At 62.4% G+C, this 54,548-nt stretch carries 59 protein-coding genes and 1 tRNA gene (2 of these 60 cut by a window edge); 32 read left to right on the top strand and 28 right to left on the bottom strand.

Annotation, left to right across the window (positions count from 1 at the left end; genetic code table 11):
• Window positions 1-454 carry the 3' portion of an LpxL/LpxP family acyltransferase gene (locus ISP20_RS03700; RefSeq protein ID WP_204634725.1) on the top strand. 428 nt of this gene lie to the left of the window's left edge, so the window shows 454 of its 882 coding nt (coding positions 429-882); its start codon lies beyond the left edge, outside the window; the stop codon is at window positions 452-454.
• A gap of 98 nt (window positions 455-552) precedes the next feature.
• On the opposite strand, the gene ISP20_RS03695 is transcribed toward ISP20_RS03700, so the two are convergent.
• The 4 genes from ISP20_RS03695 to ISP20_RS03680 form a co-directional block, all read right to left on the bottom strand.
• Complete coding sequence (locus ISP20_RS03695; RefSeq protein ID WP_204634724.1) at window positions 553-876, bottom strand: hypothetical protein; 324 nt, start codon at window positions 874-876, stop codon at window positions 553-555.
• Window positions 873-2,579 carry a glycosyltransferase family 39 protein gene (locus ISP20_RS03690; RefSeq protein WP_204634723.1) on the bottom strand — a complete coding sequence of 569 codons (1,707 nt, stop codon included), beginning with the start codon at window positions 2,577-2,579 and terminating at the stop codon, window positions 873-875. Before ISP20_RS03690 ends, ISP20_RS03695 begins: the two co-directional genes overlap by 4 nt.
• Before the next feature lie 90 nt (window positions 2,580-2,669).
• The gene (locus ISP20_RS03685) at window positions 2,670-3,707 is read right to left on the bottom strand and encodes a CDP-glycerol glycerophosphotransferase family protein (protein ID WP_204634722.1); all 1,038 of its coding nucleotides are present in this window, start codon (window positions 3,705-3,707) and stop codon (window positions 2,670-2,672) included.
• Window positions 3,704-4,519: a glycosyltransferase family 2 protein gene (locus tag ISP20_RS03680; RefSeq protein ID WP_204634721.1), complete on the bottom strand. Its 816-nt coding sequence runs from the start codon at window positions 4,517-4,519 to the stop codon at window positions 3,704-3,706. Before ISP20_RS03680 ends, ISP20_RS03685 begins: the two co-directional genes overlap by 4 nt.
• Window positions 4,520-4,819: 300 nt before the next feature.
• Between ISP20_RS03680 and ISP20_RS03675 the strand changes: the two genes are divergently transcribed.
• Genes ISP20_RS03675 through ISP20_RS03655 form a run of 5 tightly spaced genes read left to right on the top strand, consistent with a single transcriptional unit; the run spans window position 4,820 to window position 9,836 of the window.
• A complete protein-coding gene (locus tag ISP20_RS03675) occupies window positions 4,820-5,926 on the top strand; it encodes an O-antigen ligase family protein (RefSeq protein ID WP_204634720.1) in 1,107 nt (368 codons plus the stop codon).
• A 41-nt stretch (window positions 5,927-5,967) separates the two neighbouring features.
• Window positions 5,968-6,918 carry a UDP-glucuronic acid decarboxylase family protein gene (locus tag ISP20_RS03670; protein WP_204634719.1) on the top strand — a complete coding sequence of 317 codons (951 nt, stop codon included), beginning with the start codon at window positions 5,968-5,970 and terminating at the stop codon, window positions 6,916-6,918.
• Entirely contained in the window at window positions 6,915-7,844 is a 930-nt protein-coding gene (locus ISP20_RS03665; RefSeq protein WP_204634718.1) for a glycosyltransferase family 2 protein, read from the top strand. Before ISP20_RS03670 ends, ISP20_RS03665 begins: the two co-directional genes overlap by 4 nt.
• 22 nt (window positions 7,845-7,866) lie before the next feature.
• Window positions 7,867-8,727: a glycosyltransferase family 2 protein gene (locus tag ISP20_RS03660; protein ID WP_204634717.1), complete on the top strand. Its 861-nt coding sequence runs from the start codon at window positions 7,867-7,869 to the stop codon at window positions 8,725-8,727.
• On the top strand, window positions 8,724-9,836 hold the full coding sequence (locus ISP20_RS03655; protein WP_204634716.1) for a glycosyltransferase family 4 protein: 1,113 nt from the start codon (window positions 8,724-8,726) through the stop codon (window positions 9,834-9,836). The genes ISP20_RS03660 and ISP20_RS03655 overlap by 4 nt, the downstream gene beginning before the upstream one ends.
• Window positions 9,837-10,060: 224 nt before the next feature.
• Here ISP20_RS03655 and ISP20_RS03650 read toward each other — a convergent pair whose 3' ends face one another.
• The 4 genes from ISP20_RS03650 to def form a co-directional block, all read right to left on the bottom strand.
• Complete coding sequence (locus ISP20_RS03650) at window positions 10,061-11,791, bottom strand: ArnT family glycosyltransferase (RefSeq protein WP_204634715.1); 1,731 nt, start codon at window positions 11,789-11,791, stop codon at window positions 10,061-10,063.
• Between the two features lie 100 nt (window positions 11,792-11,891).
• Window positions 11,892-13,187 (bottom strand): 16S rRNA (cytosine(967)-C(5))-methyltransferase RsmB, encoded by a 1,296-nt coding sequence (rsmB, locus tag ISP20_RS03645; RefSeq protein WP_204634714.1) that lies wholly within the window; start codon window positions 13,185-13,187, stop codon window positions 11,892-11,894.
• A gap of 199 nt (window positions 13,188-13,386) precedes the next feature.
• Entirely contained in the window at window positions 13,387-14,307 is a 921-nt protein-coding gene (gene fmt, locus ISP20_RS03640) for a methionyl-tRNA formyltransferase (protein ID WP_204634713.1), read from the bottom strand.
• The gene (def, locus tag ISP20_RS03635) at window positions 14,304-14,813 is read right to left on the bottom strand and encodes a peptide deformylase (protein WP_204634712.1); all 510 of its coding nucleotides are present in this window, start codon (window positions 14,811-14,813) and stop codon (window positions 14,304-14,306) included. Before def ends, fmt begins: the two co-directional genes overlap by 4 nt.
• Before the next feature lie 189 nt (window positions 14,814-15,002).
• On the opposite strand from def, the gene ISP20_RS03630 reads away from it, so the two are divergent.
• From ISP20_RS03630 to purD, 6 genes are all read left to right on the top strand, one after another.
• Window positions 15,003-16,130, top strand: a complete 1,128-nt coding sequence (locus tag ISP20_RS03630; RefSeq protein ID WP_204634711.1) for a LysM peptidoglycan-binding domain-containing protein — start codon at window positions 15,003-15,005, stop codon at window positions 16,128-16,130.
• 81 nt (window positions 16,131-16,211) lie between these two features.
• Entirely contained in the window at window positions 16,212-17,339 is a 1,128-nt protein-coding gene (dprA, locus tag ISP20_RS03625) for a DNA-processing protein DprA (RefSeq protein ID WP_204634710.1), read from the top strand.
• A gap of 122 nt (window positions 17,340-17,461) precedes the next feature.
• Complete coding sequence (locus ISP20_RS03620; RefSeq protein WP_204634709.1) at window positions 17,462-19,981, top strand: DNA topoisomerase I; 2,520 nt, start codon at window positions 17,462-17,464, stop codon at window positions 19,979-19,981.
• Entirely contained in the window at window positions 19,982-20,554 is a 573-nt protein-coding gene (gene tsaC, locus ISP20_RS03615) for an L-threonylcarbamoyladenylate synthase type 1 TsaC (protein WP_204634708.1), read from the top strand. It begins immediately after the preceding gene.
• Between the two features lie 243 nt (window positions 20,555-20,797).
• Window positions 20,798-22,105 carry an AMP-binding protein gene (locus ISP20_RS03610; protein ID WP_239535325.1) on the top strand — a complete coding sequence of 436 codons (1,308 nt, stop codon included), beginning with the start codon at window positions 20,798-20,800 and terminating at the stop codon, window positions 22,103-22,105.
• Window positions 22,106-22,330: 225 nt separating this feature from the next.
• Window positions 22,331-23,614 carry a phosphoribosylamine--glycine ligase gene (purD, locus tag ISP20_RS03605; protein WP_204634706.1) on the top strand — a complete coding sequence of 428 codons (1,284 nt, stop codon included), beginning with the start codon at window positions 22,331-22,333 and terminating at the stop codon, window positions 23,612-23,614.
• 27 nt (window positions 23,615-23,641) lie between these two features.
• Here the strand turns inward: purD and ISP20_RS03600 are convergent, their stop codons facing one another.
• The 4 genes from ISP20_RS03600 to ISP20_RS03585 form a co-directional block, all read right to left on the bottom strand.
• Window positions 23,642-24,049 carry an SRPBCC family protein gene (locus ISP20_RS03600; protein WP_204634705.1) on the bottom strand — a complete coding sequence of 136 codons (408 nt, stop codon included), beginning with the start codon at window positions 24,047-24,049 and terminating at the stop codon, window positions 23,642-23,644.
• A gap of 33 nt (window positions 24,050-24,082) precedes the next feature.
• The gene (locus ISP20_RS03595; protein ID WP_204634704.1) at window positions 24,083-24,529 is read right to left on the bottom strand and encodes an SRPBCC family protein; all 447 of its coding nucleotides are present in this window, start codon (window positions 24,527-24,529) and stop codon (window positions 24,083-24,085) included.
• Between the two features lie 89 nt (window positions 24,530-24,618).
• Window positions 24,619-25,266 carry a dihydrofolate reductase family protein gene (locus ISP20_RS03590; protein WP_204634703.1) on the bottom strand — a complete coding sequence of 216 codons (648 nt, stop codon included), beginning with the start codon at window positions 25,264-25,266 and terminating at the stop codon, window positions 24,619-24,621.
• A gap of 109 nt (window positions 25,267-25,375) precedes the next feature.
• Window positions 25,376-25,717 (bottom strand): DUF3175 domain-containing protein, encoded by a 342-nt coding sequence (locus tag ISP20_RS03585; RefSeq protein WP_204634702.1) that lies wholly within the window; start codon window positions 25,715-25,717, stop codon window positions 25,376-25,378.
• 177 nt (window positions 25,718-25,894) lie between these two features.
• Here ISP20_RS03585 and ISP20_RS03580 point away from each other — a divergent pair, with 177 nt between their 5' ends.
• Entirely contained in the window at window positions 25,895-27,769 is a 1,875-nt protein-coding gene (locus ISP20_RS03580) for an MFS transporter (protein ID WP_204634701.1), read from the top strand.
• A gap of 5 nt (window positions 27,770-27,774) precedes the next feature.
• On the opposite strand, the gene ISP20_RS03575 is transcribed toward ISP20_RS03580, so the two are convergent.
• The 8 genes from ISP20_RS03575 to ISP20_RS03540 form a co-directional block, all read right to left on the bottom strand.
• A complete protein-coding gene (locus ISP20_RS03575; RefSeq protein ID WP_204634700.1) occupies window positions 27,775-28,644 on the bottom strand; it encodes a cobalamin biosynthesis protein in 870 nt (289 codons plus the stop codon).
• A gap of 224 nt (window positions 28,645-28,868) precedes the next feature.
• The gene (nudC, locus tag ISP20_RS03570; RefSeq protein WP_204634699.1) at window positions 28,869-29,840 is read right to left on the bottom strand and encodes an NAD(+) diphosphatase; all 972 of its coding nucleotides are present in this window, start codon (window positions 29,838-29,840) and stop codon (window positions 28,869-28,871) included.
• A 13-nt stretch (window positions 29,841-29,853) separates the two neighbouring features.
• The gene (erpA, locus tag ISP20_RS03565; protein WP_204634698.1) at window positions 29,854-30,231 is read right to left on the bottom strand and encodes an iron-sulfur cluster insertion protein ErpA; all 378 of its coding nucleotides are present in this window, start codon (window positions 30,229-30,231) and stop codon (window positions 29,854-29,856) included.
• Between the two features lie 46 nt (window positions 30,232-30,277).
• The gene (locus ISP20_RS03560) at window positions 30,278-30,706 is read right to left on the bottom strand and encodes a bactofilin family protein (RefSeq protein WP_204634697.1); all 429 of its coding nucleotides are present in this window, start codon (window positions 30,704-30,706) and stop codon (window positions 30,278-30,280) included.
• Window positions 30,693-31,445 carry a DUF6776 family protein gene (locus ISP20_RS03555; RefSeq protein WP_204634696.1) on the bottom strand — a complete coding sequence of 251 codons (753 nt, stop codon included), beginning with the start codon at window positions 31,443-31,445 and terminating at the stop codon, window positions 30,693-30,695. The genes ISP20_RS03560 and ISP20_RS03555 overlap by 14 nt, the downstream gene beginning before the upstream one ends.
• A gap of 105 nt (window positions 31,446-31,550) precedes the next feature.
• A complete protein-coding gene (gene bfr / locus ISP20_RS03550) occupies window positions 31,551-32,021 on the bottom strand; it encodes a bacterioferritin (RefSeq protein ID WP_204634695.1) in 471 nt (156 codons plus the stop codon).
• A 139-nt stretch (window positions 32,022-32,160) separates the two neighbouring features.
• Entirely contained in the window at window positions 32,161-32,361 is a 201-nt protein-coding gene (locus ISP20_RS03545) for a (2Fe-2S)-binding protein (RefSeq protein ID WP_204634694.1), read from the bottom strand.
• Between the two features lie 167 nt (window positions 32,362-32,528).
• Window positions 32,529-33,086: an RNA pyrophosphohydrolase gene (locus ISP20_RS03540; protein ID WP_204634693.1), complete on the bottom strand. Its 558-nt coding sequence runs from the start codon at window positions 33,084-33,086 to the stop codon at window positions 32,529-32,531.
• Window positions 33,087-33,269: 183 nt separating this feature from the next.
• Between ISP20_RS03540 and ISP20_RS03535 the strand changes: the two genes are divergently transcribed.
• The 4 genes from ISP20_RS03535 to ISP20_RS03520 all read left to right on the top strand — a co-directional run bounded on the left by ISP20_RS03535 (window position 33,270) and on the right by ISP20_RS03520 (window position 36,607).
• A tRNA-Met gene (locus tag ISP20_RS03535) sits at window positions 33,270-33,346 on the top strand.
• A 164-nt stretch (window positions 33,347-33,510) separates the two neighbouring features.
• Complete coding sequence (locus ISP20_RS03530) at window positions 33,511-34,755, top strand: tyrosine-type recombinase/integrase (RefSeq protein WP_204634692.1); 1,245 nt, start codon at window positions 33,511-33,513, stop codon at window positions 34,753-34,755.
• A gap of 134 nt (window positions 34,756-34,889) precedes the next feature.
• Window positions 34,890-35,513 carry a hypothetical protein gene (locus ISP20_RS03525; RefSeq protein ID WP_204634691.1) on the top strand — a complete coding sequence of 208 codons (624 nt, stop codon included), beginning with the start codon at window positions 34,890-34,892 and terminating at the stop codon, window positions 35,511-35,513.
• A complete protein-coding gene (locus tag ISP20_RS03520) occupies window positions 35,510-36,607 on the top strand; it encodes a helix-turn-helix domain-containing protein (protein WP_204634690.1) in 1,098 nt (365 codons plus the stop codon). Before ISP20_RS03525 ends, ISP20_RS03520 begins: the two co-directional genes overlap by 4 nt.
• Window positions 36,608-36,632: 25 nt before the next feature.
• Here the strand turns inward: ISP20_RS03520 and ISP20_RS03515 are convergent, their stop codons facing one another.
• From ISP20_RS03515 to ISP20_RS03505, 3 genes are read right to left on the bottom strand one after another with little or no spacing between them, the layout of a single operon-like run.
• Window positions 36,633-37,070, bottom strand: a complete 438-nt coding sequence (locus tag ISP20_RS03515) for a DUF488 domain-containing protein (RefSeq protein WP_204634689.1) — start codon at window positions 37,068-37,070, stop codon at window positions 36,633-36,635.
• Window positions 37,067-37,687, bottom strand: coding sequence for a DUF488 domain-containing protein (locus ISP20_RS03510; RefSeq protein WP_338030960.1), 621 nt, complete (start codon window positions 37,685-37,687; stop codon window positions 37,067-37,069). Before ISP20_RS03510 ends, ISP20_RS03515 begins: the two co-directional genes overlap by 4 nt.
• The gene (locus tag ISP20_RS03505; protein WP_204634687.1) at window positions 37,684-38,370 is read right to left on the bottom strand and encodes a dual OB domain-containing protein; all 687 of its coding nucleotides are present in this window, start codon (window positions 38,368-38,370) and stop codon (window positions 37,684-37,686) included. The genes ISP20_RS03510 and ISP20_RS03505 overlap by 4 nt, the downstream gene beginning before the upstream one ends.
• A gap of 147 nt (window positions 38,371-38,517) precedes the next feature.
• On the opposite strand from ISP20_RS03505, the gene ISP20_RS03500 reads away from it, so the two are divergent.
• From ISP20_RS03500 to ISP20_RS03490, 3 genes are all read left to right on the top strand, one after another.
• Window positions 38,518-39,102 carry a recombinase family protein gene (locus ISP20_RS03500; RefSeq protein ID WP_204634686.1) on the top strand — a complete coding sequence of 195 codons (585 nt, stop codon included), beginning with the start codon at window positions 38,518-38,520 and terminating at the stop codon, window positions 39,100-39,102.
• Window positions 39,103-39,241: 139 nt separating this feature from the next.
• Entirely contained in the window at window positions 39,242-40,231 is a 990-nt protein-coding gene (locus ISP20_RS03495) for a hypothetical protein (protein WP_204634685.1), read from the top strand.
• Window positions 40,228-40,752: a hypothetical protein gene (locus ISP20_RS03490; RefSeq protein ID WP_204634684.1), complete on the top strand. Its 525-nt coding sequence runs from the start codon at window positions 40,228-40,230 to the stop codon at window positions 40,750-40,752. Before ISP20_RS03495 ends, ISP20_RS03490 begins: the two co-directional genes overlap by 4 nt.
• A 67-nt stretch (window positions 40,753-40,819) precedes the next feature.
• On the opposite strand, the gene ISP20_RS03485 is transcribed toward ISP20_RS03490, so the two are convergent.
• Window positions 40,820-41,353, bottom strand: coding sequence for a hypothetical protein (locus ISP20_RS03485; protein WP_204634683.1), 534 nt, complete (start codon window positions 41,351-41,353; stop codon window positions 40,820-40,822).
• Window positions 41,354-41,527: 174 nt separating this feature from the next.
• Window positions 41,528-42,007 (bottom strand): SHOCT domain-containing protein, encoded by a 480-nt coding sequence (locus tag ISP20_RS03480; protein WP_204634682.1) that lies wholly within the window; start codon window positions 42,005-42,007, stop codon window positions 41,528-41,530.
• Between the two features lie 280 nt (window positions 42,008-42,287).
• Between ISP20_RS03480 and ISP20_RS03475 the strand changes: the two genes are divergently transcribed.
• Window positions 42,288-42,530, top strand: coding sequence for a helix-turn-helix domain-containing protein (locus tag ISP20_RS03475; protein ID WP_239535298.1), 243 nt, complete (start codon window positions 42,288-42,290; stop codon window positions 42,528-42,530).
• 311 nt (window positions 42,531-42,841) lie between these two features.
• Here ISP20_RS03475 and ISP20_RS03470 read toward each other — a convergent pair whose 3' ends face one another.
• The 3 genes from ISP20_RS03470 to ISP20_RS03460 form a co-directional block, all read right to left on the bottom strand.
• A complete protein-coding gene (locus ISP20_RS03470; protein WP_204634680.1) occupies window positions 42,842-43,372 on the bottom strand; it encodes a hypothetical protein in 531 nt (176 codons plus the stop codon).
• Window positions 43,373-43,531: 159 nt separating this feature from the next.
• On the bottom strand, window positions 43,532-43,777 hold the full coding sequence (locus ISP20_RS03465; protein WP_204634679.1) for a helix-turn-helix transcriptional regulator: 246 nt from the start codon (window positions 43,775-43,777) through the stop codon (window positions 43,532-43,534).
• A gap of 459 nt (window positions 43,778-44,236) precedes the next feature.
• Window positions 44,237-45,763, bottom strand: coding sequence for a HEAT repeat domain-containing protein (locus ISP20_RS03460; protein WP_204634678.1), 1,527 nt, complete (start codon window positions 45,761-45,763; stop codon window positions 44,237-44,239).
• Window positions 45,764-46,572: 809 nt separating this feature from the next.
• On the opposite strand from ISP20_RS03460, the gene ISP20_RS03455 reads away from it, so the two are divergent.
• From ISP20_RS03455 to atpD, 11 genes are all read left to right on the top strand, one after another.
• The gene (locus ISP20_RS03455; RefSeq protein ID WP_204634677.1) at window positions 46,573-47,016 is read left to right on the top strand and encodes a helix-turn-helix domain-containing protein; all 444 of its coding nucleotides are present in this window, start codon (window positions 46,573-46,575) and stop codon (window positions 47,014-47,016) included.
• A 173-nt stretch (window positions 47,017-47,189) separates the two neighbouring features.
• Window positions 47,190-47,552 (top strand): 6-carboxytetrahydropterin synthase QueD, encoded by a 363-nt coding sequence (queD, locus tag ISP20_RS03450; RefSeq protein WP_204634676.1) that lies wholly within the window; start codon window positions 47,190-47,192, stop codon window positions 47,550-47,552.
• Between the two features lie 152 nt (window positions 47,553-47,704).
• Window positions 47,705-48,106 (top strand): phasin family protein, encoded by a 402-nt coding sequence (locus tag ISP20_RS03445; protein WP_204634675.1) that lies wholly within the window; start codon window positions 47,705-47,707, stop codon window positions 48,104-48,106.
• A gap of 202 nt (window positions 48,107-48,308) precedes the next feature.
• The gene (locus tag ISP20_RS03440) at window positions 48,309-48,728 is read left to right on the top strand and encodes a hypothetical protein (protein ID WP_338030959.1); all 420 of its coding nucleotides are present in this window, start codon (window positions 48,309-48,311) and stop codon (window positions 48,726-48,728) included.
• 3 nt (window positions 48,729-48,731) lie between these two features.
• Window positions 48,732-49,565, top strand: a complete 834-nt coding sequence (atpB, locus tag ISP20_RS03435; protein WP_204634674.1) for a F0F1 ATP synthase subunit A — start codon at window positions 48,732-48,734, stop codon at window positions 49,563-49,565.
• Between the two features lie 74 nt (window positions 49,566-49,639).
• Window positions 49,640-49,906, top strand: a complete 267-nt coding sequence (gene atpE / locus ISP20_RS03430; RefSeq protein WP_204634673.1) for a F0F1 ATP synthase subunit C — start codon at window positions 49,640-49,642, stop codon at window positions 49,904-49,906.
• Window positions 49,907-50,015: 109 nt separating this feature from the next.
• Entirely contained in the window at window positions 50,016-50,486 is a 471-nt protein-coding gene (locus ISP20_RS03425; protein WP_204634672.1) for a F0F1 ATP synthase subunit B, read from the top strand.
• A 3-nt stretch (window positions 50,487-50,489) separates the two neighbouring features.
• Window positions 50,490-51,023: a F0F1 ATP synthase subunit delta gene (locus tag ISP20_RS03420; protein ID WP_204634671.1), complete on the top strand. Its 534-nt coding sequence runs from the start codon at window positions 50,490-50,492 to the stop codon at window positions 51,021-51,023.
• Between the two features lie 143 nt (window positions 51,024-51,166).
• Window positions 51,167-52,717, top strand: a complete 1,551-nt coding sequence (atpA, locus tag ISP20_RS03415; protein WP_046971227.1) for a F0F1 ATP synthase subunit alpha — start codon at window positions 51,167-51,169, stop codon at window positions 52,715-52,717.
• Between the two features lie 90 nt (window positions 52,718-52,807).
• Complete coding sequence (atpG, locus tag ISP20_RS03410; RefSeq protein WP_204634670.1) at window positions 52,808-53,734, top strand: F0F1 ATP synthase subunit gamma; 927 nt, start codon at window positions 52,808-52,810, stop codon at window positions 53,732-53,734.
• Between the two features lie 183 nt (window positions 53,735-53,917).
• Window positions 53,918-54,548, top strand: the beginning of a protein-coding gene (gene atpD, locus ISP20_RS03405) for a F0F1 ATP synthase subunit beta (protein ID WP_204634669.1). The gene runs 782 nt beyond the window's last position; 631 of the gene's 1,413 nt are visible here — the first part of the coding sequence; it begins with the start codon at window positions 53,918-53,920; its stop codon lies off the right edge, out of view.

The following is a 54,548-nucleotide window of genomic DNA, read 5'->3' as shown; positions in this document are numbered from 1 at the left end:
GCGCATCGCCGCGATCGAGGGCCTGCTGCGCAAAGTGCGCGGCGCGCTGGCGCCGGAACAGGTACGGGCCGAGGGTGCGGGCGTGCGCACCTTGTACAAGCGGCTCGCGGCCGGCGGCACGGTGGGCATCCTGCCCGACCAGAAGCCGCGCGCCGGCGAAGGCGAGGTGGCGCCATTCTTCGGCCAGAACGCGCTGACCATGGTGCTGCTGCCACGACTGGCCGCGCGCACCGGCGCTACCGTGCTGTTCGCGTTTGCCGAGCGCCTGCCCAAGGGCGAGGGCTATCGCATCCACCTGCTGCCGGCACCCCCGGGATTGGCCGACGCGGATCTCGCCGTCGGCTGCCGTGCGCTCAATCAGGGCGTGGAACAGTGCGTGGAGCTGGCCTTCTCGCAGTACCAGTGGCAGTACAAGCGCTTCTCGGCCGATACCTGGAAAAGCCCGTACGACTGAATCACAGGCCATCCGTGCACGTGTGCGCGACATGGGCGCCTGGTCGTTACCGCTCCGTAGGCTTGTCGCGCACAGGGTGCGCTCCCACAGGGGAAAGGTCAGGGCTGGTTTTCCACCCGCCGCAGAAACACCGTCATTTCCTTCTCGGCCTGCTTGTCGCCGCGCGTCTGGGCGACGCTGATGCCCTGGCGCCACGCGTCCGCGGCGCCGGCGCTGTCATCGATGGCGAGGCAGGCCTTGCCCAGGAGCTTCCACGCGGCGGAATAGCCGGCATCGAACGCCAGGGCCTGGCGGAATTCGACAATCGAGCCGGCGGCGTCGCCTGCCGCCAACAAGGCATTGCCCAGCGAGAAACGCAGCAACGCGCCGTCACGCGGACCGCCGCACTGCGCACGCAGGTTGGCGATCAGCAGCTCGTTCATTGCAGGGCGCGCACGCGCCACTCGTCGACCTGATAGACCCGGGTCGGATGCGCCGGCTCGGCCGGTACACGGCCGGCGCGCAGGTCGGCCAGCGATTTGGCCGGCCAGATCACCACCCAGCCCGAGCGGAACGGCTGCACCAGCAAGGCATAACGCAGCGCCTCGTTGGAGAGCTTTTCCGGATGCTCCACGATCACGCCATCGGGGTGCTCCTGCGCGAACGTCTGCAACGACTTGCCTTCGTACAGCCGCTCGATCGGATGGGTGAGCCGGCCGGCGAAATGGAACTGGCCTTCGTAGTTGCCCAGCAGGCCGATCGGGCGCTGCTCCGCATCGACCGAGCCCAGCATCAGGGCCGACGGCCGCAGGTCGAAGTTCTGCCACATGGTCAGGGTGAACAGCGTATTGAGCGCCAGCGTGCCGACCAGGCCGGCGACGGCCAGGCGGCGCATTTCGCCGCGACCGCGCAGCAACAGCAGGATGCCCAGCAGCACGAACACCACGCTGAAGAAGCGGCTGTAGCGCTGCGTGCTGTCGAACCATTCGCCATGCAGGTCGTTGTGCGACACCAGCACCGGCAGCACGAACAGGAAGATGCCGAACAGGATGCCGCCCACGCCCAACGGCCAGGTACCCAGCCACGGATTGTTGGCCAACGCCGGGCGCTGGTCGCGCAGCGCCGCGATGGCGCCGGCAATGAGCAGTGCCGCACCGGCAAATTCCGGTAACGGGTAATACAGCTGCTTGCCGCTGATGAAGGAGAACACCACGATCACCGGCACCAGCCAGCACAGCGCGAAACGCATGCCGCTGTCGAACGGGCGGCGCAGGGTGGCGAGCGCCACCCAGGCGCGCGGCCAACCGCTGAAGGGGAACAGCAGCGCCGGAATCATCGGCACGTACCACCAGAACGGGCGCGCATGATCGAACGCGTTGACCACGCGGCCGGCCGTCTGGGTGAAGAACAGGCGCTGGCGATACGCCTCGCCGCCGGCGAAACCGGCGGGCAGCGCCCAGGCCAGCAACATCGCGCCGCCGAGCAGCAAGGCGAGCACGCCGCGCGAGTACCAGCGCACGCGGTTGTCGCGCGCCCAGTCGTTCCACAGCGGGCCGAGCAAGAACGGGAACGCCACGTGCAGCAGCATCACCGGGCCCTTGGTAAGCAGGCCGGCGCCCACGCACAGGCCGAACAGCAGCCAGCGCGGTTCCGCCCGCTGCGGCTTGGGTGTCAGGCAGAGCAGCGCCGCCAGCACCCACACCGCCAGCAGCACCTCGTACATGATCTGCTGGCCGAACAGGAACGCGTAGCCCAGCGCCAGCAGAATCCACGGCGCTCCCTTGGCCACCCAGGAGCGGTTGGGAAACAGCCGCTGCGCCAACAACGAGACCAGCACCAGCTGGGTGCCGCCGAAGATCACTTCCAGCACGCGCGGCCAGATGTCATTGACGCCGAATACCAGCCAGCCGGCGTGGATCATCCAGAACAGCAGCGGCACCTTTTCGCTGTAAGGGGCACCGTTGATGTGCGGCACCAGCCAGTCGTGGTGGATCCACATCTCCCACGCCACCGCCAGCGTGCGGGTGGAATACAGCGGCATCGGACCGTGCGAGAAGATCGCCAGCAGGGCAGCCAGCGCCCACAACGGCAGCCAGGGCCAGAGGGAGCGCAGGTGTTCGGAGCGGCTATAGCTGCTGGATGCCACGGGCAGTCTTCTTTATGGGAATGAAACAATTCTATCCCGAGCCGACCCTGCTCCACGCTGACCCGGCCGCGAGCGCGGCCGAGGGGACCCTCAGTAGCCCGCGGGACCCCAGTAGCCGATGCGTCGGCGGATCTTCAGTTTTCGCCAGAGATTCCAAGGCTTACGGCGCCGGTTGCGGCCGCCCGCAGCGATGAAACCATCGATGGCCTTGAGGATGCGCTCGGCGGAGTGGCCATCGCGATACGGATGGATGGCATCGCCGTACTCGCGAATCGCCTGCATCAGTTCGGGCGGCCGCGTCAGCGCGCGCTCGATCGCCGGTTCGAACTGGGAGGCCTCGTCGATGTCGATCAGCTGCGGCCCGGGGCGGCGATTCTTGAAGGTCACCACGGGCTTGCCGGTGAGCAGGAATTCGTTGAGCGCGGAAGAGGTGTCCGAGCACATCATGTCCACCTGCGGGAACAACTCCAGGATGTTGTCGTTCTCCGCGAACGTCAGGTACTCGTTCTGCAGCGCCTTGTACTTGGCGGTGGTGTCCGGATTCATCTTCGGATGGAAGGTGACGATCCAGCGCCAGCGGCCATCGCGCGAGAGGCGCTTCACTTCCTCGTACAGCGTTTCGGCCGCGCTCCAGGACGGCGAGAAGGTGGAGTGGTAGAGGATCACCGGCGGCTGGCGCACGGCCGGCAGCGGACCGCTGATTTCCCGCATGAACGGATCGAGCTTGGGAAAGCCCGTTTCCACCACGCTGAAATGGCCCACCCGATCGGCGATGGCCTGGAACTGCGCGGTATCGCGTGGGCCGGTGGTGCAGTAAAGGTCGAAGAAGCCGCGCACATAGATGTGTCGCGGCTTGCCGGCATCGAAGCCGTGAAAGGTCTCCACCTTCACGCCGGGAAAGAAATGCGGCACCGCGTTGCTGGAGGTGATCACCGCGCGCGGTTTCCACGCCCGCACTTCCTGCACGCTGAGCAGCCGTTCGCCTGCCACCAGATCCTCGGCGCCGGGGCCGTCGAAGAACCAAGCCGCCTCGTCGCCGCGGGCGCGGATGGCGTCCTGGATCGGACGCAGGATGGCCAGCGCATAGCGCTCGGAGCCATACAGGAGGTAGTGCTCGGGTTGTCTCATCGATCGATGCCGTGGCGAATCAGGGCGTCGGCTGCGGTCTGCAGCGACGCGGGGTTGCGGCGCATTTCGTAGTAACGCATGCGTTTATAGGCGGCGTACGAGGCGGCGGTCTGCGCGATCACGAAGCCGCGCCAACCGTCGAGGAAGGCCAGCCGGAAAAAATAATCCTTGATGAAGGCCAGCAGGTACACAAACGGCGTCTGCCACATGCGCACCGGCTTGTTCTTCTGCAGCCAGTCGCGGCATTTCAGCTCGGCGTAGCGCAGCACCTTGATCTGCTTCTCGGGCAGGCTGGGGTTGTTCTCGTGGTTGAAGGCGGCGTTCAGCGTCACCGAGGCGCCGTCGAAGCGCAGCGATTCGTGCACGCGGGCATCGGTCCAGCGGGCGCGGTCGCGATGGTAGAGGCGGGCCATCTTCTCGCCCATCGAAGGCAGGTACCAGCGCATGCGTGCGCCCATGAAAATGGTCGAGCGGCGCAGGAAGGCGGCACTAATCCCGCTGGCCATCAGCTCGGGCAGCCGCTGCTCGAGTTCCGCCGCCAGCTCGGGCGAGAGATATTCATCGGCATCGAGCGCGAGGATCCACTCATTGCTGCACTGCGTCGTAGCGAAATTGCGCTGCGGCCCGAAACCCAGCCAATCCTGGTGCACCACCCGTGCCCCGTGCGCCTGCGCCACGGCAACCGTGTCGTCGGTGCTGCCGCTGTCGATCACCAGCTTTTCGCCGGCGAAGGGCACGCTGTCCAGGCAGCGCGCAATGCTCTTCGCCTCGTTGTAGGTCATCACGACGAGGGTGAGGGGAAAGGTAGGCATACGGCGAATTCTAGCCGCATTCGAAACGAGGCTCGTGTCCCCCGGGCGGTGCGCTTGCGCGTTGGCCGAGAGGCGATGGTCGGCTCGGTTTCAGCTGGAGCCCTGCACTATCCTGCTGACTTCGGGTCAGATAACCCTGAAAATAGAACGGTTTCGGGCCGGCCCGGGACAGCAGTAACGATCAGGCAAGCAGGCAGTATGAGAAGCAGGACGACTCCATTGACGACAGACATTCAGCCAAAGAGCCGGGCCATCGGGCGCACGATTCTTGGTATAGGCATCGTCTGGATGATGCTGGGCATGGTCATCATGCCCGCGGGTGTGTCGTTCAATCCGGGTAAGGCATACCAGAACAGCCTGGTCCTGTTCTTGTATCTGCCCGCGCTGGTGCTGTCCTTCACCCAGGGCGCGCGGGTGTGGCGCCAGTTGTGGCCATTGCCGGTGTTCCGGGTTTTTCTCGCGCTGCTGGCCTGGGCGCTGGTGTCGCTGAGCTGGGGGCATCTGCCCCATCCGTCGAACGAAGTGGGAAGGCTGCTCAGCGTCTTCGCCTTCGTCATGGGTTGGCACGCCTATACGGCGGGTGACGTCGCGCGCATTCGCCAGCTGCTGCTGGCTGCCGGGCTCGGGATCGGGGCATGCGCCATCTATTACTGCATCGCCTTCGTGATCACCCCGGTGCAGGACGGCCGCATCGTCGGCGAAGGCACCATCGGCACCGCCAACTACGCCGCGGCCCTGATGGGCGTGGTGGCGCTGTGGCTCAGCCAGCTCGATCTCACCGACCGTCGCTGGTCGGTCGCACGTTATGCGGCGATGGCTGTGCTGCTGCTGTTCGTGGGGCTCACCGAGACGCGCAGCGTATGGCTGGGCCTGGCCCTTGCCGTCGTGCTGATGCCGTTGTGGCAGCCCGGCCGCGCCCACCGCTGGCTGGCGGGGACCGTGGTCGTGCTGGCGGCGGTGATGCTGCTGTGGCCGGCCTCCATGTTGACCGAGCGCGGCACCTCGTTGCGTCCGGAGCTGGCAATGCAGGCACTGCACCTGATCGTGCAGCATCCACTGATCGGCCTGGGCCAGGGCGCCCCCATCAGTCTGATCGTGAACGGCGCGGCGTATACGCATACCCACAACCTGTTGACCCAGGTGACGGTGGAGCTGGGCCTGCCCGGCCTGCTGCTGACCGTGGCGATGTGGCTGATGATCGGCTGGCAGGGTTGGCTCCACCGGGGGACCCTCTCGGGTCGCCTGGTGCTGGCCATCTGGGTCTATGCGTCGGTCGTGCTGCAGTTCGACATGCCGCAGATGCTCGATAGTCCCCGTCCGGCCTGGCTGCTGATCTGGCTGCCGATGGGCCTGGTGCTGGGCCTGATGGCGGGTGATCGGTCGAAGCCGGCAAATTCCATCCAATAAAACTAAAGTACCCCGATGTGTTTGGGGACTCGGGACTATCGATGAACAAGGTACTGGTAACCGGTGGCGCGGGCTTTCTCGGTTCGCATCTGTGCGACCGGCTGCTGCGCGACGGCCATGACGTGCTGTGTGCGGACAACTTCTTTACCGGCAGCAAGCAGAACATCGCCCACTTGCTCAACCACCCGTACTTCGAGTTGATGCGCCACGACGTGACCTTCCCGCTCTACGTGGAAGTGAACCGCATCTTCAACTTCGCCTGCCCCGCCTCGCCGGTGCATTACCAGCACGACCCGGTGCAGACCACCAAGACCAGCGTGCATGGCGCGATCAACATGCTGGGCCTGGCCAAGCGTACCCACGCGCGCATCCTGCAGGCATCGACCAGCGAGGTGTACGGCGATCCGGAAGTGCATCCGCAGCGCGAGGAATACTGGGGCCGCGTCAATCCGATCGGCTTCCGCAGCTGCTACGACGAAGGCAAGCGCTGCGCCGAAACGCTGTTCTTCGACTACCACCGCCAGCACAACCTCGACATCAAGGTGGTGCGCATCTTCAATACGTATGGTCCGCGCATGCACCCCAACGACGGGCGCGTGGTCAGCAACTTCATCGTGCAGGCGCTGCGCGGCGAGGACATCACCATCTACGGCGATGGCAGCCAGACGCGCAGCTTCTGCTATGTGGACGACCTGATCGAAGTGATCGTGCGCATGATGGACAGCGAGGCCGGTTTCACCGGTCCGGTGAACATCGGCAACCCGGTCGAGCACACCATGCTGCAGCTCGCCGAGCGGGTGATCCAGCTGGTGGGCGGCCATTCCAAGCTGGTGTTCCGCCCGTTGCCCTCGGATGATCCGCGCCAGCGCCAGCCGGACATCTCGCTGGCCAAGGAGAAGCTCGGCTGGGAGCCGCGCGTGAGCCTGGACGATGGCTTGCGCGAAACGATCGCCTACTTCCGCAAGCTGCTGAAGGGAGAGGTGGCTGCATGAAGGCGGTGACCTTCAGCGTCGTCATCACCAACTACAACTACCGGGACTACGTCGGCGAGGCGATCGACAGCGTGCTGGCGCAGACGCGTGCCGCCGCTCAGCTCATCGTGATGGACGACGGTTCCACCGATGGCTCCGCCGCGTGGCTGGCCGAACGCTACGGAAGCGACGAGCGCATCACCTTGCGCTGCGTGAGCAACGGCGGCCAGCTCTCGGCCTTCGTGAAAGGCATGGAAGGCGTCACCGGCGACGTCGTGTGTTTCCTCGATGCCGACGACCGCTGGGACAAGGACTATCTCGCGCGCATCGGCGAGGTCTACGACAGCCGGCGCGACATCGATTTCGTGTTCACCGACGTCAATCTGTTCGGCAACGAGCAGGGTCTCGTCGGTTACGCCGATCGCGCCACCGATCTGGGCTTCACCGCCATCAGCACCTGGGTGACCGCCTATTGGTACGGCGCGGCGACCTCGGCACTGTCGATGCGCCGGCCGTGGGCGCAACGCGCACTCGACCTGCCGCACGCGTTCCTGAGCACATGGCGCATCTCGGCCGACAACTGCCTGGTGTTCGGCACCAGCGTGCTCGGCGCGCGCAAGTACTACCTGCCCACCGGCCTGGTGCACTACCGCGTGCACGGCGCCAACGGCTGGTGGCATGCACGCGAACGGGAGAACCAGTTCGTCAACCTGTTCCGCTCGCGCACGCTGATCAACCACTACGCCGAGCGCATGCATATGGACGTCCATACGCTGGACCTGGCCAAGGCGGAATTCCGCAGCAAGCCGGAACCGGGCATGGACGAAGCCTGGCGCTATGCCGGCATCGCGTTCCGTCGTGGCACGTCCGGTTGGCTCAAGCGGCTCGAGCGCACCGTGTCCATCCTGCGGCACGGTCGCAAGAGTCGCGGCAAGGCGGGCGCGTGATGTCTGCCGGGGCTCGTCATCCATGAGCGACGGCCTCGAGCTCAAGGTCAGCGTGGTGCTGCTGACCTACAACTGGCCGCAGGCACTCGAACGCATGCTGGAAGGGCTGGCGCGCCAGTCCCAGCTGCCTTACGAAGTGATCGTCGCCGACGACGGTTCGACCGAAGAAACGGCGGCGCTGGTGCAGCGCATGGCCGCGAGCTTCCCGGTGCCGTTGCGTCATGTATGGCAGGAAGATCACGGTTTCCGCGCGGCGCGTGCACGCAATCGTGGGATCGCCGCGAGCCGCGGCGATTACGTGATCCTGCTCGACGGCGACATGCTGGTCCATCCGCATTTCATCGCCGATCACCTGATGCTGGCCGAACGCGGATTCTTCCTGCAGGGCGGTCGCATCAAGGCGACGCCGGAAGAATCGAAGCGCTTGCTGGCGGGCGGTGCGCCCGTGTTCGCGCCGTGGTCCAAGGCCGACTTCGGCGAATTCGATGGCGCCAAGAGACTTTACGCATTTCACGCACCGGCGTTGGGGCGGTGGAAGTCGCGCTCGCGCAACGGCGGCCGGGTGATGAGCTGCAACATGAGCTTCTGGCGCGACGATCTGCTGCGCGTGAACGGCTTCGACGAGCGGATGGAAGGCTACGGTGCGGAAGACCGCGAGCTGGCGGCACGCCTGGAAAACACGGGATTGAAGCGACGCGCGCTCAAGTGGGTCGCGCTTGCGGTGCATTTGTGGCACAACTCGCGTTCCCCGCCGGAAGTCGACGACATGGACCTGCCCAACAACCGCCTGTTCCATGCCACGCGCACGCAAGGCATCACCTGGTGCGATGCCGGCATCAGCCAGCATGTCGATCTGCTCGGCGACAACGACCGCGCAGCATGAAACTGCTTTACACCAACTTCCACGGCGGCGACGGCGGCGGTCACACCACCTATGTCCGCGAGTTGGCGGCTGCACTTGCCTCGCGCCATGAAGTGCACGTGGCCGCCCCTCCCGGCAGCCGGCTGAATCGCGAGGCGAGAGCCTTGCCCGGGGTGTTCGTGCTGGACCAGCCGTTTCCCAACGGCATCAACAAGTGGAAGGCGCGGCGTCGTGCGCGCGTACAGCTCGCTGCGTATTTGCGCGAGCAGGCGTTCGATCTCGTCCACGTCAATGGTTCGGCCGACCACCGCCTGGTGCTTTCGGCCATGCCGGCCAGGCGTCCCGCCCTGGTGTGGACCAAGCACAACTCCAAGCCTGTGCGTGGCATTGGCGCGGCGCTGCGCGCGCGCCGCACGGACATGGTGATCGCCGTTTGCGACTACACGCGCCGCGAATTGTTGCAGACCGCCTATCGCCGCTGCCGCCTGGAAACGGTCTACAACGGCGTCGATATCGAACGCTGGTCGCCGTGGCCGGCCGACGAAGCGAAGGCCGAACGCGTCAGCTGGAACGGCGGCGACGACGGTGTCTTCTTGCTCGGTAGCAATGCAGGAACCGCCAGCTACAAAGGCTGGATGGATCTGATGGAAGCGTTGCCCTTGCTTCCTCCCGATATTCGGCAGCGTGTGCGCGTACTGATTGCCGGCGTACCGCCGCAGGCCGCCGAGCTTGAACGTGTCGCGGCGCTGGGGTTGTCCGACCAGGTGGTTTTTCCTGGCGTGCTGAGCGACTCGCGCGGCCTGGTCGCTTCGCTTGATGCGGGCTTCGTCCTGTCCTATGGCGTGGAGACGATTTCCTTCGCCTGCCGCGAAATGATGTCGATGGGCAAGCCGGTACTGGTCACGCGCTATGCGGGGCTGCCCGAGAACATCCACGAGGGGAGCGATGGCTGGATCGTGCCGGTGCGTGATCGCCAGGCCATGGCTGAAGCGGTGAGAACATTGGTCGAACAGCGCAGCGTGCTGCCTGCGATGGGTGCGGCTGCACGTGAGCATGCAGAGCGGGAGTTCGGTTTGCCCTTGTTCGTGGGCAGGACGGAAGAGGCGTACGAGAAGCTGCTGCGTGCTTAAGCGGCTCTAGCCAACACCGGGTCACCTTGTGGGAGCGCACTTGTGCGCGACAAGCCTACGGAGCAGTACGTCCGGGCGCCCATGTCGCGCACAAGTGCGCTCCCACAGAAAGGCAGGTGACTGGGGTAGATCTGCGCTGCGCATTTAGCGCTGTGTTCGGCACTGAGGCAAGACCGCCCCCTTTCCCCGATGGGGGAAGGGGAAAGTGCAATGTGCCGCGAGCGTTACTCCTCCAACGCCGCCGCCGGCACCCGATCCACGTCTTCGCTAGGCAGGCATCCCGGCACCACGGCGTCGGCCTTGAACATCCACCACTCACGCCGATTCGCGTGCCCCAGGCTCACCGCCTTGCTGCGATCCACGCAGTTCGCCATCACCCCATCCAGCGCAAACAACCAGCGATGCTCGGGATCGGCGGCCTGCCACTTCATCGCTGCAGCGTATTGCTCATGCCAAGGGCGAGTGAAACCAAAGTCCGTTGCCGGATGGTCGAACATCAGCAGGTTCTGCTCCTTCCACGCCACCATGCCGATCTGGTCGCCCGCCGGCAGGCGTTCGCGCACGTCGCGCATCACGCCGGCCGCCGAACTGGAGTCGTTGAGAACTGGATACGCCCAGAAACTCAGCGTCAGCCATATCGCGGCCATGCCGCAGGAGACGGCGAGGACTGCGCGGCGAACCCGTAGTGTGGCGATCAGTGCAAACAGAACGGCGCCAAGAGTCACGCCCATCCACCAAAGCGCCTGACCGCCGTCGTCGAAACCGCGCGCGATGGCGAACTCGGTGGTGAACTTGGGGTGTGCGATGAGCGCTGCTGCTCCAATACCGAGCACGGCCGCACCCATGATGCCGATAAAGACGAGCCCCGCCACGCGCAACCAGCGCTTCTGCAGCAGCTCGTCGAGATACGGCGCACTGACCAGCGCCAGCATCGGCAGCGCCGGCATGATGTAGACGTCGCGCTTGCCCTTGGGAATCGAGAAGAACACCAGCAGCAGCACGATCCAGCCCAACGGCAGCAGGATGCGCGCGTCCTTGGCCTTCAACGAGCGCCACCAGCGCGGCAGCATGCCGGGATAGGTCAGCGACAGCGGCAGCCAGGTGAACAGCACGATCGGCACGTAATACAGCGCGTTGTGGTGGTGATCCCACGACTTGCTGTAACGGCCGGCCGTCTGATGGAACAGGATGTCGTTGACGTAGGCGGCATAGGCCGGATCGCCCGCATGCGCCTTGGCGCCCAACAGCATCGGCACCAGCCACAGCGCCATTGCCAACAGCAGCGCGACCAGTCCCAGCGCCCAGCGCCACCACGCGCCCTTGCCCATGCGCGCCACGCCATGCCACTGGCCGAACGCGGCCACCAGATACGGCACGATCATCAGGAGTGCGAGCACGCCCACGCCCTTGGTAATCACGCCAAGGCCCGCGCAGAAACAGCCGAACCAGAACGCCCGCCAGTTCGGGCCCTTGAGCATGTGCAGCAGCAGGCCCCAGTTCGCCGCCGTGATGTAGAACATCACCAGCGGATCGATCTGCGCGCGTTTGGTCTGAAAGACGAACTGGAAAGTAATCAGAAGGGCCGACGCCGCGTAAATACCGACCTGGCGATTCCACAGGCGACGACCGAGGTCATACACCAGCGCCAGGCAACCCAGCGCCGCCAGCAACGAAGGCAGCAGGAAGGCGAAGCGCCAGTTGCGCAGCACCGTGTAACTGGCCGCCTCCAGCCAGAACAGCATCGGCGGCTTGTCCGAATAAAGCTCGCTGCCGCGATGCGGGAACAGCCAGTCGCCGCTCTCCACCATGTGCTTGGCGGCCAGCGCAAAGCGCGGTTCGTCGGAAGGCCAGGGATCGCGCAGCCCCATGCCGGCACCGATCACCACCAGCGCGATCAGCAGCAACAGCCAGAAGCGGCGGCGTTCCAGGGGAGTGGCTTCAGAAAAAACGGACATGCTTGTATTTCCGGAGATGCGGCAGGGCCGCGTCGCTGATCGAATAGCCTAACGGCGCTGCCTTGTCCCTGGCTTAGGCGCGGCGCACGGCCCGCAAGTTTCAGGCCTTCTCAAGCACGGCATAGTACATGCCGTCGAGGTCGCCATCGCCCGGCAGCACCTGCCAGCCCACGCTGGCGGCCTGGCCCACCGGCAGGGTGAACTCCACGGCGCGGGCATCGGGCCGCTCCTTCAGCCACTCGCCGACGACGGCATCGTTCTCCGCGCGCAACATCGAGCAGGTGATGTAGACCAGCCGCCCGCCCGGCGCCAGCAGGGGCCACAGGGCGGCGAGGATGCGTCGTTGTTGTGCGGCGAGCGGTGCCAGGTCGCTCTCACGACGATGCAGGCGCACGTCGGGGCGGCGACGCAGCACGCCGGCCGCCGAGCACGGTGCGTCGATCAGGATGCGATCGTAGGGCTTGCCGTCCCACCAACCTTCCGGCTCGCCGGCATCGCCGACGACGATGCGGGCTTCGAGCCCGAGGCGCTCCAGGTTCTGGCTGATGCGTTGCGTGCGCTTGGTATCGAATTCCAACGCGGTCAGCGCGACGCTGGCACGCTCCAGCAGATGGCAGGCCTTGCCGCCCGGGGCGGCACAGGCATCCAGCACGCGCTGGCCATCGCGCACATCGGCGAGGTCGGCGGCGATCTGCGCGGCGCCGTCCTGCACCGCGAACTCGCCCGCGGCGAAACCAGGAAGCCGCGTGACGTCGGTGCTGTGCGGCAGCACGATGCCGTCGTCCAGCCACGCATGTGCCTCAGCCATATGGCCGTCCAAACGCAGGCGCTCGATCAGCGAGTCGCGCTCGGTGCGGCGATGGTTGACGCGCAGCATCAGCGGCGGCTCGACGTTGTCCGCCGCCATCACGGCATCGGCCTGCTGCGGCCAGTCGCGCTCCAGCGTCCTGGCCAGCCACAGGGGATGCGCGTGTCGTGTTTGCGGTTTGGCGTCGAGTTCGGCCAGCAGTGTCTCGCGTTCGCGTTGCCAGCGACGCAGCACCGCGTTCACCAGCCCTGCCATGCGCGGACGCTGCAGCGCGCGCGTGGCTTGCACGGTGGCGGCCACAGCGGCGTACGCAGGCATTTCAAGAATTTCCAGCTGCACCAGCCCTAGCACCAGCAGCGCGTGCACCACCGGCTCCTTCTGTCGCAGCGATTTTTCCAGCAGGCGATCGAGCACCGGATCGAAGCGCAGCCACCAGCGTGCGCCATCGCTCAGCAGGGCCATCAGCAGCGCGCGATCGCGACCGTCCGCCAGCTTCGGTGCATGGCGCTCCATCGCCTCACGCAGCGAGGTGCCGCGCAGGGCGACGTCGGCAAGGGCTTGGGCGGCTAGAGCACGGGTGTCGGTCATGGAGGGGGAAGGTAGTGGATGGGGGTGAGAAGCGGGGATGAACGAGGCCCAAGCTTTTTGCTCGTCATTCCGGCGTAGGCCGGAATCCAGTAGCGGCCACAATCGGTTTCTGCGTGGCTTTGAAAGGCTTTGATGGATGCTCAGCGAGAATCTATCGCCCCGCCACTGGATTCCGGCCTGCGCCGGAATGACGAGCTTGTTAGGCGCCGCGTGTCTTTATGGCGTTGAAGTAGTCGGCCGCCGTAATGCGCTTGCCGCCCGACCGCTGCAGTGCGGTCACGCGCAGCGCACCTTCGCCGCAGGCAATGTCGATGCCCTCGCGGCTCATGCCGAGCACCGAACCGGGTGCGCCGTTGCCTTCAATGGCTCGGGCGGCCCATATACGCAGCATTTCGCCAGCAACATCGCCCTCGGCCACCGGCCACGGATCGAACGCGCGAACCTGGCGCTCCAGCTCGATCGCCGGTCGCCTGAAATCGAGCCGTGCCTCAGCCTTGTCCAGCTTGTGCGCGTAGATCACGCCATCTTCCGGTTGCGCCCGTGGCAGCAAGGTCTCGCCAGACAGTACGCGTGACAGGCCTTCGGCGAGCGCATCCGCGCCCAGCGCGGACAACCGATCATGCAGCGAACCACCGGTGTCCTCACCGCTGATCGGCGTACGCCGCTCCAGCAGCACCGGACCGGTGTCCAGCCCCGCTTCCATCTGCATCAGGTCGACGCCGCTTTCGTCATCGCCGGCCAGGATGGCGCGCTGGATCGGCGCTGCGCCGCGCCAGCGCGGCAGCAGGCTGGCATGCACGTTCCAGCAGCCCAGGCGCGGGATGGCCAGCACTTTGCGTGGAAGAATCAGTCCGTAGGCCACCACCACCATCAGGTCGGGCGCGTAAGCAGCCAGCGTGGCGCGGGCCTCTTCCGATTTCAGCGATTCGGGCTGTTCGACCGCAATGCCGGCGGCCAACGCGGCCTGCTTGACCGGGCTGGGCGTCAGCTTGCGGCCGCGGCCGGCGGGACGATCGGGCTGGGTATAGACCGCCACCACCTCCGCACCGCTGGCGCGGCACGCTTCGAGGCAGGGAACGGAAAATTCGGGAGTGCCCGCGAAAACGACGCGGAGCTTCAAGCGGTGGCCGCCTGCTTGCGCTGCTTTTCCAGCCGCTTGAGCAGCATGGAGCGCTTGAGCGGCGACAGGTAGTCCACGAACACCTTGCCGGCGAGATGGTCCATCTCGTGCTGGATGCACACGGCCAGCGGGCCTTCGAATTCGCGCTCGATCTCGTTGCCGTCGACGTCGTTGGCCTTCACCGTGACCTTCAGGGCGCGGGTGACATCGGCATAGATGCCGGGGAACGAGAGGCATCCTTCCTGATAGACCTGCGCGCCGTCCTTCTGGACCAGGCGCGGGTTGATCAGGGCCAGCGGCTGGTTGCGCTCGTCGCTCATGTCGGCAACCAGCACCTGCTTGTGCACATTGACCTGGGTGGCGGCGAGACCGACACCATTGGCGTCATACATGGTCTCGAACATGTCGGCCACGAACTGCTTGAGTTCGGCGTCGAACACGCTCACCGGTTCGGCCTTGGTGCGCAGGCGGGGATCGGGGAATTCAATGATGGTCAGGACGGACATGGTTTTTACCTCAGCGCCGAAACTGCGGGCGAATCGGTGAAAACCAAGCCCGGAGCGCATCTAGAATGGCCCTTATTGTACGCCGCCAAGCCCGTGTCTGGCATGCCGTTTTGCCAACTGGACACGGTTGCGTGAACAAGTTGTTCGGTTACACTCGCCCGAGCGTTGGGGGATGGGGGATTCCCGTTTATGATCAGAAAGTCCATCGGACTGCTGGCCGGCATGCTGGTCACGGTTGCTGTTTACGCTGCGGGTGCGCAATTGCGCGCCGATCACCCCGATACCTACACGGTTCGAAAGGGCGACACCCTTTGGGCGATTTCCGCACGCTTCCTGTCCAAACCCTGGTTGTGGCCGGAAATCTGGCAAGCCAACCCGCAGGTGCAAAATCCGCATCTGATCTATCCGGGTGACGTGCTGAACCTGTCGTTCGCCAATGGTCCGCGCCTGGGCTTGCAGCCTCGCGTGCGTGCCGAAGGCGACGCCATTCCGGCCATTCCGCTGGATCAGCTGCAGACCTTCCTCAAGGAAATGCGCGTCCTCAACAGCGAGGACGTGGAGAACCTGCCCTATGTGGTGGGCTTCGAGGAAGCGGATCTGCGCGGCACCGTGGGCAAGAACGTCTACGTTCGCAACCTGACTTCGACACCGGGCCAGCGTTTCGCCATCGTGCGGCCGACCCAGACCTTCCGCGACTTCGACAGCAAGAAGGGCCGCGATGGCGGCTCGGACCTGGTTGCGCATCCGCTGGACAGCAATGTGTCGCTGGTCCGCACGCCGTGGAAGGAAGACTTCCGCGACGACGGCCACTACGGCCACGGCGAGGACATCGGCACCGAAGTCAGCGTGATCGGCACCGCCGAAGTGCTGCGCACCGGCGACCCGACCAGCCTGCTGCTGTTGAACTCCACCATGGAGATCAACAAGGGCGACCGCCTGCTGCCGATCGACGACAAGCCGTATGACGCCTACTACTACCCGCATGCGCCGAAGTCGGTACCGGGCAATGCGCGCGTGATCGCCTTCGCCGATGCCTACGATGCGGTGGGTCCGCACCAAGTGGTGGCGCTGAACATCGGCTCGCACGACGGCGTGGACAACGGCCAGACCTACTCGATCTACCAGCCGGGCGAAACCATCAACGACGACGTGGCCCACAACAGCTGGAACCGCGGCACCGGTGTGGACGTGACGCTGCCGCAGGAGTTCGTCGGGCACGTGATGGTGTTCCGCACCTTCGACCGGGTGAGCTACGGCCTGATCATGGACGGCCTGCGTCCGGTGCATAAGCACGACAAGCTCGAACTGCCGGAATAAACCTCCGGCGGTCGGGGACGACAGAACGGCGCGGTCATCACCGCGCCGTTTCTTTTTGCGCCGTCCTTAGGCTGGATGGCCATGAACGCCACGCCACACCTTCGTACCTGGCTCACCCTTCTGCGCACGCCGCGCTTCGCCTCGGTAAGTCTTCGCGAGCAGCTGGCGATCCATGGCGGAATCGACGCCGTGCACGCCGCCCTGCTGCAGCGCCTGGCCGAGTTGCCCCCGGACACCCGCGGCTGGCTGGAACGGCCTGACCAGCGGCGCCTGGACGCCGACCTGGCTTGGCTCGAACACCCCTGCCACCGCCTGCTGCTCTGCACCGACGAGGATTTCCCGCCGCAGCTCGAGACCATTGCGCAGCCGCCGATCGCCCTGTTCGTGGCCGGCGACGCCAGCCTGCTGCTGCGTCCGCAGCTGGCCATCGTCGGTGCGCGGGCGGCCACGCTGGCCGGGCGTACGTATGCGGGTGCCTTCGCCGAGGACCTGGGGCATGCCGGCTTCGTGATCACCAGCGGCATGGCCGAAGGCATCGACGGCGCCGCCCACCTGGCGGCACTCGATGCCGGGCTGCCCAGCGTGGCCGTGGTGGGCACCGGACCGGACCGGGTATACCCACGCCAGCACCATGCGCTGGCACGGCGGCTAGCGGCCGAGGGCGCGCTGGTGAGCGAGTTTCCGCCCGGTACGCCGGCCCGCGTGGATCACTTCCCGCGCCGGAATCGCCTGATCTCGGGCCTGTCGCTGGGAACCCTGGTGGTCGAGGCCGGGCTGCAGTCCGGTTCCCTGATCACGGCACGGCTTGCCGCGGAACAGGGCCGCGAGGTGTTCGCTTTGCCCGGTTGCATCCATAATCCGCTGGCTCTCGGTTGCCATCGGCTGATTCGCGATGGCGCGCGGCTGGTGGAAACAGCGGCCGAAATCGTGGAAGCGCTTGCTCCTGCTGCTGTCGCAATGGGTCGTGAGTTGGCTGGCCGGCTGGATCGGTCCGCTCTCCCGGCACCCGGAGCGACGGCATTCGAAGCCGATCCATCCCGTCAGGCGTTATTCGATGCGCTCGGTTACGGGCCGGTGGCGTTCGAGGATTTGGCAGGCTCGACCGGCAAAGCTGTCTCGGACCTTACATCCGAGCTGCTGATGCTGGAGTTGGAAGGCAAGGTCGAAGCGCTGCCAGGCAATCGCTACCAACGCTTGCCGGGCTATTAGAAAGCCGACGTGCAGCGCGCTTTCACATCGTTCAGCTTGACGGCGTGATGCCGCCATGCCTTTAACTAAATATAGGAAGCCGGCCCGGACAGGTCGGCTATAGATGGCGGATAGCAAGCTTCATGGCAAAAAACCTGCTTATCGTCGAGTCGCCGGCTAAGGCGAAGACGATCAACAAATACCTCGGCAAGGACTTCCAGGTCCTCGCTTCCTACGGCCACGTCCGTGACCTGCGCCCGAAGGAGGGCGCGGTCGACCCGGACAACAACTTCGCCATGGCCTACGAGGTCATCGACCGCAACGAGAAACACGTCGACGCCATCGCCAAGGCCGCCAAGCTGGCCGACGACATCTATCTGGCGACCGACTTGGATCGCGAAGGCGAGGCGATCTCCTGGCACATCAGCGAGATCCTCAAGGAGCGCGGCCTGACCAAGGGCAAGACGCTGCATCGCGTGGTGTTCTCCGAGATCACGCCCAAGGCGATCAAGGCCGCCGTGGCCTCGCCGCGCCAGCTGTCGCTGGACATGGTCGATGCGCAGCAGGCCCGCCGCGCGCTGGATTACCTGGTGGGCTTCAACCTGTCGCCGGTGCTGTGGCGCAAGGTGCAGCGCGGTCTGTCCGCCGGCCGCGTGCAGTCGCCCGCGCTGCGCATGATCGTCGAGCGCGAGGAAGAGATCGAAGCCTTCGTCGCCCGCGAGTACTGGACCATCGAGGCGGCGCTGCGCCATCCGGAAGGCGACTTCAGCGCGCGCCTGACCAAGCTCAACGGCAAGAAGTTCGAGCAGTTCGACCTCACCAACGAACACGACGCGCTGGCCGCGCGCCACGCGTTGAAGCAGGCCGCGCACGGCCACCTCACCGTCAGCGAGGTGGGCAGCAAGGAACGCAAGCGCCGGCCGGCGCCGCCGTTCACCACCTCCACGCTGCAGCAGGAAGCGGCGCGCAAGCTCGGCTTTTCCACCAGCCGCACGATGAAGATCGCCCAGGGCCTGTACGAAGGCGTCTCGATTGGCACCGAAGGCAACGTCGGCCTGATCACCTACATGCGTACCGACTCGGTAGCGCTGTCGGAAGATGCGGTCGGCGAGCTGCGCCAGCTGATCACACGCGATTTTGGCGCCAAGGCGCTGCCGGATCATGCGCAGGTGTACAAATCCAAATCCAAGAATGCGCAGGAAGCGCATGAGGCGATCCGCCCGACCTCGGCCATGCGCACGCCGCGCGAAGTCGCTTCGTACCTCAACGACGAACAGCGCAAGCTGTACGAGCTGGTGTGGAAGCGCACCGTCGCCTGCCAGATGACCCACGCCACGCTCAATACCGTGTCGGTGGAATTCGCCGTGCCGCATGTGGCCGGTGGCGATGCCTCGTTCCGTTCCACCGGTACCACCGTGATCGATCCGGGCTTCCTCGCCGTGTACGAGGAAGGCCGCGACCAGAAGACCGCCGAGGACGACGACGAAGGCCGCCGCCTGCCCAAGCTCGACGTGGGCGAGAAAGTGGCGCTGCAGGACATCTCGGCCGACCAGCACTTCACCGAGCCGCCGCCGCGCTACTCCGAAGCGAGCCTGGTGAAGACCCTGGAAGAACACGGCATCGGCCGTCCGTCGACCTATGCCAGCATCATCCAGGTGCTGCTCAACCGCGAATACGTGTTCCTCGACAGCCGCCGCTTCAAGCCCACCGACGTGGGCCGTGCGGTGAGCAAATTCCTCACCGCGCACTTCACCCGCTACGTCGACTACGACTTCACCGCCAAGCTCGAGGATGAGCTGGACGCGGTCAGCCGTGGCGAAGAAGCCTGGGTGCCGCTGATGGAGCGCTTCTGGCAGCCGTTCAAGCAGCAGGTGGACGAGAAGACCGAATCGGTCGACCGCAGCGAGGCCACCGGCGCGCGTGAGCTGGGCACCGATCCCAAGAGCGGCAAGCCGGTGTCGGTGCGCCTGGGGCGCTACGGGCCGTATGCGCAGATTGGCGACAAGGACACGGACGAGAAGCTGCAGTTCGCGTCCCTGCGTCCGGGCCAGAGCATGCACACCATCACGCTGGAAGAGTCGCTGGAACTGTTCAAGCTGCCGCGCAAGCTCGGCCAGGCCGAGAACGGCGACGAAGTGTCGGTGGGCGTGGGCCGCTTCGGTCCGTTCGTGAAGCAGGGCAACACCTATGCCTCGCTCAAGCCGGAGGACGATCCGTACACCATCGAGCTGCCGCGCGCCCTGCAGATCGTGCAGGAAAAGCTGGAGATGCTGGCCAACCGGATCATCAAGGATTTCGGCAACGGCGTGCAGGTGCTCAACGGCCGCTACGGCGCGTACATCACCGACGGCGAGAAGAACGCGCGCATTCCCAAGGACCAGGAACCGAAGGACCTGACCGAAGCGCAATGCGCCGAGCTGTTGGCGGCGGCACCGGTCAAGAAGGGCCGCGGTGCGTTCAAGAAGACCGCCGCCAAGAAGGCTGCGGCCAAGAAGGAGCCGGCGGCCAAGAAGGCAGCTGCGAAGACGGCCACCAAGAAAACGGCGGTGAAGAAAGCGGCGACCAAGAAAACCGCCGCGAAGAAGACCGCCGCCAAGAAGGCCACGGCCAAGACCGCCACCAAGAAGGCCGCCACCAAGAAGAAGACCACGGCGGGCGCCTGAGTGACGGCACGCTTCGCCCTCACCCAGCTTGATGCCGCCGCTACGCTGTTGCGCAGCGGCGGGGTGCTGGCCTATCCGACCGAGGCGGTGTTCGGCCTCGGTTGCGATCCGCATAACCCGGTGGCCTTCGAGCGGCTGTTCGCGCTCAAGCAGCGGCCGCCCACCCAGGGCGTGCTGCTGATCGCGGCGGCGTTTGCCCAGGTCGAGCGCTATATCGACCTGGCCGCCGTTCCGGCCCAGGTGCTGGCGCAGGTGCGCGAGAGCTGGCCCGGTCCCTACACCTGGATCTTCCCCCGCTCGCCGGCCGTGCCTGACTGGGTGGCCGGATCCCACGCCGGCATTGCCCTGCGCGTGACGGCGCATGAACCTGCTGCCGCGCTGTGCCGGGCCTTCGGCGGCGCCCTGGTTTCCACCAGCGCCAATCCGCATGGCGAGCCGCCTGCCCGCAGCGCCGACATCGCGGCCGACTACTTCGGTCCCGCGCTGGATGGGGTTCTGGACGCGCCGCTCGGTGAACACTTACGACCGACACAGATACGCGACGCGCTCTCGGGCGCTATGATCCGTTCCTGATCGGGGCCGTAAGGACTTGCCGGGCGTTCGGCGAGGATGAACGGCTTCCGCACGCCATGAGCTCTCAGTAGGGAGTGATTCAGTGGCTACCGCGAGGATGGGGATCGTCGCGGGCTCTCTTTTCCGTCCGCAGTCGGGTCAGCGCAAGCTGGACCGGAGGGCTGACGGCCGTCGTTGGAGAACAGCTTGTCCATCGTTTTCGAAAACGTCCAACTTGAACGTTCCGAGCTCGAGCTGCCCCTGCTGGCAGCCGGCGCGGCCGATCGTCCGGTGGTCTGGCGCCAGGCACAGCCGGTAAGTGCCGCGCGCTTCATGGCGCATGTGCAGGCGGTCGCCGAACAGCTTCCCGTGGCCCCTGCCGCCGTGAACCTGTGCGAAGACCGCTACGCCTTCCTGGTGGCGTTCTGCGCCATTGCACTGCGCGGCCAGACCAACCTGTTGCCGTCGTCCCGCGCGCCGCAGGCCGTCGCCGAGGCGATGGCCGCCCACCCCGGCAGCTACGCGCTGGGTGAGCTGGCGCTGGATGCGCCGCCGGCCCATTTCCGCCATCTGCCTGGCCTGATGGATCCGCCCGCCGAAGGCGGCACGCTGGCCATTCCCGCGCTGCCGGCCGACCAGGTGGTGGCCATCGGCTACACCTCCGGCTCCACCGGCACGCCCAAGGCCAATCCCAAGACCTGGGGCAGCTTCAACGCCAGCAATGCGGGCAACCTGCGCATGCTGCACGCCTCGGTCGGCAGGCATTTCCACGTGGTCGCCACGGTGCCCCCGCAGCACATGTACGGCATGGAGATGTCGGTGCTGCTGCCCTTGCTCGATGATGTCGCGGTGCACGCCGGACGTCCCTTGTTGCCGGCCGACGTGGCGGCCGCGCTGGCCGAGATACCCTCGCCGCGCGTCCTGGTGACCACGCCGATCCACCTGCGCGCCCTGCTCGAATCGGGCGTCGCCTTGCCGCCGATCGACGCGATGGTGTCGGCCACCGCGCCGATGCCGTTGGAGCTGGCGCAGGCGGCCGAGGCGCGCTTCGGCGCACCGCTGCTGGAAGTGTTCGGTTCCACCGAAACCTGCGTGTTCGCCAGTCGCCGCTCCGCGCACGACGAACCCTGGCTGCTGTACGACGACGTGCAACTGCACCCGCAGCCGGACGGCACGCAGGTGCGCGCGCCGCAGCTCGAGCAGCCGATGACGCTGGCCGATATCGTCACGCTGCACGATGGTGGCCGCCGTTTCCGTCTGTGCGGGCGCCATTCGGATCTGCTCGATATTGCGGGCAAGCGTGCTTCGCTGGGCGATCTGACGCGCCGTCTGCAGGCCATTCCTGGCGTGCAGGATGGCGTGGTGTTCCAACTGGAGAATGGCGATGCGCTGGGTGTGCAGCGCATCGCGGCGCTGGCGGTGGCGCCGGGCATGGACGAACAGACCATCCTCGACGCGTTCCGCCAGTCGGTCGATCCGGTGTTTCTGCCGCGGCCGCTGAGGTTGGTGGAGGCATTGCCTCGGAATGAAACCGGGAAGTTGCCGAGAGCGGCATTGTTGGCATTGCTTTGAGGCCCTGACCCGCGATGCATCCCACTTCTCCCTCTCCCCTCTGGGAGAGGCCCGGGGTAAGGGGCGGCTGCTCGCGAAAGCGGTGATAGGGAAGGGCTTTGCCCCACCCCACCCCATCCTCCCGCTGAAGCTCCCTCTCATGCTGCGCTGCGAAATCTCCCCCTCGCCGCTTACAATGACGCGCTGCGCCACCCCCGGCGCTCCCCTTCGGCAGTTGGAGTTCCCATGAAAGTCCTGGTCATCGGCAGCGGCGGGCGTGAACACGCGCTGGCGTGGAAGCTCAAGCAGTCGGCACGCGTGAGCGAGGTGATCGTGGCGCCCGGCAATGCGGGTACGGCGCGCGAGAAGGGCGTGCGCAATGCCGATATCGCGGTGACGGATCTGGACGGCCTGTTCAAGCTCGCCAAGGACGAAAAGATCGGGCTTACCGTGGTCGGTCCCGAAGTGCCGCTGGTGGCGGGCGTGGTGGACAAGTTTCGCGCGGCGGGTTTGCGCTGCTTTGGTCCGCGCGCCGTGGCGGCGCAGCTGGAGGGTTCCAAGGCGTTCGCCAAGGACTTCCTGCTTCGCCACAACATTCCCACCGCGCGCTACGCGGTCTTCACCGAACTCAATCCCGCGCTCGCCCATGTGCGCCAGCACGGTGCGCCCATCGTGATCAAGGCCGACGGCCTGGCGGCGGGCAAGGGCGTGGTGGTGGCGCTGACGCTGGCGGATGCCGAGCAGGCGCTGCACGACATGCTGGGCGCGCACCAGTTCGGCGATGCCTCCGCACGCGTGGTGATCGAGGAATTCCTCGACGGCGAAGAAGCCAGCTACATCGTGATGAGCGATGGCCAGCACGCCCTGCCGATGGCCAGCAGCCAGGACCACAAGCGTCGCGATGAAGGCGACCTGGGCCCGAACACCGGCGGCATGGGCGCGTATTCGCCCGCGCCGGTGGTCACCGCCGAAGTCGAGAAGCGCATCCTCAAGGAAGTGATCGAGCCCACGCTGCGCGGCATGGCGATGGAAGGCGCGCCCTTCATCGGCTTCCTCTACGCCGGCCTGATGATCGACAAGAGCGGCGCGCCCAAGGTCATCGAATACAACGTGCGCTTCGGCGATCCGGAAACGCAGCCGATCATGCTGCGGCTGAAGTCCGACCTGGTGGACCTGATCGAAGCCGCGCTCGACGGCGAGCTGCATCACACCCACGTGCAGTGGGACCCGCGTCCCTCGCTGGGTGTGGTGATGGCAGCCGGCGGCTATCCGGGCAAGGTGCGCAGCGGCGACGCCATCACCGGCCTGGACAGCGATTTTGGTCCCGACGCAAAGGTGTTCCACGCGGGTACCCAGCTCGATGCGAAGGGCAACGTGGTCACGGCCGGCGGTCGTGTGCTTACCGTGTGCGCGCTCGGCAAGGATATCGCCGCGGCCCGCGCCAACGCCTATGCCGCCGTGGCGAAAATCCATTACGAAGGCGGCTTCTGCCGTCGAGACATCGCGCATCGCGCGCTGCACCGCAGCTGACGTCTTTGGCCGGGGCGACCTGCGTTTTCAATCCCGTTCGCAGATCGCCTTCAGCCCTCGCAGCACGTCGCCGAAATCACCCGTCACCTCCGGCCCGATGGCTTCCGCCTGCGGGCCGGTGATCTGCGTGGCATAAGTCACTTTCACGCGATGCGGCGTGAGCGCTTCGAGACGGTGATCGACCACCACGCGTGTTTCGTCGATCACCGTTTCGTCGGTGAAGCCGCGCAGCTCGTCGACCGCAATCAAGGTGCTGACGAACGCATCGGTTCCCGGTGGCTGCATGGTGAAGGTGCTGCCGGTGACAAACGGCCCGTGCAGCGCGATGCGTTCGATGCCCGCGTTCCAGCGTACCCAGCCGTGCACGTCGGCCCATACCGCCCATACCTGCGCGGGCGCGGCGTCGATCTCGATGCTTTGCTCATGCGTCCACATCGCAGCTCCTTGGCGGTGCGAAAGTCGGCTTCCTCAGCCCGGGATTTCCGGCTCGACCAGGTTGGCCAGGTGCAGCAGCGACTCCTGCCAACCCAGATAGCAGGCGTCGGTGGGAATCATCTCCGGAATGCCCTCCTGCACCACGCTCATCTCCGTGCCGCAGGAAACCTGCTTAAGGGTGATCGTGCTCTGCATCTCGCCCGGCAGGTTCGCATCGTCGAAGCGCGCGGTGTAGCGAATGCGTTCGCCGGGCACGAGTTCACGATAGGTGCCGCCGAATGAATGCGTGTGGCCGCTGGTGAAGTTGGTGAACGACATCTGATAGGTGCCGCCGACCTTGCCATCGAGATGCTGCACCTTGCCGGTGAAGCCGTTCGGCGGCAGCCAGCGCGCGAAGGCGTCGGCGTCGAGAAAGGCGCGGTAGATCTTCTCGGGCGTGGTGCGAAGCACGCGGTGAAGCTTGACGGTTCCGGTGGTCATGAGCAGCGCTCCTGTGAAGGGAAGAGCGGGCCTGTGAGTGGCCCGTCATCGATTCGACGAACGACGGCAACGCGTTTCGACATCCACTCTCAATCGCGTCGGCGCAGCGTGACATGAGTCGCGCGCTCACCGGATACGCTTTCCACGCATGCATAGCCCAGCGCCGGCAGGTCCAGGCCCTCGAACAAGGCTTCGCCACGTCCCAGCAGCACCGGGCGCACCGCGAGATGAAGTTCGTCGAGCAGCCGTGCCTGCAGATACTGGCGCACCGTGGCCACGCCGCCGCCCACGCGCACATCCAACCCGGCTGCCGCTGCGCGAGCCTGTTCCAGTGCCGCGTGGATGCCGTCGGTGACGAAATGGAACGTGGTGCCGCCGGCCATGGTGAGCGGTTTGCGCGCATGTTGGGTCAGCACGAAGACGGGCACGTGATACGGCGGCTCGTCGCCCCACCAGCCTTTCCAACTCTCGTCAGGCCATGGGCCGCGCACCGGGCCGAACATGTTGCGGCCGAGGATCCATGCGCCGATGCCGTTGAAGCCCTGCTCGGCCATGCGGTTATCCACGCCGGTTTCGCCCTCGCTGCCGCCGTGCATGCGCTGCCATGCCTGTGTCGGAAAAAACCACTCCATCAATCCGACGCCGCCCACCCCAAGCGGGTTATCCAGGCTTTGATCGGGGCCTGAGCCGTAGCCGTCGAGCGAGAGGGCAAAGCTTTGCACGCGAAGTTTCGACATGTTCTGCGGTCCGTAGCGAGCGGTCGATTAGTCGACGCATGACCCGGGAGGATTTCGACACGGCGCCGGGCTGCGATCGATCACGGACCGCAGCATGACAGAACGGGTGTCAGCGGCGCGACCGCCGCGGTTTGCGCCGCCGCGGTCGCCCGAACAACACGCGCAGTTCGTCCTTGGCGGCCTCCAGATGCGAGCGCTGGCGCGCAGGCAGCTGTTTGCCGCCGCGATTGATGTAGAAATTGAGCATCGACATGGCCGACTGAAACGGCGATGCCTTGCGTCGCTTGCTCGCCTCGGCCGAATGCTTCAACGAACGGGCGATGGCGGCGGGATCGTCCTTGGCAAAAATACCTTCCTTGAGATCGAGCGCATCGCTGCTTTCGGTCACACGCTGCGACCAGCGACGTTTGCCGCGCGCGGAGCGATGCTGGGTGGTGGAAGCCTTGGCCATGATGGATCGCCGTGACGATGGGTTGGGTGAGCTGTAACGCGAGCGCAGTCACGGCGGCGTAAGAACAGGCTTAGCAACGCGTGACGCCTCCTCGTTCCCGGCATGGCGGCTGCTATGCTGCCCGCGACACGGGGACATCCACGCCAGGCTCACCGAGCCGCCACGCCAAGACCGCGCATGAGCCAATTCAACCTGCTGGGAAGCCGACGTTTCGCGCCATTCTTCTGGACGCAGGCGCTGGGTGCGTTCAACGACAACGCGTTCCGCAACGCGATGGTCATGCTGGTGGCATTCCAGATGGGGCTGGATGACAAGACGGTGTCGCTGTACACCAATCTGGCGCCCGCGCTGTTCATCCTGCCCTACTTCCTGTTCTCCGCCACGGCGGGACAGCTGGCGGAGAAGTACGAGAAGTCGCGCATCATCCGCTACGTGAAGCTGTTCGAGATCGCCGCCATGGCGATTGCCGCCATCGGCTTCTACACGCACCACACCACCTTGCTGCTGGTGGTGTTGTTCCTGATGGGCCTGCATTCCACCACCTTCGGGCCGATCAAGTACGCCATCCTGCCTCAAGCGCTGAAGCCGGAGGAACTCGTCGGCGGCAACGGCCTGGTGGAAATGGGCACGCAACTGGCCATGCTGATCGGCATGATCGCCGGCAATTCGCTGATGCTGATCGCCGGCTTCGGCCCGATCGCCGCGTCGGCCACCACCATCTTCATCGCCGTGCTTGGCTACCTGGCCAGCCGCCGCATTCCGCCCGCGCCAGCCACGGCGCCCGAGCTGGTGTTCAACTGGAATCCGATCACCGAAACCGCGCGCGTGCTCGGCATCACCAAGCAAGACCGTCGCGTGTTCAACGCGGTGCTGGGCATCTCGTGGTTCTGGTTCTTCGGCACGGTATTGATCGCCCAGCTGCCGAACTACACGCGCCTCAACCTGGGCGGCGACGGCTCGGTCAACACGCTGGTGCTCACCTTGTTTTCGCTGGGCACGGGCGCAGGTGCGCTGTTGTGCGAGCGCATGTCGGGACGTCGCGTGGAAGTGGGCCTGGTGCCGCTGGGTGCGTTCGGCCTGACCGCGTTCGGCGTGGATCTCTATCTGGCGCACCCGCATCTGGCCACGGTGCACGGCCTGGATTGGCTGGGCTTCCTGCGCAGCCCCGGCAGCTGGCGCGTGGCAATGGATCTCACGCTGATCGGTGTGTTCAGCGGTTTCTACGTGGTACCGCTGTTCGCCTTCGTGCAGGCGCGCTCGCCGCGCGACCGGCTGTCGCGTGTGATCGCGGGCAACAATATTCTCAATGCGTTGTTCATCTGCGTGGCGTCGGGTTTTGGCCTGGCGCTGGGAGCGCTCGGTCTCTCCGCGGTGCAGATCTTCCTCGCGGCCGCCGTGCTCAACGTGGCGGTGGCGGCGTACATCTTCACCATCGTTCCCGAATTCCTGATGCGCTTCATCACCTGGGTGCTGGTGAACACGCTGTACCGCGTGCGCGTGCACGGTTTGCAGAACATCCCGGAGGAAGGTCCGGCGCTGCTCGTGTGCAACCACGTGAGCTTCATGGATCCGCTGCTGCTGATGGCGAACCTGCGTCGGCCTGCGCGTTTCGTCATGTACTACAAGATCTTCAACATCCCGCTGCTGAAGTTCGTGTTCCGTACCGCCAAGGCGATTCCCATCGCCGGGCAGAAGGAAGATCCCGCGGTGTTGCAGCGTGCCTACGATGACGTGGATGCAGCGCTCGCCGATGGCGAAATCGTGTGCATCTTCCCCGAGGGCGGCCTGACCAAGGATGGCGACATCGCGCCGTTCCGACCTGGCGTGGCGCGCATTCTCGAGCGTCGCCCGGTGCCGGTGGTACCGCTGGCCTTGCGCGGCCTGTGGGGCAGCGTGTGGAGCCGACGCGATTCGATGATGCATCGCGCGCGTTTGCCGCGTCGCTTCCGCGCACGGGTGGAACTGGTGGCGGGTGCGCCGTACTCGCCGGCCGACGCACAGTTGGAAACGCTGGAAGCGCGCGTGCGCGAGCTACGCGGCGATCTGGCCTGAGTTGCTCAGCCCATCCAGCCTGCCAGCACGATCAAGGCGACCACGCTGAGCCACGCCAGTAGCGCACGCAGCAGCGTGCCGCGCAGGCGAATCAATTCGCCCAGGGTGTCGATGCGTTCCTCGGCGTAACCGTCGCCTGCCTCGATATCCACCTGCACATCCGCACGCGCGGCCGCGCCGAGAAAACCGGGGCCCTCGACGTACCAGCTGTTCGGCGACTGCTGCTGATGCCAGCGCTTCCACGCGCCGATCACGGCATCCCAGTGACCGACCAGCGCCAGCGTGAACACCATCAGCTGCGAGGGCAGCCAGTCGGCGACGTTGGCGAAGGAGCGCGCAGCCTGGCGGGCGGCGCCATCCAGATGGAGGGACTGATCACGGCCCAGCGTCTGCGCAAGCCGATAGAGCAGCGCGCCGGCGGGCCCCAGCAGGAAGAACCACAACAGCACGCCGAAGCGCCGGCGCAACGCGGCATAGACGGTGGCTTCGCCGAGCGCGATGGCATTCCAGCTCACCGGATCGCCATCGTCGGAAAGCGCCTGTGCGGCTGCTTCGCGCGAGGGTTGGTCGGGCGCCTTGATGATGGCTTCGAGGTCCGCTTCGTAAGCGTGCGGACCGAAGCAGTACAGCAGTACCAGCAGCGAGAACGCGAGGCGGAACAATTCGCTGCCCGGCAACAGGCTGATCAGCCAGATCGCCACCAGGCACAGCACCACCGGTACGCCCAGCGTCACAGCGACGCGCGCGGGACCGCTGGTATCGCCCAGCTGCGCTACCCAGCGCCGGAATCCACCATCGCCGCGCCAATGCACGAGTTGCGGCATGACATGCACCAGACCCAGTGCGATGAGTGCGGATAGCAAGCTGACAGCCATGAACGCGTTTCTCCCGGTTGACGGGCGCATTGTAGGACAACGTGATGACGGGTCAGCGGGGGCCTGGCTCGTCATGCCGGCGCAGGCCGGAATCCAGTGGCAACAAGACCTGATTTTCGCCTCGGTCGCTGGCTGGTGGTCGATATGTTTCGCGAAAACCCAAAATGATCGCTACTGGATTCCGGCCTGCGCCGGAATGACAAATAGGAAAGGTTGCGAAAACCTCAGCCCTTGCGCTGCGCCGCCAACTCGTCCAGCTCCAACCCCGCCTGCTGGCGCAGCCAGTGTTCGAGCAGTCGATAGGACACCGACAGCGGCGGCGACGGCAGAAAGCTGCCGTCGGCGATGCCGTCGACGATGTCCTGCGGCGTGAACCAGCGCGCTTCTTCCAGTTCCTGGTCGCGCAGGCGGATGGTGCGCGAGAGGGCCTTCGCCGTGAATCCGACCATCAACGATTGCGGCAGCGGCCACGGCTGGGACGAGTGGTAATGCACCTCGCCCACGGCGACGCCCGATTCTTCCGCCACCTCGCGGCGCACGGCATCTTCCAGCGCTTCGCCCGGCTCCACGAAGCCCGCCAGCGTGGAGTAGCGGCCCTTCGGCCAGCCGGCCTGGCGACCGAGCAGGCAGGCACCTTCGTGTTCCACGATGACGATGACGGCGGCGTCGGTGCGCGGGAAATGCATGCGGCCACACTCGGCATTGGTGCATTGCGCGCGATGGCCGGAGGCCACCAGCACCAGCGGCGAGCCGCAATACGGGCAGTGGCGCGTTTCGCGCTGCCAGTGCACCAGGCCCTTGGCATAGGCGAACAGACCGGCCTCGTCGGTGGGCAACAGCAGGCCCACGTCGCGCAAGCCGGCGCGGCGCGCGCCCAGTGCCAGTTCCAGCGCGGCGGCGTGGTGCTCGTCGTCTACCGCGAGCAGAAAGGTGGGACGTTCGTCGTGCAAACCCAGGAAACTCGCCTTCACCTCGCCCAGCAGCCGTTCGCGTTCGGCGCTATCGAGCCAGCGCAACGCGGTGTCGTCTGCCCGCAGGTAGGTCTGGCCCAGCGGATCGATCAGCAGGTAACGCGCGCGGTCGGACACCGCCTGCTCGTTCACCCACATCGACTCGTCGCGCCGCTCGGCGACGCGATCGAGGATCAGGCTGAGTCCCGCGAAGGTATTGGGTCGCGACGAGGTGATGCGATCCATGCGGTGACGAATCTCAGGTCGAGAAAGAGGAGCCGCAGCCGCAGGTGGTCTTGGCGTTGGGGTTGCGGATGACGAACTGCGAGCCGCTGAGGCTTTCCGAATAGTCGATCTCGGCGCCGGTGAGGTATTGCAGCGACAGCGGGTCGACCAGCAGCGTGACGCCCTCGCGGTCGATCGCGAAATCGTCCTCGGCGCGCGCTTCGTCGAAGGTGAAGCCGTACTGGAAGCCCGAGCAGCCACCGCCGGTGATGTACACGCGCAGCTTCAGCTCAGGGTTGCCCTCTTCCTGGATCAGCTCGTGCACCTTGCGGGCCGCGGCCTCGGTAAACACCAGTGGGCTGCCGGCGCTGCGGTAGTCGGGAACGATGGGGAGGGAAACGACGGTATCCATGATGCTCAAGTGGGGATGCGACAACGCGTACGCAAGGATACCGCGATCAGGCCGGTACGGCTTCTGCGTTGCCCAAGGCCGGCGCCGGCAGTTCGCGGGGCAGCTCGGCGGTCGGGTGGCTCATGCGGCCGTTGACCTGGGCGCCGGCGGCCATTTCCAGCGTCTGGTAGTGAACGTCGCCGACCACGCGTGCTTCCGCCGCCAGTTCCAGGCGTTCGGTGGCGTGGATGTCGCCGCGCACCTGGCCGTTGATGATGGCGTGGGGGACGCGGATCTCGCCCTGCACATGGCCGCTCTCGCTGAGCGTGAACACGGCCCCAGCTTCCTCGGCGAGCACCGATCCCACGATCTGACCATCCAGGTGCAGTGCGCCGCTGAAGCGCACGTGGCCCTCGATGAGGGTGCCGCGGGCAATCAGGCTGGTGTCATGGCTGTGGCTGTTGGGCGCGCGCTCGCTGCGCTTACGGTTGAGCATCTTGTTCCCCTTGGGACGGTGTGAGATGGCCGGACAGCGCCTCACCCCAGGCGACCGTGCGGGTTACCGGGTCGTCCCCGGCGGGCTGGGCCTTGACGATCAGGCGGGTGGGCCGGAAGTCGGCGGGCAGCACGATGGTGCCCTGCAATTGTTGAAAGTATTTGAAGCGGAACGGCATGCCGTCGTGCTGGGCGGAGTCGCCCAGCGATGCCCACTCCAACTGCACCACTTTCTCGCCGCGCAGGCCTTCGACGCTCACCGTGGCATTGCCGGTCACGTCGTCGCCGCGCTTGGCGTTCTGGGTCAGGCTGAGGGTGAGGTTCCAGGCGCGCGAGTTGTCCACCGGTTGCAGGCGTACTTCCTGCACCTTGAGCCCCTCGCGTTGGGCATCGCCGCCGGTCAGGCGGGAGTAGAAGCCCAGATCGGCGCGCAGGCCGCTGATTTCCTCTTCGCGCTCGGACAGCGTCTTGCGCAGCGAGCGGGTGGCGATGTCGGTGACCTGGCCGGCGCGCTGCAGGTTCGTCACCTGCTGCTGGAGCTCGTCGTTCTGGCGGGTCAGTGCCTTGAGCTGGCGTTCGCCATTGGCGGCCGGCGCGGTATGGCGGGTGATCCCGCCGACCACGAGGCCGACCAGCACCAGGCTGACCAGCCACGCCGCGCCCAGCCACAACGCGCGCCGCCGCCCGACGGATGCGTCGTGCGGACGTACCACGAAGCGCGGTGGTGGACGTGAAGCCATGCTTGGCTATCCCGGGGAAAAGCCAAGGTATAGCCCCGCTGTGTAGAAAGCGTCAAGGAACGGCGGCACGCTTTAGGCGGCCGTCCGGGGGTGCCGAATGGCCGATCAGCTGTCGATCTTGGACTGCAGGTAGCGCTCGGCGCTAAGGTCCTTGATGAGGCTGAACTGGGTTTCCAGCCAGTCGATATGTTCTTCCTCGTCATGCAGGATGTTCTTGAACAGGTCGCGGCTGACGAAGTCGGCAATGCTTTCGCTATGGACGATGGCTTCGCGCAAATCCTTCACTGCGGCCATTTCCAGGTCCAGGTCGCCCTGCAGGCATTCCACCGGGTTTTCGCCGATGCGCAGCTTGCCCAGGTGCTGCAGGTTCGGCAGACCGTCGAGAAAAAGAATGCGCTCGACCAGGTTGTCGGCGTGCTTCATTTCCTCGATCGATTCCTTCCTCTCGTGCTCGGCCAGCTCGTCGTAGCCCCAGTCCTTGTACATGCGGTAATGCAGCCAATACTGGTTGATCGCGGTCAGCTCGTTGTAGAGGACCTTGTTGAGGAATTCGATGACTTTGGCGTCGCCCTTCATGGGAAGTCTCCTTCAGCGCAGGAGGCGACTATACGGCGAGTTTTTCAGCCATGCCGGAACGAGAATGACTAAGAGTTGCGGATGCAAAAACGCGCGACCAAGGCCGCGCGTTTCGGGGGGAATCCGGAGTTTCGCCGGGTCAGGCGATGGCAACGACCGGCAATGTCGAGAGGACGTGCTGCACGGCCTTGTCGAGTGTGGCGCGCGCTTCCTGCTCGCAGCAGCCGCAGCAATCCGAACAGCCGGTGCGAGCCTGCAGCTCGGCGAACTGTTGGACGCCCTCGCTGGCGGCCCGGCGGATGTCGCCGTCCGTGACGGCGTTGCACATGCAGATATACATGACACATATGGGAACGCAAATGCGAATGATTGTCAACTCAGTGCGCAGGCCCAAGCGGGCCAGGTGATTCAGGTGGCGTCAGGGTTGGTGAAGGACGCCAGCGGGCGAAATGCGGCTCCGACGTCGACTAAGCAGCGGAGCCGATGTCGGCGATCGTCCGGCGCTTGTCAGGCCGTGGCCGCGCCCTTGCGCGGGGTGTCGCCTGTGCCAGGGCCCTCGCGGTGCGGCAGATCGCCCAGCTGCACGCTCAGCAACGCCTCCACCAGCGGCGCGAAATGGCGCAGGGCGCGCTCGTAGACCTGTCGCTTGAAGTTGACCACATGGGCGGCCGGGTACCAGAAGTCCACCCAGCGCCAGTGGTCGAATTCCGGCTTCTCGCAGGCATCCAGCCGGAGCGCTTCCTCGCTTCCCACCAGGCGCAGCAGGAACCACACCTGTTTCTGGCCGATGCAGGTCGGGTGCTGGTGGTGGCGTACATAACGGCTGGGCAGGCGGTAGCGCAGCCAGCCACGGGTCACCCCGATCACTTCCACATGGTGGGCGGCCAGGCCGGTTTCCTCTTCCAGCTCGCGGTACATCGCTTCCAGCGGTGTCTCGTCGCTGCGCATGCCGCCCTGGGGGAACTGCCAGCCATCACGATTGACGCGGCGCGCCCAGAACAGGCGGCCGTCTGCATTGAGCAGAACGATGCCTACATTCGGACGATAGCCATCGATATCGATCATGTTGCCTCCTGAAGCCGGGCGGGTACGGCGGACAACGAAGAACCACCGCGGCTCGTGGTCGATTCAAGCACAGCGCAGGAAGGCGGGGCAACCGGGGGCCTTGAACCGAAGGGCGGCGCCCACTAAACTACCGGGCCCTGCCTGATCGACATCACGTCGACGCACTTGGCAGGCGGCACCCAAGGCTATGTAGCTCAGCCGGTTAGAGCACAGCACTCATAATGCTGGGGTCGGTGGTTCGAGTCCACCCATAGCCACCATGTTCCCGTCCATCCCTGTCCAGTGAAGTCCAGTGAGCCCAGTGCTTATAAGGGGTCTGGGCATTTCTGCGTCCATTCAAGTCCAGCAAGATCTATGGAAATCCGGGTGTGGGTGGGGGTAACTTCGGGGGTAACTGACCTACCCCCATAGGGTGTTACCCCCAATGCCGCTCACCGATGTAGCCATACGTAAAGCCAAGCCGAAAGAGAAGCCATACAAGTTGGCGGATGGTGGCGGATTGTTTGTACTGATCAATCCGAGCGGCTCGAAATGGTGGCGACTTAAGTACCGCATCCAAGGTAAAGAAAAGCTGTTGTCATTGGGTACCTATCCCGATACCAGCTTGACGGACGCGCGAGGGAAGCGTGACGAGGCGCGCAAGCTGCTGGCTGCGGGTGCTGACCCCGGTGAGCAACGAAAGGCATCCAAGGCTGCTGGAGCGGACCGGGCAGCGAACAGTTTTGAGGTCATCGCCCGCGAGTGGCTTGCGGTGAAGCAGCCTGAGTGGACGAGTAAACAGTTCGAGAAGGAGCGTGACCGGCTGCAGAATCATGCCTTTCCGCGGATTGGGGGTAAGCCTATTGCTCAGCTGGGGGTGAGCGACATCCGACCACTGCTCACGCATCAGGTTAGCCAAGGCCATATCGAGCAGGCGCATCGTCTACGCCACCAGCTCAGTCGTGTATTTCGATTTGCCGTCGCAACTGAACGAGCTGAGCGCGATCCCGCAGCTGACCTGCGCGACACGCTGCCCGCGCGTAACCCTAAGAACCACCCTACGATTACCGACCCGTCAGAGGTAGGGGAGCTGATGCGTGCGATGGAGGGCTTTACTGGGACCTTTTCGGTAAGGTGCGCTTTCAAGCTAGCACCGCTTTGGTTTTGCCGTCCGGGCGAGATACGTATGGCCGAGTGGTCGCATTTCGATCTGGATGGCGAGCATCCGACCTATAAGGTGCCTCCAGCAATCCGGAAATTGAAAAAGGCAGCAAAGGAAAACCCGGCCACTCCGCCCCACATCATTCCGCTATCTGCGCAGGCCATCGCCATTCTGCACGAGTTGCGGCTGCTTACCGGGCATGGACGCTACCTGTTTCCGGGCGCACGCGATCCGCGACGCCACATGTCTGACGGTGCCATCAACGCTGCACTGTCACGGATAGGTTACAAAGGCATCATTACAGGCCATGGTTTTCGCCATATGGCGCGCACGCTACTGGCCGAACAGGGGTGGGGCGCCGAGGCCTTGGAGCGACAGTTGTCCCACAAGGAGCAGGGTGTAGTCGGTGTCTACAACAAGGCACAGCATCTCGCCGAGCGCCGTCAGATCATGCAGGCATGGGCAGACTACCTAGATGCATTGCGTGTTGGAGGCCAAGCGGTTGCGCTCAAGAGCAGCGCTGGTTAGTGCCCAGTAGGCGCGCTCGTGATTGTGAGCTGCCATTGCCGTATCCGCCCCTCACAGTTGGGCCAAGGTGGCTAGTTGACGATCTGAAAGAAATGCACGAACATTGGGTTGACGAATCAAAGGAATTGCACAGTATGAGCTTCCCGCTGCCGTCTTCGTTCAACGTCAAGCTTTCTTCAGATCGCCTGCAAATGATAGCGAATTGGCTACTCGAGGAGCTCTACAACACGCAAGACGACTTAACGCGTGCTACCGACAGCAGTTATGGCCGTGGATGCACGACCTTCGATCGTCAGCGTAATAGGATCATTCAAGAGGCTGTCTCGGGCGATCACCCTTGGTTGGGCCTCGAAAATTCAACCTTTGCTTTGGTGTTCACCATTGGAGGCGTGCCGTGTCGTTTCAGTAACGATGATCCGGCGAATCCGAGCAAAGGTGCAGTTCTGCTGACCAATCCGTATCAGAGCAGCTTTCTAGAGTTTGTCGAAGAAGGAACTCCCGGACGTTTTTGTTTCGTGGTTGACCGGGGCTTTGATGGGATCGGTGAGCCACGTGTCGAGTTTCTCGGTTTCAGTGTCACTGGTGATCTAGTGTGTAAATGGGTTTCCGACTCTACTCGCGTGCTGTACGCGACAGGTGTGCCGGAATCCGACTCCGTCGAAGTTGGCAAGCCGCAGGTGACACCAAAGCGTCCCGATACGCCCGCCGTCACAGAGACGCCAGAAGCAGCTAGTGGCGATACAAATCCAGAGCAATGACACAGTTTATCGGCAGCAACCTTCGTCTCATTCGCCTGTATCACAATTTATCTCTTTCGGATCTCGGCGAGGACGTCGGAGTATCGAAACAGTTTTTGAGCCGGTTAGAGACCGGAGGGGAGGCTGTATCCGACAGCTTACTGAGCGGCCTCTCAGATCGCTTGCAGGTGCTACCTGACTTCTTTGGTCAGATTGACGCAAACCCTATTACTGAAGAGCAGTGCCACTTTCGAAGCCAGTTGACCACAAAGGCTGCGCTGCGGCAGAGCGCTCGCGCGCGCGGTGAGATGCTGAAACGTCTCGTTGGTGTGCTTGACGCGCACTTGGACCTTCCGAGCTATTCGGTGGGTTCGTATGAGCCGGACTCTGTAGAGGCGATTGAACGTGCGGCAGAGAGTTTTCGAGACTCGCTTGGTCTAGGGCGTGGCCCTCTAAGTAGCCTTACCCGCATAGCAGAAAATGCGGGTGCGGTAGTAATGCGAGTCCAAGGCCTAGCTTCAGAAATTGATGCAATATCGTTTGCTACTAAGCGCCCACTAATTGCATTGAACGACTGTGGGCGTTCTGGTTGTCGTCAGCGATTTGGCATAGCACACGAGCTTGGGCACTTTGCTTTGCACGTTGGTCTCCTGACTGGAGATCGGCTTACCGAGACGCAAGCGAACCGATTTGCGAGCGCACTCTTGATGCCGCGCACGACGTTTGCGAATGAGTGCAAACTCGCTACTCGCGGCAGTAGGCTCAATTGGCAAGGCCTTTCCACGCTTAAGTTGCGTTGGGGGGTTTCGAAAGCCGCGATCATCTATCGGGGGCGGCAGTTGGGCATCTTGTCAGAAGATCAGGCAAGAGCAGGTTACATTGGGCTCAAGCGTCATGGTGAAGCACTGCAGGAATTAGAAGATCATCTGGTACCGCCAGATGATCCTGAAATTGTGTCGGAAGGTCTGAAAGTGATGAAGGAACACTACGGGATTCCGGTCTCTGCGGTAGCTCGTGAAATGCGGGTGTTTCCGGCATTGCTTGGCAACCTTCTGATGACTGAAGAACCCATGCCTGCGAACAATGTCGTTAGGCTTCACGCTCGGGCTGATTAAAATTCAGGTGCGTCCGAGCTGACTGTCAAACAAGATGTTTGATATCAATGGTTCCCCAGTGCTCCTTTAGGTACTCGGCAACAAGCCTCCGATGGCAGTGATGTGGCTTATCTTCGCTGCAGAGAAGACAACCATCGGCTAGAGTCTCTGGAGGTATGCGCTTCTCGATCTCACGCTTGCGCATGAGATCGAGAAATTTTCGCTCGTATACCATCCAGTCGCCTTTATTCTTCTTGTACTCGTCAAGGATGTCCTGCGTTGGCGCGAGCTCAGGGAGATGTACGTACCCAATATCACAGACTTCCCGGAGGAAGAACTCCAAGTCATTTCGTTTCGCGAAGCCGGCCAGTTGAGACACGTTGTTTAGTCTCACATCAACAACGCGCTTTGCACCAGATCGCTTGAGTTTGCCGAAGAATGATTCTGCGGTTTTCTTGGTGAAACCGATTGTAAAGAGATTCAAGGGTTCACCTGCTCAGCTAGGGATGCATCGACGTAGGCCACCTTCTGTTCTCGCAATTTGTAAGCCTCATCGAGCAATTGAGTCCGAGTTCTAAACATATCTTCCTGCGGTAATCCAACCATATCCAGCAGTCTAGACGTCGTGGCATCTTGAGCTTCTAGTCCCCCATTTGACAAAATGTGCACGATCGACACCGATTGTGCCTCAAGGGCTCGACTCACGAGCAATGTGCGATGGCAATCCAGCGGCTCTTTTTCGGCGCACATGAGCGCGATGCGATACTTCTTTGCGCCGACTACTACGCGATCGATGCCGGATTTGAAAAGAGAGGTCTTTGCTAGCCGCGAGTACTGAACTCGGCCGTCTTCGTAACATGACGGATCGTTCGATCGGGCGCCCAATTCTTTCCCCATGAACACGTAGACGATGCCGGCACGAGCTAGCTCGGCAGACAAAAGTTCCTTATTGAACTGAGGATTGTGTCTACTAAAGGGGCTTGAGCGTACATCTGCAATAGCGGTGACGCTGCTGCGCTTCAACAGAGCGATGAATCGCTCTATTGGATGATTCGAGTGGCCGACGGTTAAAACCGTTAGACCTGAGTCGTGACTTATCACTGCACCTGTGCTCTTTGAATGATCGCGGCGGCTAGCTTGTAGCGATGTCCCTCGAAAGGTTCTCCCAGACTTACGCAGACCAAGCTCTCACCAAGCGGGTAAGTACCATTCTCTCGTGCCAAGTACTGCCTTTCCAGATGCGGGTCCGTCACCGAAATCCAGTAGTTGACCCCGTTGTAAGCGAACTTCGCCTGAACCTTGCGCTTAGGAACTCCGCGATTTGCACCCGGCGCAAAAATCCTTAGCTCAACAGCCGGTACGCGGATGAGATGTAGCGATTGAGGTAGCGCATCTGCAAGCGCTGTAGCCACCCTATCGTTGAGTCCATGAACTGTATGGTCGCCGTTGTGCCACAGAGTCCTCGGGCTCTCAGCGAAATTTTCAGCCTCAAGCCAGCTCGCTTGCCCGACTTTTTCCCAGTACTCGTGCGGCTCTAGAAGCCAATTTTCGGTCTGGCATGCGTGTGGTTGATGCTCAACTAACGGCACATTAATGATGTCCAGTACCCGAGGGTCGGTACCATCGGCGTACTGCCGTTCGTACTCTGAGACTTCTTGTGTGGGACGGTCGCTGATAGGGCGAATCCATGGCCCCGCCGTGCCGTTCACAATCTGTCTACCAGCGATGCAGCGTCCGGCCATCTTCTTCGAGTTGGCTAGACACAAAATCTTTTTAGTAACCATTAGCAATCTCCCCTGTCCTTGTCCTTGAGATCCGGCGCTCCAGCTGCGCCGGGCGTTGCTAAATGTATACCTTCCGAGAGCCGACCAACGACCTATCAAAACTCATATCATAATGATAACATCAAATCATCTAAGGAGATTTGATAAATGAGCGAGGTTGTGGGGTACGCGCGAGTCAGCAGCTTTGGGCAAAGCTTAGATATCCAACAGGACAAACTGAAAGCATTCGGCTGCACGAAGATCTTTGCCGAAAAGCGGTCAGGAAAGCAGGCTGATAGCCGGCCAGAGCTTCAAGCATGCCTCGTGTTTCTTCGCGAGGGGGACACCCTAGTCATCACGAAATTAGACCGTATGGCCCGATCGGTGCTCGATCTAGCCAAGATTGCCGAGCTCCTTAACAAGAAAGGGGTGGCACTAAAGGTTTTGGATCAGGCCATCGATACAAAGACGTCCGAAGGTCGGTTGATGTTTAGTCTCTTGGGTGCCTTTGCCCAGTTCGAGAATGACATCCGAGCGGAGCGGCAGGCAGACGGAATCGCCAAGGCCAAACAGAAGGGCGTGGCCTTTGGACGGAAGCGAGCGCTGACGCCTGAGCAATGCAGCCGGATCAGGACGCTACGGGAAGAAGAGAAATTCTCTGTTCCGCAGCTGGCTGAGCGCTTCAACGTCGGGCCTGCAACGATCTACAGGGCGCTAGGAGTTCATGGACCAGATACCAGTACTAGCTCATGAGCGCAGGCGTGGCGCGGGAAAGATGCGGTTAACGTGATTCAGAGCGGCTATTGGGATATGTTCGGCCAGAATCTCCGGGGGGAGTGCAGGACAAAATCGCGCGTGCTCCCTCACGTATCTAATGGAACGAGGATGTTGAATGGCACGCACAACAAAGACCGTTTGGTACAAACGCGCTCGGTTCGGAAGTGATGGCAAGGGCGCTGGACAGCAAGATCTTCAATCAGTTTTGGCGACCGCTTTAGCGAAGATCGCTGACCCGACAGACAGGCTGCGGGCACCAACCACCGATGGCGGGCAAAGTATGGTTATCAATCGCTACGCAAAGCGATTGAACATGCTGGTAGGTCAATTCATTAGCTTTACAGCGGGTCAACAGCAACCCGTTGTCACTATAAGTAAAGGGGTGAAGGAATTTGACCTGACTTCGATAGTGGCGACCCAGTCATCTGCCGTAAGGAAGGAGTTCGTTGATGGGATGGGTTTTTTTGCCATTCATGGAAATCATGTTCTCCTCGCCCAATCGAAGTCTCTGGGATCGCGCGAGTTTGAGGCATATTTGAACTGGCTCCTCATCGAGACGTCCCAAGTGCTAGCTAACGACGTCATTGTGACTGTGGCGGATCAGCCAAGCACAGCAGTCATGCGAAAAGTCGCTCAGAAGAAGCTTCGAGGCGTGACCGTTGGGACACCGTTGAAGCCAGTCGCAGTCGCTGAGAAAAGCGGCAAGGATCATGTCTTGCAGTATGAAGCCAGCGGCGAGGGCTTCGATACCCTCCGTGGTCTTTTTGGCGCCGACATTTTTGACAAGATCAACCTTACCGAAGCACTGGACTCAGATAATGTCTTTGTCCAAGTCACGATCCGCGTAAAGGGCAAGCGCACCGTGAGTGACGACACTCACAAGATGCTCGACGCACTAGCAACAGCCGCAAGGCATATGTCACCTGACGACATTGCCATGGAAGTTCAGGGCGTGGGCACCGTAAAAGGTGATGAGATAAAGATACATAAAACCGTCATAGTAGATGTGCTTGCGGAGGGTGGCTTGGTTAAAGAAGACGACCTTTGGCAAAAACTTCACGAGTGGCTCTGCGAGCTGATCGAGCGCAAGCAAATACCGGCATGAGAAAAGCCGTAAACATTCTGGCGTTGCTTTTTTGCGGCTTCGCTTCCGCTGCGCTTGCTTGGCTATCGGTGCGATATCTTGGCTTGGAGAATGTTCGCTCGGCCCTTCGGTTTGCGACCGCCCCAGCTGTATTTCTGGGCGGCTTCGCCGCGACCCTTCTCGGCAAGGTGCACGATCTTACAGAAATATCCGGCATGCCCGTGCATATCATCGACAGAGTTACGCCAAAAGTGAGAGCAATCCACATCAGGCTGTGGATGTTGATTGCACTAATCGCAATGGCCACAGTCGGTGGCTGGATCGTTGCCTCTGTAGATGCCAATTACGCAGCTGCGCACTTCTGGGTCTCCTATGCATCCATCTCCTGTCTAGCCATCATGATCGCCGTGACCATCGTTGAGATGATCTACCTACCCATGCTTCACATGGACTACTCGAAATTCCGCATGAGAGCAATTCGCGAGTACCGTGATGCACAAACACGGGAGGAAACGCTGAAAAAACTCAGGGGGAGTGAGTAGTCCAAGCCGATTCCCTTGGAGGGAGTGCAGCTGCGCAATGTTAGCCTTCGGCTCAATGCGGGCAATCCTAGAGACCAGAAAGTCGTATCTTGCAGCCGTGACCAACCATCATGGCGGCAGGAAATGGCGAGATGATCACTGTGCCGACAGTCATTGAATCACCTCGAACAACAGCGGCTGATGCCATCGCGTCTGCATCTAGCTTCGACACGGTAGGAACGGCCGCACGAACGAGCTGGCTGCAAATCTGAGTCAGAAAGGCCACCCCCATCGCCCGTCCTTTGGTCGGGCCATACGAAACCACTTGAGCGTCGTAATCGCCGTAGGAAAATGTTTCCCAGCGATCAAAGGCTAGTGGCATCGAGAAATAGTGGTTGCCACGGAACCGTACTTCCTGCACTTCGGAAATCTTATAGTCGTCGTTGGCAAGGGCGTTGTAGCGATGAGCAAATGTCTTTGCGTCAGGGAAGGCGGATTCGTCCTTACTCTGAAGTAGCCCGGCTACTCCGCCGCTATCGCTCGTGGATGTACTTGAGCCGCTGCAACCCGAAAGGGCTACCAGCGTGCCAGCTAGCGCAAACATCAATGTCCGGTCCTTCATCCTCACTCCTTCAGAATGCGCACACGCTAGAAATCGCTGTTTAGGCTTGCCTGTGCGACGAAAAAATAGCGGTCCCAAAGAAACCCAAACTTGCTTTGTCCGTTCTCGAATTCGAGAACCGCGGCGAGGCTCCCCTCAGGCTGCGCCGATGCCTCTCTGAGCTGTCTAAACGGCCTAGCTTCCGGTGACCAGAGTATTGGCGCAGCTCGGGCAGCGAAGCCGGTACTTCTTAGCTTCCCATCTGAGTACGCTGAGTACAGAGAACACGATGAAGCCTCCCCAGAATCCCATGGGAACAACGAGGCACACGAGCGCCGCCAGAATCATCACGACCGCACACGCTCGGTAAGTCAGATACCAAGGCACGATCGTGTCCATTACCCCCATACGCCCCGTGTACCCGCATTCAAGACAGGTGACTGTCCTGTACTTGTCGTAGCCCTTCAGGTTGTACCGTATCTGTTCGGGGATCTCGGGCTCGCTTGTTGCCCTTTCGCCGCTGGAAGCGCTGGAAGGCTGGCTACCCACAGGAGCCGTTGTTCCGCTCCCTCCGTTTAGCAGGTGTGCCTTCTGCTGATGGAATTCATCCTCAGTGAGGAGCCCTCGATCCTTGAGGTCGGAAAGCTTCAGGATTTCGTCTGCTACTGAATTCATTGAAATCACTCAATGTGCGGTTTGCAGGAGCTGGGCATAAAGCGCGAGCGTCGACCGATTTTGTCGTCCATCCTCCCCCTGTCTAAGCGACCGGATGTGCCCATAGACCCTTGGGAAGATCGCCCCAGTTGAGGCGGTACTTCTGCTTTGCAGGCAATATTCTATAAGCGACTAGTCAAATTGGGACTATTCTAGAGCAGACTTTAGCGTGGCTTGACCTCTATGGGCAAGATCCATGTCTGCGTCTACTCACCACAACCATTACCAGCTGTTGCTAGCCATGTTGAAGGTGACTCGCCAGAGCAAAGGCGTGACGCAGATTGAGCTCGCGGCAAGGCTGGGAAATACCCAGACCTTTGTGTCGAAGATGGAGCGAGGTGGAAGAAGGCTAGATGCGATTGAACTGATCGAGGTCTTGGAGGCGTTAGAAGTGGACCCTAAGGCTTGGCTCGATCAGTTCATCATCGAGCGCAAAAACGCTCAGAAGCGCGTCAAATCGGCACGAAAAATCTCGATGCAATGATGCTTGCAAAGGTAGGTCGTGGGCGCTTGAAATAGATTACATAATACAGAGCACTATTCGCGGCAGACTTGATCGGGCCTAAGGTCTCCGAGACTCTGCAATTTCTGCAGATGTGTATACACAATGATCAACCATTGCTCGCATCTCATGTATAAAAGATGGTCATCATGATGATCTGTGCTACATAGATTCCCATGGTATCCATCGACTGCATCAATACTTTTTGGCAATAGAAGATCAAGAGGGAGCGTCACCCCCAGTGCTAACTGGTCTGCCTCTGTGTCACAGGTGAAGTGGATCTAGCCCTTAAATCACCGTCCGAACGACACAAACTTCCAAAGAACAGCGTCGGTATTTTGTTGGCAAGTCTTGAGCGCATAGTTGATCAATCTATCTTGGTCATCACTTGTCTTGATTTCTACGAACCAACCGTCATCCTTCGGGCAATAAACGGCTGGATCTCCACAGCGTTGATCTGACTTTGTCCATAGCTCGCGAATGGTCTCCTTGTGGTTACATGGGTAGTCAGGTAGCTGCATGAAGCAATGGATGTGGATACCTTCTTCCGGAGTAAGCAAGGCAGCGTAGGAGTCGCCTTGATGGTACTTTTCGACGATAGGGACCATGGGGAAGCGCTTAGTCGAATTCCTGCCGAAGAAGGCGCTTTTGAGGCCGTAGGCGTACGTACCAAAGATCTTTTCCGCTGCGGTGAAGCTGACCTCCTTCCTGAAGCTGTAAGTGATGAAGGCATTCACCTTCGCTTCGCGAAGCCAGTTGATCGCCGAGCGTTGTAGATCCGTATCGATTCGGGAGCTTGTAGCTATTTCCATTTCAATATCCATAGGCAGCCAATTTTGTTGCTACCTATGAACTATGTATCGAACTTTCAAAATTTTGCTCACTGAATATTGCTCCCCGCACGGCTTGGATGCGGGAGTCAGAGAATTTTGATGCTTCGGGTGCTAGCTAGGCAGCGTCGACATTCATGCGAAGGTCGCACGCTAGCAGCGATGGACTGTTGGATTGGCGCGGGTAATCTTTGCGTGCATCCAGTCCGTTACGTCAGGCAGGCACCAAGCAACGGTTCCTTCGGACAGGTGGATCGGCGAAGGGAAGTGCCCTTCTTTGATCATCTTATAAATCTGTGAGCGAGACAGGCCGATCAGATGTCTGAGCTCGGGCATACGAATGAAGCGAATTACTTCTTTGTTTGTGTGTTTGGCTTTGCTTACGTCTTGGATTGTCATTGCGGCCCTCTTATTGCCGGCGCAAATGCCGGATGCCGCACATGATGCGCGTTTATTTTGTGTATATCAATCAATAACTTATATGATTTTTGCGACAAAAATAAGAGGAGCGTGAGCCGCTAAGAAAGCATTGCGTCTTCTCTCTTTATCCCCCTGTGCAGTGATGTACGGACGTTCTTTAAGCGTGATCCGGTCGGTTTCCGCGTGGTAGGCCGAAACGCAATGCGTTACTCGGGTGGACAACGTGATGACACGTTGTGGCGTAGGAGTTTTGTTTTGAGAGATGTCTGGTTTGAGGACCAAGCAAACCTACGTTGGGGGTAACTTTGGGGGTAACATCAAAGACTGCGTTGCTTTGATCCGCATAAAACGGCCAATAGCAGTCATAATGCGAGTCCACCCATACCACCATGCCTTTTCATGTTCTTGAAGAGGCAAGCCTTCCTAGCATTTCCGCAGCTAATGGTGGCCTACAGCGCCTTCGACAGCCTTGAAGTGTTCTGGATTGAACTCGGTTTTGCGGGATTTTAGAAGCGCAAGCAATTCGGATCGTCGGGTCGGGCCGAGGGGGGCATAAGCATTACTAACTTTGACCCAGTCAGTCACGAAGTCGTGCCACAGCGAGCGTTGATCATCGCTGTTGGGTTGCAATCTTAAAATTAGCGACAACCGATCCCAGTGGCCGAGTGCGGCAAAGAACTCCCGAAGACTCTCCCGAGCCTCCGGCTTCGCTGGTAGGGATTGGATGACGTAGGTCGCCCGGTCCAACCCAAATCGAATTGAGCCGCGTCTCACTGAGATGGTGAGCAGGCTAAGCACCCGGGTGCCACCGCTCGTGATCAGCTGGACCAACTCTTGGTCTGAGATTTCACCGTTGGCTTTAAGGATGCCTCTGAGGCAGTGCATGCGCGCAACGCTTCTCGGGTGCGCCAGCCACCGGCGCATCGCCACCAGATCCTGCTCGTGGGCGACATCTGCCAGCGATATCAAAGCGCCAAGAGTGGGGCTATCGCCATCGTGATCGAGCACATCGCGCCAACGCTCGGCAGCGTCCTCCGCGAATCTCTCGCGAAGAAGAAAGGCCGAGAGAGACCGAACGCCAGCGGAGCGGTCACACAAGGCCTGACAGAGCAAGTCGTAAGATAGCGGCTCGGTCGACTTGGCCATCGCATGCAAGGACTCCCTCCGAGTTACTGGGTGCGCGGCACTTAAACCCTGCCTAGCGAGGTCGAGGGCGCGAGAGGCGCTGCAATGGGCCTGTGCATGGCGGAGCGCATGTAGAGCAATCGTCGGGTTTGGATCACGGATGGCCGCATCGAGAACGTCGATGGGTGGAGGGGTCTCGGCATTGAGGGCAGCGTCGTAAGCCCACAAGCGGACCGTTGAGTTCTCGCTACCCAGCATCCTAAGTAGCAAAGGCCACTTGGCTTCTTTGAGCACCCAGTTTTCTACATGCTCATGAAGCCACTCCCCTGGGACGCGTGTGCGGGATCGCAGCCGTATTACCAGCGGCCAGACTTCGAGTATGTCGTCATCAGAACAAAGCTCCAGCAGCCTTACGACGGCATCTTGAGCAGCAAACTGGACCTGAGGCACCCAGTCCGCGCAGCGGATGAGTGCAGCGGCAAGGGTCAAGCGACCAGGGAACTGGGGGAGCAGCCACAGCACCTTCTGGCGAATCCGGCCATCGGTGTGGCCTGCTACCAAGAACAAAAGTGGCTGGCGCAGCTCAGGGCTGATCTTCGCCCTCGTTGTTCGTGGCACGGCGTCTTCCGGCCAGCGTCGATATGGCGATCCGTAGTAGCTCCTAAGCCGCTCGTCCACATCGATCAGCTTTGACGCGTGCATGCTGGCGAGGTAGTCACTGGCCCGTTGGCGGAATCCAGAGTCATCGACCGGCAGGGCAAACGTTTGGAAGCAGTCGTTGAGAAGGGTCTCCAGATAGGAGGGGTCGCTGCCACCGCTTAGAAATCTTTCCCATATCATCGAACGATCGCCATCCTTAAGCGGTACGTGTCTGCCAAACAGGCAATGAGCAGCTTGCGCTAGCCGCGTGCTTCTGGCAACGACAGTTGGTTATGTTTGATCTTGCCCGGATTCAGGGCGGGCGGAATAGTGATTCCGGAGAGCGTTGAAAGGCATGCCGGTGATTGCGAGCGGTTGGCGGACTGCTCTACCCGAGCGAAAATTTCTGACTCAACTTTCCCCGGCCACCGATGATTTCACGACCGCGCAGGCTGGGTTGGCGTGATCTGTGGTGGCTATGCTTCCTCTCCACCCATAACCACCATGTGTCTCCAGGTCTCTGGGACACCTCCAAGCTTCCATACTTTTCCTGGCCTCATCGGCACGCGAACGCTGCGCGTTTCCAGTGCTCGATCGCTGCCCGATCCACGCGAAACAGACCACCCGGCTGCGGACGGGCTTGCTACGCCCCGGGCGATAGGCGGGCGTCGAGTGTCTCCAATGCATCGTGGCTAGCGCAGTGGCTACTACCCGGCGCGGATGACGGTCTCCAGATCGTTGCTAGTTTCAACGCGTGGACGTTCGTCCACCTGCTCGGCTGCCGGCGCTCGAGCCATCGTTTGATTTTGAAAAGACGGATGCGGACCGACAAATTCGTTGGGAGCCTGCGGAGCACCATGGATATCGAGGTCGGATCACCGACCGGACACTGCGTCGCGATGAGGTGTCATCGAGCGTGTTCCCGCATCGTCGCTTGCATGTCGCGGGATCCATCGCCAGCCCGATGCCGTTCGGCGGCAGTCCCACCATGAAGTCGTCGGCGTCATTCCATGATGTTGCCCAGAGCCAATTTTCCCCTGTCCATGCTGACCAAGCGCGAGCAGGAGATCCTGCGCCTGATCGCTCGTGGCATGAGCTCGCTCGCCATTGCCACGGCGCTGGGCATTTCCATCCACACCGTGCGGCAGCACCGCACCAACATGCGCAGGAAGATGGACATGCGCCATCCCAGTGCGCTGGTCCGCTACGCGATTCTCCATCTCGGCGAGCGGCGCGCGGACGATCCGCAAGGTTGCCGCCACGACCTGCTCAGTTCGCGCGAGCGGGAAATCTGCCAGCTGGTGGGCAAGGGCCTGTCGAACGACGACATCGCCACTCGCCTGCGCATCAGTCCGCTCACGGTGCGCAAGCATCGACAGAACGCCATGCGCAAGTTCGGCGCGCAGAGCACGGCCGACTTCATTCGTCGCGTGGCCGACGCCTTCGTCGATTGACCTGCCAGGACGAGTTCTCTCCATTGGCGGATCGCTTCTGTTCCATGGGCATGCGCATCACGTCGTCGACGGTGAGGAAAAGTGAGCGCTCGGGCGCGAATTCAAGCTCGCTTGGTGACGCCTCAAAAAACGACGTGGAGGAGGCCGCAAGGGCGACGCGCTAGAATACGCGGATGCATATCTTCAAAGAATTCCATATCGAAGCGGCCCACCGCCTTCCGAACGTGCCGCCGGGCCACAAGTGCGCGCGCCTGCACGGTCATTCCTTCCGCATCGAGATCCATGTGGAGGGAGAGCCCGACCCTACCCTGGGCTGGGTGATGGACTTCGCCGACGTCAAAACGGCCTTCGCGCCGCTGTTCGATCAGCTGGATCACCATTACCTCAACGATATCGAGGGCTTGGAGAATCCCACCAGCGAGATGCTGTCGCGCTGGATCTTCCAGCGCTTGGCGCCGTCGTTGCCCGGACTGGACAAAGTGGTCGTGCATGAAACTTGCACCTCCGGGGCAAGTTGTAGCCGTGACAGTTTTTGACGCGTCGCAATAAGTCATCGTGCTCGCGTAATCGCTTGGTAATCTTGAATTTTTGATGACATGCGATTCCGTTCAGCGAAAATATATTGCATTGCACAAAACGACTTGGTAAGGTACGTCTCACTACCCCCATCCCGTCGAGGGACCAAGTCATGACGCAGCAACTGAATTCCCAGGTTTTTGCCTACGCCAAGCAGCTGGCCGACAGCGCTTTCAAGGCACAGTCCGTGGCTTTCAAGGGCCTGGAGCAGGTCGCCGAACTGCAGATCCGCGCACTGGAAAAGCAGTCCGAAGCTGCGGCCGATTTCTTCAGCGGCGCCCTCGAAACCCGCGATATCGATGGTTTTCGCGTGCTGTGGGAAAAGGCGGCTGCCGCCGGTCGTGAAAACGCCGAGCGCGCCGTCTCCGTGACCCAGGAAATCATCGCCGTGACGCAGAAGACCGCCGAGTCGCTCAGCGCGCTCGTGCAGGAACAGCAGCTTGCTGCCAATGACGCCGTGGCCGCTCCGGTCGCTGCCGTCAAGAAGGCCGCTGCTGCCGCTTCGAGCAAGTAATCAAGTAAGACCGCTTATCGGCGCAGCGTTTCTTCCCCCCAGTTGCGTCAAAGGGCCGGACGGTTGTCCGGCCCTTTTTCTATGCGCAATTTCTCGCGACTCCGTCGTTTTATGTGAACGGATCGGCCTCTGGACAAGATGTCGCGCCGGGCGCGACTTGTCGCTGTAAATGCCTCGCTGATATACTTTTTGGGATTGGACCGTGGCCCGCAGCTGGTTCGGTGCCGCCTTGAGCGAAGCCGCGCGGGAACATCACGTGATCAACAGTCTTGCTTCCGGTCGTCGTCTGGCACTGCGCATTATTTTGCTGCAGCTGGCCGTGGCGGTGGCCGTCGGTCTCACCTTCCTGATGCAGGGGCCCCGCGAAGCGCTGGCGGCCACTGCAGGCGCCGCCCTGGTGGCGCTGGGTTCCGCGCTGCTGGCGTGGCGCTCCTTCAAGGGATTGGGTGGCGGAGGCACGGCCATGTGGCACGTGTTGTCAGGTTTGATCCTGAAGTGGATCGTGATCTTCGGAGGGCTGATCGCGATCCTGGGTCAATGGAAATTACCGCCACTAGCTGCCATCACGGGGCTGGTGGCTGCTTACGCAATAAATCTGCTGGCGTTCAGATTCAAGGGCTAACACATGGCAAGCGAGCCGCAGGGCGGACTAACTGAGTACATCCAGCATCACCTTCACCACTACACGGTGAGTCTGGGTGACGGCGACTTCATGAAGATCCACGTCGACTCGCTCGTCGTGTCCTTCGTGCTGGGTGCCCTGTTCTGCCTGTGGTTCTGGCTGAAGGCCCGCAAGGCGACCTCGGGCGTGCCGTCCAAGGGCCAGGCCTTCGTCGAGATCATCGTGGAGTTCGTCGACACCCAGGTGAAGGACACCTTCCACGGCGACCGCCGCACGGTGACCCCGCTGGCGCTGTCGATCTTCATGTGGGTCGTGTTCCTGAACACGATGGACTTGTTGCCGCTGGATGCGCCCGGCTGGGGCGTGAAGGCCGTCGCTGGCGCCGAAGTCGCGCATCACACCTTCTTCCGCTGGGTGCCCACCGCCGACATCAACACCACCATGGGCCTGGCCCTGGCCGTGTTCTTCATCGTGCTGGCGCACGGCATGAAGGCCAAGGGCGTGGGCGGTTTCGGCTGGGAACTGATCACGGCGCCGTTCCATGCGGACAACGTGGCGGTCAAGATCATCCTGATGCCGTTCAACCTCGCGCTCAACGTGATCGAATACCTGTCTAAGCCGGTGTCGCTCGCCATGCGACTGTTCGGCAACATGTATGGCGGTGAGTTGGTCTTCATGCTGATCGCGGGCCTGTTCGCGGGCTGGATCAGCTTCCTGCCAGGCGTGCTGTTCAACTCGGTGTGGGCGATCTTCCACATCCTGATCATCCTGCTGCAGGCGTTCATCTTCATGATGCTGACGATCGTGTACATCGCGACCGCGCGTGAGCATCACTAAGTTTCGCTTCGTTTCAAGTTTCGCTTCATCTTGCTTGTTCTAACCAACCCGTTATCGATTCACAGGAGAACACCATGGAACTCATCGCACACGTGCAGGGCCTGACCGCCATTGCCATCGGCATCATCATCGGCCTCGGCGCTCTGGGCGCTTGCTTGGGTATCGCCATCATGGGTTCCAAGTTCCTCGAGTCCGCTGCCCGTCAGCCGGAGCTGGTGCCGCTGCTGCAGGGCCGCATGTTCCTGCTCGCCGGCCTGATCGACGCTGCGTTCATCATCGGCCTGGCCGTGGCACTGCTGTTCGCCTTCTCGAATCCGCTGATCAGCGCCCTGCCGCACTAAGCCTTCGTTAGGCCGCGAGGCCAATCGGAGCGGGTTATGTGGCGCCGCGGCGATTTAACGCCGCGGCTTCACGTCAACTTCAACGTGTTCGGGAGTATTTGGAAAGCTCATGGATATCAATCTGACTTTCCTGGGCCAGATGGTTTCTTTCGCCATCCTGGTCTGGTTCACCACCAAGTTCATCTGGCCGCAGCTCAATCACGCGATTGAGGAGCGCCAGAAGAAGGTTGCCGATGGTCTGGCCGCCGCTGAAAAGGCGCGCGCCGAACTGAAGGACGCCGACGCCAAGGTGGCCGTCGAAATCAAGCAGGCTCGTGCGCAGGCCAACGAGATCATCGAGCGTGCCCAGAGCCAGGCCAACCAGATCGTGGACAAGGCTCGCGCCGAAGCCGTGACCGAGGCCACGCGCCTGAAGGCCGCCGCTGCCGAGGAAATCGTCAGCATGCAGCAGCGTGCGCGCGAAGAACTGCGTGGCTGGGTCGGCCGTCTGGCGGTCCAGGGCGCGGAGAAGATCGTGCAGCGCGAAGTCGATGCCAGCGCCCACAAGGCGATGCTCGACCAGCTCGTGGCCGAGATCTAAGTCATGACCCAGGCAATCACCCTCGCCCGTCCGTACGCGCGTGCTGCCTTCGAGCTGGCCCATGGGGCCGGCTCGCTCGGCGCATGGTCGCAGGCGCTGGCCTTTGCCGCGGAAGTGGCGAAGGACCCGCGCGTGGCCGGTTTCGGCAACGATCCGCGCGTGACGGCGGACCAGCTGGTCGCGTTGCACCTGCCGCAGGGCATGGCTGCCGACGCGCCGTTTGCCCGTTTCCTGGGTGAGCTGGCCGAGCACCGTCGCATGGCGCTGCTGCCGGAAATCGCCGCGCTGTTCGAGCAGTACAAGCGCGAATCCGAGTCGCAGCTGTTGGTGAAGGTGACCAGTGCGTTCGCTCTGGATGCCGCCCAGGCTGACCAGCTGAAGGCATCGCTCAAGCGTCGCTTCAAGCGCGAGATCGAACTGGAAACCCAGGTCGATGCCTCGCTGCTCGGTGGCGTGGTGATCGATACCGGCAGCGAAGTGATCGACGGTTCGGCCCGCGGTCGTCTGGCGCGCATGACCCGCGCGCTGACGGCTTAAGTTTCACGCGACTTCGTGTCGCGAACAGCAAGACCGGCCATCCATGGCCGGACAATGAATTTAAAGCGAAGTCCGTTTCGCGAAGTGTCACGCCAGCATCGGCGGGCTCTTCAAAAAAGACTCAAATCTCAGGATATCGACCCATGTCCAGCTCCACCTTGAACCCGTCCGAGATCAGCGAACTGATCAAGACCCGCATCGAGCAGTTCAAGCTCGGCGCGGAAGCACGTAACGAAGGCACCATCATCAGCGTGTCCGACGGCATCGTGCGCATCCACGGCCTGGCCGACGTGATGCAGGGCGAAATGATCGAACTGCCGGGCAACTCCTATGCGCTGGCGCTGAACCTCGAGCGTGACTCGGTGGGCGCCGTGGTGCTGGGCGAATACCAGCACCTGCGCGAAGGCGACACCGCCAAGACCACCGGCCGCATCCTCGAAGTGCCGACCGGTCCGGAGCTGCTGGGTCGCGTGGTCGATTCGCTGGGCAACCCGATCGACGGCAAGGGCCCGCTGAACGCCAAGACCAGCTCGGCCATCGAAAAGGTCGCGCCGGGCGTGATCTGGCGCAAGTCGGTCGACCAGCCGGTGCAGACCGGCTACAAGTCCGTCGACTCGATGATCCCGATCGGCCGTGGCCAGCGCGAGCTGATCATCGGCGACCGCCAGACCGGCAAGACCGCGCTGGCCATCGACGCGATCATCAACCAGAAAGACTCCGGCATTAAGTGCATCTACGTGGCCATTGGCCAGAAGCGTTCGTCGATCGCCAACGTGGTGCGCAAGCTCGAAGAGAACGGCGCGCTGGCCAACACCATCGTGGTGGTGGCTTCCGCTTCCGAGTCGGCTGCGCTGCAGTACATCGCGCCGTATTCGGGTTGCGCCATGGGCGAGTACTTCCGCGACCGCGGCGAAGACGCGCTGATCATCTATGACGATCTGTCCAAGCAGGCTGTGGCCTACCGCCAGATCTCGCTGCTGCTCAAGCGCCCGCCGGGCCGCGAAGCCTACCCGGGCGACGTGTTCTATTTGCACTCGCGCCTGCTCGAGCGTGCGGCTCGCGTCTCCGAGGAGTACGTCGAGAAGTTCACCAACGGCGAAGTGAAGGGCAAGACCGGTTCGCTGACCGCGCTGCCGATCATCGAAACGCAGGCCGGTGACGTGTCCGCGTTCGTGCCGACCAACGTGATCTCGATCACCGACGGCCAGATCTTCCTGGAAACCGACCTGTTCAACGCCGGCATCCGCCCGGCCGTGAACGCCGGTATTTCGGTGTCGCGCGTCGGTGGCGCTGCCCAGACCAAGATCGTCAAGAAGCTGTCCGGCGGCGTGAAGCTGGCCCTGGCGCAGTTCCGCGAGCTGGCTGCGTTCGCGCAGTTCGCCTCGGACCTGGACCCGGCCACCCGCGCCCAGCTGGATCGCGGCCAGCGCGTGACCGAGCTGATGAAGCAGGCGCAGTACTCGCCGCTCTCGATCGCCGAACTCGCGCTGTCGGTGTACGCCGCCGAGAAGGGCTACCTCGACGACCTGCCGGTCAACAAGGTGCTGCCGTTCGAGAAGGGCCTGCACGCCTTCATGCACCAGAACCACGGCGAGCTGATGAAGAAGATCGTCGCCACCGGTGACTGGAACAACGACATCGAAGCCACCTTCAAGTCCTCGCTCGACGAGTACAAGAAGACCGGCAGCTGGTAAGCAGTTAAGGGTGTACGGCCGTCCAGACGGCCGTACCGCACTCCGGTCGACCGACCGGGATCGCACTAACCCAGATAGGTTGAGGCAAACGTGGCAAGCGGACGCGAAATCAAAACCAAGATCAAGAGCACGCAGAACATGCGCAAGGTGACGCGCGCGCTCGAGATGGTCTCGGCCTCGAAGATCCGCAAGGCGCAGGATCTGATGAAGGCGTCGCGTCCCTATGCGCGTGCCATGCGCAAGGTGATCGCGCACGTGGCCCAGGCCAGCACCGATTTCAGCCATCCGTTCCTGCTGGAGCGCGAGAAGGTGCAGCGCGTCGGTTTTCTCGTCGTCAGCACCGACCGCGGTCTGTGCGGCGGCTTGAACTCGAACCTGTTCCGTCGCCTGCTGCCGATCATTCGCGAGTGGCAGGACAAGGGCGCGGAGATCGACGTCGTTGCCGTCGGCCAGAAGGCAACGCAGTTCTTCCGTCGCATCAAGGGCGTGAACCTGATCGGCAGCGTCACCCACCTGGGTGAGAAGCCGAAGGTGGAAAGTCTGATCGGCGTGATCAAGGTCATGCTCGATGCCTACACCGAAGGCAAGCTCGATCGCGTGTTCCTCGCCCACAACGATTTCATCAACACCATGACGCAGAAGCCGGCGGTCCACGCGCTGCTTCCGCTGCCGGTGGTGGCACAGGAAATGGTCAGCGGCGAAGGCAAGCCGAACTCGCCGGATTTCCCGGTGGCCGGCCTCAAGCTCGAGCAGAAGCACGACTGGGATTACATCTACGAACCCGATGCCGCCACCGTGCTCGAGCATGTGCTGGGTCGTTACATCGAGTCGGTGGTGTACCAGGGCGTGCTGGAAAACCTTGCCAGCGAGCATGCCGCGCGCATGGTCGCGATGAAGAGCGCATCGGACAACGCCAACAAGGTGATCGGCGAACTGACGCTGATTTACAACAAGGCGCGTCAGGCGGCGATCACGCAGGAAATTTCCGAGATTGTTGGTGGTGCCGCGGCTGTATAAGTGCAGGCATCCCTGCCTGCAAGAGCAGATCAAAAAGCGGCCATCCATGGCCGCGAGTAGTTAAAGCGATCATCCATGATCGCGAAGATCAAAAAGCTGCCATCCATGGCAGCACTTTTAAACTAAGAGCGACGCACTAGCGGCGCTTGTAACGAACCTAAAAGATCCATCCGGAGCACATCCATGAGTCAGGGCAAAGTTGTACAGATCATCGGCGCGGTCATCGACGTGGAATTCGCACGCGATCAGGTGCCGCAGGTTTACGACGCGCTGAAAGTCGACGGCACCGACATCACGCTGGAAGTCCAGCAGGTGCTGGGTGACGGCATCGTCCGTACGATTGCCCTCGGTTCCACCGACGGCCTCAAGCGCGGCCTCGTGGCGCGCAACACCGGCGAAGGCATCAAGGTGCCGGTCGGCAAGGCCACGCTGGGCCGCATCATGGACGTGCTCGGCAATCCCATCGACGAAGCCGGCCCGATCGGCGAGCAGGATCGTTGGGTCATCCATCGCGAAGCGCCGAGCTACGACGACCAGGCCACCTCGAACGACCTGCTGGAAACCGGTATCAAGGTGATCGACCTGGTGTGCCCGTTCGCCAAGGGCGGCAAGGTCGGCCTGTTCGGCGGCGCCGGCGTCGGCAAGACCGTGAACATGATGGAACTCATCAATAACATCGCCAAGGCGCACTCGGGTCTGTCCGTGTTCGCCGGCGTGGGCGAGCGTACCCGCGAGGGCAACGACTTCTACCACGAGATGAAAGACTCCAACGTGCTCGACAAGGTGGCCATGGTCTACGGCCAGATGAACGAGC

This window comes from Dyella kyungheensis (assembly GCF_016905005.1).
Taxonomy (GTDB): Bacteria; Pseudomonadota; Gammaproteobacteria; order Xanthomonadales; family Rhodanobacteraceae; genus Dyella; species Dyella kyungheensis.
This window is presented reverse-complemented; position numbering and strand designations above follow the sequence as displayed.

What these genes read in the sequence shown, in the direction of transcription:
- ISP20_RS03575 (WP_204634700.1), bottom strand. Translation starts at nt 28,644, where the DNA reads ATGGCTGTCAGCTTGCTATCCGCACTCATCGCACTGGGTCTGGTGCAT.
- ISP20_RS03600 (WP_204634705.1), bottom strand. Translation starts at nt 24,049, where the DNA reads ATGTGGACGCATGAGCAAAGCATCGAGATCGACGCCGCGCCCGCGCAG.
- ISP20_RS03670 (WP_204634719.1), top strand. Translation starts at nt 5,968, where the DNA reads ATGAACAAGGTACTGGTAACCGGTGGCGCGGGCTTTCTCGGTTCGCAT.
- def (WP_204634712.1), bottom strand. Translation starts at nt 14,813, where the DNA reads ATGTCCGTCCTGACCATCATTGAATTCCCCGATCCCCGCCTGCGCACC.
- bfr (WP_204634695.1), bottom strand. Translation starts at nt 32,021, where the DNA reads ATGAAGGGCGACGCCAAAGTCATCGAATTCCTCAACAAGGTCCTCTAC.
- ISP20_RS03425 (WP_204634672.1), top strand. Translation starts at nt 50,016, where the DNA reads ATGGATATCAATCTGACTTTCCTGGGCCAGATGGTTTCTTTCGCCATC.
- ISP20_RS03485 (WP_204634683.1), bottom strand. Translation starts at nt 41,353, where the DNA reads ATGAAGGACCGGACATTGATGTTTGCGCTAGCTGGCACGCTGGTAGCC.
- dprA (WP_204634710.1), top strand. Translation starts at nt 16,212, where the DNA reads ATGAACGCCACGCCACACCTTCGTACCTGGCTCACCCTTCTGCGCACG.
- rsmB (WP_204634714.1), bottom strand. Translation starts at nt 13,187, where the DNA reads ATGACCGACACCCGTGCTCTAGCCGCCCAAGCCCTTGCCGACGTCGCC.
- ISP20_RS03665 (WP_204634718.1), top strand. Translation starts at nt 6,915, where the DNA reads ATGAAGGCGGTGACCTTCAGCGTCGTCATCACCAACTACAACTACCGG.
- ISP20_RS03540 (WP_204634693.1), bottom strand. Translation starts at nt 33,086, where the DNA reads ATGATCGATATCGATGGCTATCGTCCGAATGTAGGCATCGTTCTGCTC.
- nudC (WP_204634699.1), bottom strand. Translation starts at nt 29,840, where the DNA reads ATGGATCGCATCACCTCGTCGCGACCCAATACCTTCGCGGGACTCAGC.
- ISP20_RS03630 (WP_204634711.1), top strand. Translation starts at nt 15,003, where the DNA reads ATGATCAGAAAGTCCATCGGACTGCTGGCCGGCATGCTGGTCACGGTT.
- ISP20_RS03590 (WP_204634703.1), bottom strand. Translation starts at nt 25,266, where the DNA reads ATGTCGAAACTTCGCGTGCAAAGCTTTGCCCTCTCGCTCGACGGCTAC.
- ISP20_RS03675 (WP_204634720.1), top strand. Translation starts at nt 4,820, where the DNA reads ATGGTCATCATGCCCGCGGGTGTGTCGTTCAATCCGGGTAAGGCATAC.
- purD (WP_204634706.1), top strand. Translation starts at nt 22,331, where the DNA reads ATGAAAGTCCTGGTCATCGGCAGCGGCGGGCGTGAACACGCGCTGGCG.
- ISP20_RS03525 (WP_204634691.1), top strand. Translation starts at nt 34,890, where the DNA reads ATGAGCTTCCCGCTGCCGTCTTCGTTCAACGTCAAGCTTTCTTCAGAT.
- ISP20_RS03465 (WP_204634679.1), bottom strand. Translation starts at nt 43,777, where the DNA reads ATGACAATCCAAGACGTAAGCAAAGCCAAACACACAAACAAAGAAGTA.
- ISP20_RS03470 (WP_204634680.1), bottom strand. Translation starts at nt 43,372, where the DNA reads ATGGATATTGAAATGGAAATAGCTACAAGCTCCCGAATCGATACGGAT.
- ISP20_RS03500 (WP_204634686.1), top strand. Translation starts at nt 38,518, where the DNA reads ATGAGCGAGGTTGTGGGGTACGCGCGAGTCAGCAGCTTTGGGCAAAGC.
- ISP20_RS03695 (WP_204634724.1), bottom strand. Translation starts at nt 876, where the DNA reads ATGAACGAGCTGCTGATCGCCAACCTGCGTGCGCAGTGCGGCGGTCCG.
- ISP20_RS03595 (WP_204634704.1), bottom strand. Translation starts at nt 24,529, where the DNA reads ATGACCACCGGAACCGTCAAGCTTCACCGCGTGCTTCGCACCACGCCC.
- ISP20_RS03530 (WP_204634692.1), top strand. Translation starts at nt 33,511, where the DNA reads ATGCCGCTCACCGATGTAGCCATACGTAAAGCCAAGCCGAAAGAGAAG.
- ISP20_RS03580 (WP_204634701.1), top strand. Translation starts at nt 25,895, where the DNA reads ATGAGCCAATTCAACCTGCTGGGAAGCCGACGTTTCGCGCCATTCTTC.
- ISP20_RS03495 (WP_204634685.1), top strand. Translation starts at nt 39,242, where the DNA reads ATGGCACGCACAACAAAGACCGTTTGGTACAAACGCGCTCGGTTCGGA.
- ISP20_RS03545 (WP_204634694.1), bottom strand. Translation starts at nt 32,361, where the DNA reads ATGTATATCTGCATGTGCAACGCCGTCACGGACGGCGACATCCGCCGG.
- ISP20_RS03680 (WP_204634721.1), bottom strand. Translation starts at nt 4,519, where the DNA reads ATGCCTACCTTTCCCCTCACCCTCGTCGTGATGACCTACAACGAGGCG.
- ISP20_RS03585 (WP_204634702.1), bottom strand. Translation starts at nt 25,717, where the DNA reads ATGGCCAAGGCTTCCACCACCCAGCATCGCTCCGCGCGCGGCAAACGT.
- erpA (WP_204634698.1), bottom strand. Translation starts at nt 30,231, where the DNA reads ATGGATACCGTCGTTTCCCTCCCCATCGTTCCCGACTACCGCAGCGCC.
- queD (WP_204634676.1), top strand. Translation starts at nt 47,190, where the DNA reads ATGCATATCTTCAAAGAATTCCATATCGAAGCGGCCCACCGCCTTCCG.
- atpA (WP_046971227.1), top strand. Translation starts at nt 51,167, where the DNA reads ATGTCCAGCTCCACCTTGAACCCGTCCGAGATCAGCGAACTGATCAAG.
- ISP20_RS03660 (WP_204634717.1), top strand. Translation starts at nt 7,867, where the DNA reads ATGAGCGACGGCCTCGAGCTCAAGGTCAGCGTGGTGCTGCTGACCTAC.
- ISP20_RS03505 (WP_204634687.1), bottom strand. Translation starts at nt 38,370, where the DNA reads ATGGTTACTAAAAAGATTTTGTGTCTAGCCAACTCGAAGAAGATGGCC.
- ISP20_RS03685 (WP_204634722.1), bottom strand. Translation starts at nt 3,707, where the DNA reads ATGAGACAACCCGAGCACTACCTCCTGTATGGCTCCGAGCGCTATGCG.
- ISP20_RS03620 (WP_204634709.1), top strand. Translation starts at nt 17,462, where the DNA reads ATGGCAAAAAACCTGCTTATCGTCGAGTCGCCGGCTAAGGCGAAGACG.
- ISP20_RS03555 (WP_204634696.1), bottom strand. Translation starts at nt 31,445, where the DNA reads ATGGCTTCACGTCCACCACCGCGCTTCGTGGTACGTCCGCACGACGCA.
- ISP20_RS03520 (WP_204634690.1), top strand. Translation starts at nt 35,510, where the DNA reads ATGACACAGTTTATCGGCAGCAACCTTCGTCTCATTCGCCTGTATCAC.
- ISP20_RS03455 (WP_204634677.1), top strand. Translation starts at nt 46,573, where the DNA reads ATGATGTTGCCCAGAGCCAATTTTCCCCTGTCCATGCTGACCAAGCGC.
- ISP20_RS03475 (WP_239535298.1), top strand. Translation starts at nt 42,288, where the DNA reads ATGTTGAAGGTGACTCGCCAGAGCAAAGGCGTGACGCAGATTGAGCTC.
- ISP20_RS03420 (WP_204634671.1), top strand. Translation starts at nt 50,490, where the DNA reads ATGACCCAGGCAATCACCCTCGCCCGTCCGTACGCGCGTGCTGCCTTC.
- ISP20_RS03650 (WP_204634715.1), bottom strand. Translation starts at nt 11,791, where the DNA reads ATGTCCGTTTTTTCTGAAGCCACTCCCCTGGAACGCCGCCGCTTCTGG.
- ISP20_RS03445 (WP_204634675.1), top strand. Translation starts at nt 47,705, where the DNA reads ATGACGCAGCAACTGAATTCCCAGGTTTTTGCCTACGCCAAGCAGCTG.
- ISP20_RS03480 (WP_204634682.1), bottom strand. Translation starts at nt 42,007, where the DNA reads ATGAATTCAGTAGCAGACGAAATCCTGAAGCTTTCCGACCTCAAGGAT.
- ISP20_RS03560 (WP_204634697.1), bottom strand. Translation starts at nt 30,706, where the DNA reads ATGCTCAACCGTAAGCGCAGCGAGCGCGCGCCCAACAGCCACAGCCAT.
- atpB (WP_204634674.1), top strand. Translation starts at nt 48,732, where the DNA reads ATGGCAAGCGAGCCGCAGGGCGGACTAACTGAGTACATCCAGCATCAC.
- ISP20_RS03460 (WP_204634678.1), bottom strand. Translation starts at nt 45,763, where the DNA reads ATGATATGGGAAAGATTTCTAAGCGGTGGCAGCGACCCCTCCTATCTG.
- ISP20_RS03490 (WP_204634684.1), top strand. Translation starts at nt 40,228, where the DNA reads ATGAGAAAAGCCGTAAACATTCTGGCGTTGCTTTTTTGCGGCTTCGCT.
- ISP20_RS03655 (WP_204634716.1), top strand. Translation starts at nt 8,724, where the DNA reads ATGAAACTGCTTTACACCAACTTCCACGGCGGCGACGGCGGCGGTCAC.
- atpE (WP_204634673.1), top strand. Translation starts at nt 49,640, where the DNA reads ATGGAACTCATCGCACACGTGCAGGGCCTGACCGCCATTGCCATCGGC.